Genomic DNA, 57671 nt, shown 5'->3' with positions numbered 1-57671 from the left:
TGCATCCTACCGCGCACATTGCAGGGGCGGATGCATATACCCGTTCCGCTTCCATCACCGCTGGCGCAAATAATGCATATTCTTTTGTATTCTTTAAAAATTCAAAGTTTGACATAAGATCCCCCCTATTTGGAAGTATTCTTCTTTTTCTTTGGCGCTGTCAGCTCATAGCTTAACGCAAGTAAATTTTTAATCGGCTCATCCAGCCCCGCATCCCCCAGCAAAACACTGATCCACTTCTCCTTGTTCATATGGTATGCCGGAAAATATCCTTTCTGCCCCCGCAAAGAACCTATCAGCATCGGATCACTCTTTAGATTTATAACATCTATGATATTATCATCCTCCAACCCCAGCTTACTCCCTGCAACACTCAAAATCACGCCATACCATTTATCATTATCCGCCCGACGCAGCACTGCGTTCGAATCCTTCCACGGATATTCCGCTTCCGTGCCATATTCTTGTTTTACCCATTGAAATAATTCTTCTCTTGTCATTTTGGTGAAACGCCTCGCTTTCGGTTTCAAGGTAGAATATATTTGTTATTTGCAATGTTTGTATTTGTGTAAATATGCTTTTATAGTGTAAAGTGGTGCTCTGTTTCGGAGACAATTTTGATTTGTCGACTTGGCGGACAAATGTTTCAAATTCAATTTGCTCGTTTACCTCTGGCAATAAAATCGACAAATCTGCTATATCCTGCAAGCTAAGATTCGCTCTCCCCGTATCAGATTTCATAGAGTTATACATTTGCTGAGCTCTTTCAGAATTTAAATATACTAGTAAATATTTATCTCTTATTCTATTATCATCCATTCTAACTAATGCTGCTGCTTGGTTCATATTTGCCTTACAATCTAATTCAAATTGGGCAGCTCTACCAATTGAAGCTCCAACAATATTAATCAAAAAATCACCTTTATGAATCATTGATCTATTTTGTTTCTCGTTAAATCCATCTTCAACATATTTCGGTGATGATAAATCAATATATCCTTCTCTTACATTCTCGCTGGTAATAAATAAGGTTTGAGAACTATCTTCTGTATACGAAAACCCTTGCCAACTTGGGGAGGCTCCTTTTGTAATGAGTCTGCTTAATTCTCTCAATATGACAACTGGCAAATTCTTAGGATTTGTAACTGGATCCCCAAACAGCTCGACAAATCGGGCTCTAATGAATTGATCTAACAATTGAATTTCTTTGTTTCTTAAATTAATCACTTTAACTAAACAATTCAATCGTTTTACAACTTCATTTTGTTCTTCTTTTGAATGAACATCCAATTCAATATTTCCTAAATTTTTTCTAGATATTCTCTTTCTAGTCGTTCCAGTGACGTTTCCTAATAATTTTGTAAAATACGCTCTTGACCTCATAAAATAACATAGATATTCCTTGCTTATAATATCTTCATTAGGTCTACATATTGAACAATCAACTGCTGTTATCATCCGCTCATTTTTTTCAGGAATAATACATGCTCTTCCTACTGGTTCTGGCAATCTTGACACTAAAACATCACCAGAAAACACTTCCGTACATTTTAGCCTTTCAAATGTATCCTCAGATATATACTTAGCTCTTTCTTCTTTTTCTAAATATATTCCATCACCAATATTTCCAGTTTGAATCAATCTAATTCCCGAAATGGATTGATCTTTGCTTTCTATCCAATCACCATCGGTAAAAACTGTACATAGTTTTTCTAATCTCATCTTCATCATCCCTTACGTGCTACTCGCAGAGCCCTGCAAACCCGAATTGACAACCAAGCTAGGACATATATTTCTGATGAGATGTCTTTACATTGTTCTGATTTACCATTGCATATTGCATGGTCGTGTCGATCTGCGAATGACCTAGTATTTTCTGCACCTGTTCGATGGGCATTCCTTTATCTATTGCCCTGGTTGCCATACTCCGTCTGAATTTATGAGGATGAATCCGCTCCAGGCCTAATCTTCGGCCTAACTGGCGCAACCTTATCTCCACTCCGCTGATTTTTAATCTGTCAAAGGGAGCATCTAAGGTAACAAACAAGGCCTTGTTTTCATCTTTCCGGCTCTTGATATAGTCTTTTAGATGGACCTTGGCTTTCGCATCGAAGTACACCCTGCGCTCTTTGTTTCCTTTGCCGTAAACAACGCATTCTCTGCCTTCCAGATCCACATCCTCTATATTTAGATTTACCAATTCTCCCACTCGCATTCCAGTGGAATAAAGCAAATCAATAATCGCCAGATCCCGTTTCACTCCACAGTGATCCCTAAGATGCTCGATCCCTTCATCTGAAATCACACTTTTTACAATTGTCTTAGTCTTTATTTTATGAATGCGCCGCATCGGACTTTTCAGGATATAATCTTCCTCTTCCAACCAAGAAAAGAAACTGGAAATATTCCGGCGAACGTTGTCGATGGTTACATTCGAACAATGATTCCACTGCTGATAGTCAGATAGATATTCTCTTATTTCTTCCGTTGTAATTCTTCGGACACTGGTTTTTATTTTTGATAATAAATGCTGTACCGTTGCCTCATAATACCTTATAGTCCGTTCTGAACATCCTTCGATTTTCTTCGCTGAAAGAAACATCGCTAAAAAATCCTCATTCGAAATATCTGCTTTTTCAGCTTCATTTTCAGAAAAGGTTTTCAGAATCACTTCCTGCAGCTTCTTCATCTGAGCAATAGATAAATACTCCGACATTTCATTTAAAACCAATACAATCTTCTCTTCCATGTTGGTACCTCATCCTTTCAGTACCAACATCCTTCTCCTGCTTATGCAATCATTTGCTCTCATATATTATTTTCGGATATGGATCCTTTTAATTGTTCTTATGGCGTTCTATCTTACACTGATGCTTTTTATTTACCTTATCGTAATTAATTCCAACCAGCAAGATATCACCCGTATAGTTCAGAATCGAATCTGAATACTTTTTTTCTTTTATCTGCTGAATTGCCGTTTCCGCCTTTTTATTCCACTTCAATTCAACCAGCAAAGCCGGATAACTCCCTTTAAACTCTGGTTTTGGGATAAATACAAAATCGGCAAATCCAAGTCCGGTTGGCAGTTCCCGGATCGGCTTATAATAATATTGCATCGCTGCCAAGTAAGCAATCGCAATCGTGCTGCTTAGAGAATTTTCATCATTATACTGTATAGCCGAAGCATACTCTGAATGAATCTTTCCTATTCTTTCAGCAACTGCATTCTCATCCATTGATATGGTTGCACTTAACAATTCTTTGGATTCCTGCTGAAATGAAATCATTTCATTCCACTTACTGCTTCTTACCGCTGTAATCATTTCCTGCCGTATTTCTTCATTGGGTATAAAAGCAGCGCCTGTTGCCTCATTGTATCCTAAATAACCAAGATGAATCAGATACGTAAGCACATCGTCTTTATTTTGAATGTTAGCCGGATCATTTTTAAAAGTTCCTGTATTGACCTCAACCTCTAATCCCGAAAGCATTTCGATAATTGCTGTCTTCAATCCATCAAAATTCATGCCAATTAGCGGAACCACCACTTCATAAGACCCCGTTTCCGACCAGTAGCTTCTGAATTTTCCCTTTGTCATAACACTTACAACTGCTTTCGGATTATAAACCTGATAATCATTCAGCAGATAGCCATCATACCATTTTTTTACCTTTTCAAAATCACGGTTATATCTCTGGCAGAGTTCTTTTACTTCCTCCTCCGTAAAGCCAATAAATGGTGCTAATTCATCCGGGTAAAGCATCGTAAACTCTTCCAGATTATTTAAGGCAGACTGTGTTTTTTCTTTCTTAATAGGTAAAATCCCTGTCAGGTATGCAAGCTGAATACATCTTGTTGGTTCTGTTCCTTTAAATATACTCCTCAGAAAATTAATATACTCATTCTGAATTTTTTCATTTGCAGCTTCATCGCGAATTAAAACATCCCATTCATCAATAATAAGTACAAACTTCTGCCCCGTTTGTTCGGTCACTCTGGAAAGCGCATCCGACAGAGATATAATTTCTGTATTCAAAATATCCGGATAAATTTCCCGAAGTTCATCCAACACGCTTTTTTTTATCAATGCCACCACGTTATCCGCATTTTCACAATTTGATAAAAACCATTGTATATCAATATGAACTACATCATATTGATTGAGATGCGTCCTGAAATCTGCGCTTTTTCCAATATTCAGGTTCGAAAACATATTCTCAGAACTGGCGCCTTTACTATAATAAGCCGCAAGCATATTTGCCGCATACGATTTACCAAATCTTCTAGGGCGGCTATTGCAGATATATGCACTGGTAGTATTTAAAACACTATTGGTATATTCAAGCAAGCCTGTTTTATCTACATAAATTTTAGAGTTCAAGGCAACTTGAAATGCGCTATTATCAGGATTAACAAATCTTCCCACTATCATTGCCTCCTTTCCAGAGTTGTCCTATATCTATCAGCCAAAATACTTCTGCATAAGTGAATCAAATAGTAATTGTGTCTCTTCCAGTGATTTTTGAACTACAGCTTTTGATTTGTCGACTTGGCGGACAAAGTCAGCGAACTGGTTTTGAAGTTCTATTGGTGGAACAATTAATTCACACTCCAAAATATCGTTCTTTCTAAGGTTAGTCTGACCATTCCCATCATTAAAAGCTAAGAAATATGGATGTCTATTTAAAAGGTACAAAAGAAATATTGCATTGTATTCATAGTTATCAAAGCTACAAATACGCTGATTCAGCGTATACTTATCATCTGAATCAATGAGTTGACACTTAGCTAAAGCTTTTCCATTAGGCACATCACTCATCACCATAACAATATCATTCTTATGTAATGGAAAGAGTAAAGTATTTGTTCTTCTCACATCCTCAAAATCAGAAGCAATGGCTCTTGAAGTAACCAAAATATAATCGCCATTCTCATCAACCACTTGTTCATGAGCTTTACCATTATTAAAAGAAATACCTTCACCTAACTTCGTAGTATTCCATTTCTTATCATTGACATATCTATCCCCAAACATCTCGACAAATCGGGCTTTGACTAATAAATCTAATTGCTCTAACTGTTTACGTCTCACTGTAATTATATTTCTAGTTTTATCAAGTAACTTTATTATTTCATCCTGTTCGTCCAAGCCACATATATTAACATCTACATCTGATAATTGCTTTAAATAAATGCCTTTTTGCGCAACGCCTCTTGCTTTATTTTCAAAATAAGAACGCTTCGACTGAAGCAAATACATAAGATATCTGCTTCGACACTTTTCGTAATTAGGATGTAAAACAGCCACACTACGCTGAAGTGTGATATTATCTGCACCCTCAGGAACAACCAACGCTCTTCCCACTGTACCAACAATTGTAAGTAATACATCTCCTGCGTTGACACACGTTCTTTTATTTTCTTTCTCATACTCAGTTTCAGACAAATACCTCGGTTCATCAAATGTAAGTACATCATCAAAGATGTTTTTCGAACTCAGCATCGGATATTCACTTTTTTTTATACCTGCTGGTGGATTATGACTTCCATCTGTTATTCCTATGCAAACTTCATTTAGTTTCATCTGTCATCCCTGCAAACCCGAATTGATCGAGTCTTCATCCCTTCTCTTTTTCCTACTTTTCTGCCTGCAACAGCTTCTCCAGTTCATCCATCTCCCGGCTGATCTCCTTTTCCAGCTCTCGGATATTTGCCATGATCTCGGAGGTCGGCGGGTATTCTATTGCCACATATTCTGTTTTTTTGTATTTATTGATGGAAAGATCGTAATCATTCTCTACGATCTCCTGTTTTGGCACGAAAAAGCTCTGCTCCGTTCTTTCCCGTCCTTCCTCCTGCTCCAGATGATGGAATCTCTCGATGATATCCGAAATATCATTTTCACTGATCTCTGAACGTTTATCATCCAGGCTGAATCCATCAGCTTTCATATCATAAAACCAGACTTTGTCGGTACCACCTGCTCCTGTTTTGGTAAATACCAGAACAGCCGTTGAAACTCCCGCATAAGGTTTAAACACACCAGATGGCATGGAAATCACTGCCCGAAGCTGATGATTCTCCACTAGTTCCTGTCGAATAGATTTATGCGCCTTTGAAGAACCAAACAACACTCCGTCTGGAACGATACAAGCACACTGACCGCCTTTTTTTAGCATACGTAGGAAAAGCGCCAGGAACAAAAGTTCCGTTTTCTTAGTGTTTGTAACTGCTTTCAGATTATCATTGATACTTTCCGCGTCTACCGTTCCTTTAAACGGCGGATTGGCAAGACAGATCGTATATCTGTCACTGATTTCATTTTGCTTGGAAACACTGTCTTTATAATCAATATCTGGATTGCTGATGGAATGCAGCATTAAGTTCATGGCAGAAATACGCAGCATGGTTCGGTCTGTATCAAATCCTGAAAATGCTTCTCCTGAAAAGTGCTCCCACTGCTCTGCCGTCATGTCCTCTTCATAATGCTTGCGAATATATTCTGCCGCACTGACAAGAAATCCTGCCGTGCCGCAAGCTGGATCGCAGATCGTGTCATCTGGGGTTGGCTGTAAAAGTTCCACCATCATTTCACGAATATGTTTTGGTGTTCGGAACTGTCCGTTCTGCCCGGCCGTTGCCAATTTTCCCAACATATACTCGTACAGATCTCCCTGCATATCTAAGTCTGCAATATCGTGTTCATACAGATCATCCAATCCCGTGATAATCTTTTGCAAAATCTGAGGAGTTGGAATTAAAAACATAGCATCTTCCATATAGCGGGCAAATGCGGTACTTTCCTGTGCCTCTGCATTGGCTTCTCCGGAAACCTCTACCATCTCTCCCTGTTCATTAAAATCCGGAAGTCTTCCATTTTTCATCGCCTTAATCGCCGGAAAAATACGCTGTGACATGATTGCATAGATGTCACGCGGATCATCATTTTTAAACTTGCTCCAGCGCATCGACTGCCCTGCCTCCGATGCTGGAAATATTTTATCCATCTGAATGCCGCCTTCTACTTCAAAGGCTTCATTTTCCATTTCTTTCTCATCAAGAGACCGAATAAACATAAGGTAAGTAAGCTGTTCTATTACCGTGATCGGATTCGTGATTCCGCCAGCCCAGATATCCGTCCATATCTTATCTATCTTATTTTTAACCGCTCCTGTAACCATGCTGTTTTACCACCCTTATCTTTTATTTTTTAACTGTTCTGTAAAAATCAATTTATACATCTTTATTGTATCACAAATTATCCTTTTACAAAAGCCACCCCAAAAGCTCTCTCTCGAACACCGCCAACGCCCGCTTCACATACTCCCTCCGCGCCGTTTCATCCACAAGTGAAACCGCACACGGATTCATCTGCTTAAAATCCGGCACTTCTGCCTCTTCGCAGTGGCGTTTTCCGTTCGGATAACACCAGGCAAACCACCAGTCCTCCGGCAGAATTATTTCCTTTTTGAGATATCTGGATGCCTCCTGCTTAAGCCCGTCGGTTATATCATCTACCTGATAGCCTTTCGAAAAGCCATCCTTGGAGCTGGCTTCTTTATCAAACAGGCAGAATCCCGCAAACAAATTGTGCTCTACTTCAATTCGAAACCAGAGTTCCAGACCCGCTTTTTGAAATTTTGCCTTTTTTACCACATAATTCAATCCAGGATAGGTGCTGTAACAATCATAAAATTTATCATGCTGTAAATCCTGATAGGAATAATATCCACTATCCTTTTCTAATTTCAAACCATATTTTTCTAAAATTGGCTGCATCTGCTGCTGAAATTCTTCAAACACCTGGCGAATCAGCCGCACCTTTGCCTTTTTCATCGATTTTTCAATCTCGATTCCGGCAAGAAATTTTTCCGGCGATTCGTACAATGCCTCAATCACTTTATCTGCCACTTTCTTCTCTCTTTCATCCGCTATGCTATGTACCGCATCCAAATATTGCTCCATCACTGCCCGAAATGGCTCTTTTAAATTTTGCAATTCACCTTCCAGCCACCGATAGATATCTTCTGCCCATAAAATACACTGGATTTGCCCTAATGGTAATAAATTTCCTCCGCCTTTCTTCTTCCGGCTGTACTCAGATGGCGGCGTTCCAAAACGGGTTAGATATATCAATCGGGAATTTTGTGCCATCTCAAAGTAATCCGAACACTGTCCTTCCTGTTCCCCCGCATAGATTTTTACCTCGATCGGAATCTGATACTCCGCATTCCGTATGAAAATATCAATTCTTCTCTCTTTATCAATCGGGTACTCTTTGACTACCTCCGTATGCAATAGCAATGTATCGCTTACCGGATCCATTTTCAACACATCTCGGATAAACGATTTCAGAAACCGGATTCCGCAGCCATGCATTCCCTCCGGGTTCAGCAGATCGGTCAAAAAACGGCACATGATCACTTCACGGCTCTGTATCTCTAATACATCAAAAATGTTGTAGGCTGATAATTTCTTATGAAATGGTATGTTTTTACAGTTTGTATGAATTTGCGATAGTAAATCTCTATATGTTTCCATTTCTCATTCTCTGGCGATTCCCGTTTGTCTCACTTTTCATTTATAAAACGATTTCTTTTTATCTATCATACCATAAAAAACACGGTTCTCACAGACTCTATCCAAGGCATCCCTCCAACTTTCTTCACACCAAATCATACCTTATCCTGAATTATTCCCTCTTCAAAAAATCAATGACAATTACGAAAAAATCGTCCTTTCCTTGAATCCCGGAATGGACTCTTCCTATGATGGCATAAAATCTAAAAATTTAATTGACTGGCTGATTTCAGAATAAACTTGAAAAAGAATGTGCCTTTTTGTGTAATGGAGAATTCCAAGGAATTTCCTATTACACAAAAATAGCGGCGGCCTGCACTCATCATGCAGGACCGCCGCTGAAATTGATTCTATAAAGTTACTTTCTCATAATGATCTCATCACGTCCCGGACCATTGGATACCATGGTTACCGGTACGCCAAGCTCTGCCTCGATCGTCTCGATGTAGTTGCGGCACTCTGCCGGGAGATCTTCGTATTTCTTGATTCCGCGGATATCACATTTCCAGCCCGGAAGTGTCTTCAGAACCGGTTTTGCTTTCTCCAGCTTGTAGGTTACCGGGAAGTCTTTGACAACTTCGCCGTCGATCTCGTAGCCAACGCAGATCGGGATCTCGTCCAGATATCCCAGAACATCCAGAACGGTCAGAGCCACTTCGGTCGCACCCTGGATGCGGCAGCCGTAACGGCTTGCTACTGCGTCGAACCAGCCTACACGTCTCGGACGTCCGGTGGTTGCGCCGAACTCGCCCTTATCACCACCGCGGCGGCGGAGTTCGTCTGCCTCATCACCAAAGATCTCGCTGACAAATGCGCCTGCGCCGACTGCACTGGAGTATGCCTTTACAACGGTTGTGATCTCTTTGATCTCATACGGCGGGATACCTGCGCCGATAGCGCCGTAAGCTGCCAGAGTCGAAGAAGAAGTAACCATCGGGTAAATACCGTGATCCGGGTCTTTCAGGGAACCTAACTGACCCTCAAGAAGGATGTTTTTGCCCTCTTTGATCGCGTCATGCAGATATGCAGATACATCACATACATACGGCTCTACCATCTTCTTGTATTCCATCAGCTCTGCCAGAACCTCATCCGGGTTCAGCAGCGGTTTGTGGTACAGATGCTCTAACAGGACATTCTTTGTCTCGCAGACACGCTGTACTTTATCTTTCAGAGCTGCCTCGTCCTCGAACAGTTCGCTGACCTGAAAACCGATCTTCGCGTATTTGTCAGAGTAGAACGGCGCGATGCCGGACTTGGTAGAACCGAAGGACTTGCCGCCCAGACGCTCTTCCTCATACGTATCAAACAGAACATGGTACGGCATCAGGATCTGTGCGCGATCCGATACCAGAATATGCGGCATCGGAACCCCCTGAGATACCAGGCTTTCCAGCTCTTTTACCAGAAACGGGATGTTTAATGCCACACCATTGCCGATGATGCTGGTTGTGTGTCCGTAAAATACACCGGACGGCAGAAGGTGAAGTGCGAAACGGCCATAATTGTTGATAATCGTATGACCTGCGTTGCTTCCTCCCTGAAAACGGATAATGATGTCGGATTCCTTAGCAAGCATATCGGTAATCTTACCCTTGCCTTCGTCTCCCCAGTTAGCTCCTACTATTGCTCGTACCATGAATTTTCCTCCCTCAGAAGAATATAAATACTTTTCGGCATGATCGAAAAACGATCATGCCCTCTTACTGTATAATCATACACAACTTTTCTATATAAGTAAAATCAATATTATTTATAAGCTACATAATTAACACTTATACTATTGATGCTCACACATATGCCAGACAATGTGATTTGAAAAACCTCTACTTTGCAGCTCCTATTTTTCTCATGTGGTTACCTTCGCCAGCTGATTAAAAAGCTTCGCAGCCGCTGGGGACATCCAGGCTTTTTCAGCTGCCACCAGACAAAACTCACGGGGTGGCATCTCTTCATCAAATTCCAACGCAAAAACATCCCCATTTCCAAGAGCCTCCGATGCAAAATCCGACATCAGACAGCCGATTCCCAGATTCCGCTTAACAAACTGGACAATCATCTCACTGGTGGCCAGTTCAAACTCCGGCTCCAGCCGAACCCCGCGCTTTGCCAGAAACTCATCCATAAAGCGGCGCGTACTGGTATTGCGCTCCAGGAAGATGCAGGGGCAGTTCAACAGCTCTTTATATGAAAGTTTTCTGCCCTTTAACTGGGCTGCGTATTTGGGTCCGGCTATAAACACATTGCGGATCTCCTGAACCGGAAGACTCTTTACCGCCTGCTTGGTTTCAAAAGGTGTGCTGACAATACCGAAATCAATGTGTCCCTGATAGAGTGCTTCAAGGGTCTCGGGCGTCGGGCCGTTTGAAACCGTCACCTTGATATTCGGATACTGCTCATGAAATTGTTCCAGATATGGAAGCAGATAAAACTGAAGTGTCATATCGCTCGCGCCAATGCGGATCTCGCCCGTTTCCAGGTCCTTCATGCGCCGCAGCATCGTCTCCCCGTCCTGTATCGCATCAATTCCCCGTCTGACATACGACAGAAGCAATTCTCCCTCGCTCGTCAGCTTCACGCCGCGCGATGTCCGCAAAAAAAGGCGGCAGCCAAGCGCGGTCTCCAGTTGTCGGACCGCCTGGCTGACCGCCGGCTGGGAAATGCAGAGTGCCTCTGCGGCCGCCGTGATGCCGCCGCATTCGCACACGCTGCAAAATACCCGGTAATACTCCAGATTCACACTTCCATGTAAATCCTGTTTAGACATTAATCTCTGCTTTCACGCCCAGATCTTCTTTATTTGCATCCAGAATCGGCTGGATTACCTCCGCCAGGAACTCATCTACCTGCTCTTTTGCACGACCGGTGTAGCGCTCCGGTTTCATCGCTGCTTTCAGGTCATCTAAGGACAGATTGAACGCCGGATCCGCTGCAATCAGCTCGAGAAGGTTGTTATCCAGACCTTTCTCTTTCACATTCTTTCCAGCTTCCATCGACAGAGTACGGATCTTCTCATGCAGTTCCTGACGGTCACCGCCTGCCTTTACTGCATCCATCATGATATTCTCGGTTGCCATGAACGGAAGCTCTGCCATCATGTGTTTCTCGATAACCTTCGGATATACAACCAGACCGTCAACGACATTCAGGTACAGATCCAGAATACCATCAATTGCAAGGAAGCCTTCCGGAACACTCAGACGCTTGTTCGCAGAATCATCCAATGTACGCTCAAACCACTGGGTAGATGCAACCAGCATCGGGTTCATCACGTCTGCCATCACGTAGTTAGCCAGGGAAGCCATACGCTCGCTTCTCATAGGATTTCTCTTATATGCCATAGCGGAGGAACCGATCTGATTCTTCTCGAAAGGCTCTTCTACTTCTTTCAGATGCTGAAGAAGACGGATATCGTTGGAGAATTTATGGGCACTCTGTGCAATACCGGCAAGAACATTTAATACACGTGTATCCTGCTTACGGGAATAGGTCTGTCCGGATACCGGATAGCAGCCATCAAAGCCCATCTTCTCCGCGATCATCTGATCTACCTTGCGGCACTTTGCATGATCCCCATCAAAGAGCTCCAGGAAGCTTGCCTGTGTACCAGTTGTTCCCTTGGAGCCAAGGAGACGTAAGGATCCAAGCACATAATCCAGATCATCCAGATCCTGCTTGAGCTCCATCATCCACAGAGTTGCACGCTTGCCGACGGTGGTCGGCTGTGCCGGCTGGAAATGGGTAAATGCCAGGGTCGGCTGTGCTTTATATTTATCAGCAAATTTAGCCAGCTCATCCAGAACACTGATCAGTTTCTTACGTACCAGCTTCAGGGCTTCTGTCATAATGATGATATCGGTGTTGTCTCCTACGTAGCAGGAAGTTGCACCCAGATGGATGATTCCTTTTGCTGTCGGGCACTGTACGCCGTACGCATACACATGGGACATAACATCGTGGCGCACCAGTTTCTCACGCTCTTTAGCAACATCAAAATTGATTTCATCCTTATGTGCTTTCAATTCATCGATCTGCTCCTGCGTGATCGGAAGGCCAAGCTCCTTCTCCGTCTCTGCCAGCGCAATCCAGAGTCTTCTCCAGGTGCGGAATTTCTTGTCCGGGGAGAAAATATACTGCATCTCCTTACTTGCATAGCGCTCGGAAAGAGGGCTTACATATCTGTCGTACATGGCTAATTTACCTCGCTTTCTTTTTTCAGGGTATGGAAAATAGTCTCTTTCGCAGCCATTTGAAGGCGTCACCGACACATTTTCTCAATATCCTACCTGCAAATTATAATACAGGCACTTTTCAAAATCAATCACTTTTCGCTGTTCCGGCTGCAGCTCTTTCGTTCTTGGTTACTGTTCACGCATACATTCCCAATAACGGAATTTGCCACAGTAACCGTTCCTGCTCTTCCATTCATCATTCATGCCCGGCCAAACGTTTTTCCTGCCGCAAACAATCACTCTCCTTCTGATTCCACCCGTTCGTGCACGATTTCCAGCTCTCCGGTCTTCAGATGCAGACGGATTTTCGTGGAAGTTCCCGTTTTTTCTGTCGCTCCGTATGTTTCCCCGGCATTTTCCCGTTCAACTGTTCTCTTCTCCTGCCAGTCTGCAGGCGCTTCCTCCGCCCCATTCTCTGCTCTTTCCCACTCCGGCAGCTCATACTCGATCACATTCATCTCCCGGATCGACCAGATCCGTTCCCGTATCTTCCATATGCTCGCCAGGTACATGGATACAGCCAGTGCAAGTCCATAGAGAAAATACCTCTGCCTCCGCTTCCTCCGCCAGCGGATGCCTTTCAGATAGCGTCGAATCTTCCGTTTTTGATATTTAAACAGCTTTCTGCTTTGCGGCATTGATTTTTGTGCATTTCTATGTTTCTCTGACATCTGCATTCCTCCCGCAGGTGCCTCTCCATTTTTACTATAACAAATAGAAAAAAGTCTGTAAAGATGATGCGGCTCACAGGCAGGGCTTTTTTGAACTGAAGGCTGTGGTTTTCAGGCAGTTTATTTTGTCTCATGATACGCTTTTTCTGTATTCACACTCCAGATATGCTCCTTATCCGTACTTCCCGCCAGAAGGAGATCCACTGCACAAAATGCTGTCATCATCGAATGATCCATGTTATTGTAGCGATGCTGTCCATTCCGTCCGATACAGAACAGATTTTCGATTTTATTCAACCATGCAGTCAATTCACCCATCCGGTCATAGGTGCCAAAATAAGCTGGGTATGCTTTCTTTACTTTCTCGATATGAAAATCAAGAATTTCCAGAAAACCAAATCTATAATTTATCACATAAGCCGTCAAAAGCACCCCCAGAAAGCCAGCGCTGATCGCCCAGTCTCTCTTTTTTTCTTTCATGACAACACCCAACCTTCCAGCCATTCCAGCCACTGCTCGGCAAATTCCTGTTTTACCGGATATCCAGACAGCACCGGATAGAAAAGAAGGAACGCGCCGATCACTGCTGCAAGATACAGCAGCGCTGCTTTCCTGGTTCGTTTCGGATCTCTTTCCCAGAAAAAATGCAGACAATTTCCCAGCATTAAAATCTGTATCATACTGCACGCAAAATACTGATAGATAAACACGGTTCTGTGGATAAATAACCACGGAAACAGCATAGAAGCATAGGAAATGCACAGATATCCCGCTATTTTATCCTGTCGAATCTGCCACAGGTATATAGTATAAAATAGCGCCGGAATTGCCGACCACCAGATTACCGGGTTTCCAAAAGTTGAAACCACACTGATTTTACCAGACTTAAGCGACGTGTATGCATCCAGAAGCGGTCGTCTAATCCAGGCCCACTCATACCATTCAGAGGCATATGGATGTTCAAACACCGTTTTCTCATGGTAATGAAGCATAAGCTGCTGATTTTCCCACATAGTCTGGAAAACATTTCCATTTCCCATACCATTTCCATAAGAAAGATAGGATGCAACGTAAATCACTGCCGGAATCAAAATGTATGCAGCGATACAGATGACAGACAGCCCCGCCAGGTAACTTATCGCCGCCTGTCCAGACATTCCCTTTCTGGTCCGTGCCGCAGCTGTCCCATATTCCTGGAACAAAAATGTAAAAAAGAGGACTGCAATCCCCGCGCAGGCATATACCCCTGTCCACTTCGATGCCATCGCCGCTCCAGCTGCCATGCCATTTAAAATCATCAGACACACCGTTTTCCAGCTGCATCCCATTTTCAGGTCATCCAGCACCAGATACATCAGATAAAAGGTAAGCAGGATAAAAAATCCCACTATCACATCAATGGTTCCGATTCTTGACAATGTAAAGTGCATGAAATCAAAGACTATCAACAGTGCTGCAAATGAGGCAATCCATGTACTCCGGCTGATTTTCCGCATAAACGCATAGCTGACCGGCACCATCAGGATGCCAAACAGAGCGCATACACACCGCCATCCAAACGGCGTCATTCCAAATACGCGGATTCCCAGACTCATCCACCATTTTCCAAGCGGTGGGTGCGTTGTCTCATAAATTGTACGCCCTTCTACTATCTCATTTGCCGTTCTGGCATGGTAAACCTCATCAAACATACTTTGGTATTCATAGGTTGTATCCGCCGGAAACAATTCCTGCTCATCAAATGCCTCTGGATAATCATCTGCATTGGATGGAAGGATCGGATTTCCATCCGGATCCAGAAGAACGATTTCCAGAACCTCTGCACTCTCATCCATCGACACGATCCCTAGTTCGTAAGTGCGGTAATGAATTTCCACTGGATTCCAGCAGTATACGGATAACAATTCTGTCTCTTCCCCGATGGCATCCCAGCCATCTCCCTCGGCATTCGGAACCGAGCATACAAAATGTCTCTTCTCCTTTCCACCCAGATAAACCTGCGCTTCTGAGATAGTCACACTTCCATCAAACCGAAGCACCATCTCATTTCCGTGGCTATCATTTTTTTCAAATTCATACGCAGTCTGCGGCGCCTTCATGCTTCCAAGATTCACAAATGCCATCACAACAAAAAGAACTGTCAATCCTGCTGCCATACACCAGTCACGGCCGGACCAGGGCGCGCCGGTCTTTTCCGACTCTGTGTTCTTTTCACAGGATTTTATTCCCAAGCTCTTCCCGGCATCTGTTTTTTCACTCCCCGTCATTCGTTTTGATGCGCAACGTGCCGCTTTTGCTTCATCCAGCTCGACTCTCGATTCAGGAATCTGACATTTTTCATGTATTATTCCAACATAAGAAGCAATTCCATATACACAGGTTCCCACACCCAGTACCGCAAAAAACATCAGCATCAGCGGATAAAATTCATCTCCCGGACTGCACTGTCCGAAACGCTCTCCGGTGATATCCCGCGCCCAGAGTATGCCAGTTCCCGCAACCGTGAGAAGAATTCCAATTTTTTTGAATCTTTCTATTCCAAGGCGCGCTCTGAAGTGCTCTATCCACGAACTGCCCATGAAAAGAATCAATACCGCCAGCCAGATAAAAAGCATCCGCTTTTTTCCCTGTGAAAGAACAGATAATACCGGGATCGGATTCCAGATATAAAGATACAGGCATTCCCACACTGATTCCCGGCTTCCGTTTTTCCCGGACAAAATATATAAAAGTCCGGCTGTCACCAGATCCATTGCCATTTCTAATCAGGAAGCCATGAACCTCCTGATTAGAAATGGCAAAGAATACAAAGCGCGTAATCAGATACCCGGCCGCTGCTTTCCAGCAAAGCCTTCCCGCCATCCCCCGCTTTTTCTTTTCCTCATACAGCCAGATGACAGTCAGGCACGCCGTAATGGCGATACAGTAAGCTGATTTCATTCTGGCACCTCCTTTAACGACTTTTTAAGCGCTCCATTTCGGTGGCACTCCCCTCAGGCACGCCGTTTCTTTCTCATCGCTCTAACTTATATACTCCCGGGTTCCTCCCTGCACATACGCAGGAAAGAGCTCGAGAGTATATGAATCTGTTTCCATCATCCTATATGCAGGAGAGCAAAAACAAGGTTAAATTATAGATGATTGTAATCGCCCCAAATCTGAACTTGGCCGATTATTTTCACTTCGTACTCTTAGTTTCAGATTGATCACGGATCTGTTGGCTGCGTTGTTGGCTGCGACGGCTCCGTTGTTGTATCCCCTTCCGTCTCTTCCGGCTGGGTCGGTTTCACGGTCGGCGTCGGGTTTTCGGTCGGTTCTTTCGTCGCCGGCGCATCACTCGGTACCACACTCGGCGTTTCGCTTCCACCACCGCCTCCAGAATGTCTGCGTTCTTTGGATGTTCTGGAATTCAGCTTCGGTGTATCGGCATTGGTCGTCTCTAAGATGGTCATCGTTCCGTCTTCTGCCACTTTTACCTCAAAGCTTCTCGCCGGTCTCGGCTTGCGGCCGCCGAACGATGTGCCATCGTTTTCAAACGTATAAGGAATTCCGTTGATACTGACAACACCCGTTGCCATCTCTCCACTGTCTGGTGTGCCAAAATAATAGGTTTTTCCATTGATCCAGACGACACCGCTGACCATTTCCCCCGACGCCGTACAGAAATACTGTTTGTCCCCGTCTTTTACCCAGCCGATCTGCGGTGCTCCCTGTTCATTCAGGTAATACCATTTTCCATCGATCTGCTGCCAGCCTGTCTGCACCTGTCCATTTAGGATGTAGGCTCTTGCACCTCCTGTACCTACCCATTCGGCAAAAGCTGGTCCGGCATACAAGCCCATGATCAAAACGGCACTGAGTGCGCAGGCACCCGCCTTCATCCATTTGCGTTTTCTCATCCTCATACCTCCTTTTATTGATCGAAAAGCTGTCTTTCATGTATTTTTATTCTGGAGTTTTTCTTCTTTTTCACGATTTCAAGCTTTTCTTGTTGTATTCATCTTATCATTTGTTTTATTTTTCTACAATTTACACTGCACAAGATGTCATTTTTTTACACAAGATGTAAAAAAATGATACACTAACCTTGACAAATTGATTTTCGGAAGCTTTCATCCACAAACACAAGGGCAGAAAAAATTCCAGAAATGAAAACCCCGGCTGTGAGTGGATAAACTTACTCACAGCCGGGGTTTCATTTTCACATCTGTATAAAATCTCTTAACCGATCACATCCGCCATATCATACCGTCCCTCCGGCTTTCCTGCCAAGAATTTGGCTGCCTGTACCGCACCCTTTGCGAAAATCGCCTTGGAATAAGCTGTATGATTAAAGGTAATCACCTCATCCTGACCGGCGAAAATGACATCGTGTTCGCCTACGATCGTGCCGCCGCGGATCGCCTGAATACCAATCTCCTTCGCATCACGTTTCTCACGTATAGCAGAACGATCGTATTTGTAATGGTATGTATTGCCCATCGCCTCGTTGATCGAATCTGCCAGCGCAATCGCCGTACCGCTCGGAGCATCCACCTTCTGATTGTGGTGTTTCTCCAGAATTTCGATGTCGAATCCGGCCGGAGCCAGAATCTGCGCTGCTTCTTTCAGAAGCTTTAAGAGCATATTGATACCAAGAGACATATTTGCAGAGCGAAGAACAGCTGTCTTCTCTGCCGTCTCTTCTACCTTTGCCAGCTGTACCTCGGAAAGTCCTGTCGTACACAGAACAACCGGCATTTTCTTCTCTGCACACCAGTCGAGAAGTTCATCGACAGCTGCTGCATTGGAAAAATCAATCACAACATCCGCTTCTACCTTGCATTCGTTCAGAGACGCAAAAACCGGATAATCATTTTTCTGCTCGGTTCTCATATCAATACCCGCAACGATAGAAATCTCCTCGTCCTTCGCTGCGATTCCGGAAATAACCTGTCCCATGGCGCCGTTGCAGCCATGCATAATTGCTCGTACCATCTGTTAAAACCTCATTTCCCTATCTCATCCTAATTTTAACGGTTCTTATCACTCTTTCAGGCTGATTCCGTAATTTACCAGTTCTCTTCTCAGACGATCGCGGTTTGCCGGTTCCATATCCACTAACGGTTTACGGAACGGACCCACTTCCTCGCCCATCATGTTCATCGCTTCCTTAACCGGAATCGGGTTTACCTCGCAGAACAGCGCCTCAATCAGTGGAATTGCATCTATCTGCATCTGTCTTGCCTTCGCTACATCGCCAGCCTTGAATGCCGCGCACATATCATGTACCTGACGCGGTGCCACGTTGGATAATACGGAGATAACGCCCTTTGCGCCCAGTGCCATCATCGGAACCGTCTGGTCGTCGTTGCCGGAGTAAATATCAACTGATCCGCCTGACAGGCTTGCAATCTGTGCGATCGCGGAGAAATTGCCGCTTGCTTCTTTGACACCGACGATGTTCTCATATTCCTTGCACAGTGCCACGATCGTCTCCGGGGTGATATTGACGCCGGTACGGCTCGGTACATTGTACAGAAGGATCGGAAGATCAACTGCCTTTGCGACCTCTGAGAAATGAACCTTTAAACCCTTCTGGGTTGATTTATTGTAATACGGGGATACGAGCAGAAGTCCGTCTGCGCCTGCCTTTTTCGCTTCGGTAGACAGATATACCGCTGTCTCTGTGCAGTTGGAACCAGTTCCTGCTACAACCGGGATTCTCTTATTTACGACCTGGCATACGAAACGGATCACCTCGATGTGCTCCTCATGGCTTAATGTAGCCGCCTCGCCGGTCGTACCGCAGGCGATAATACAGTCTGTACCGCCAGCGATCTGTTCTTCTACGATCTGCTCCAGTTTCTCATAATTTACGCTTCCATCCTCATGAAATGGCGTTACCAGCGCTACGCCTGCTCCTTCAAAAATAGACATTTTGTTTCCTCCTTATTCTTTTGCACGATGGCTGAGTTTCTATTCCAGAGTCCGTTTCTGTCCCCGCTTCAAACGAATGTTTGTTTGCAGCCTGTCGGTCCTGAGCGTACAAAAAGCTGGCACAATGGCCAGCTCTATGAATTCAAATCCAAACTCCCAGTAGCTCCCCATCTGTCGATGACAGTTACAGAATTCTTCATCCTGCACCCAGGAACTGCAGATACAGGCGCCGCAGCCCTTCGGCGTATCATCCTTTCAGCTGTCTTCTCCTGCACCTGCCGCATCCGACCGCTTACTGATAATCAACGCAACCTCTACTTGTTTTTTCTATCTTAGCATTACTTTGAATACTTGTCAACCGTTCATGCACGCATGATGTTACTGTTCACGCATACGTGCCCAGTAACGGAATTTGCCGTGGCTTCGCATTCAAATACGGCAAATTCCTGCTGCCACCATGTTTTCTTACGGCACTTTCGGTTCCAAAAGTGCCTACCCGTGAACAGTAACGGCATGATCGTTTGACGGCTTCAGGCATTCCAGGCGCGTCACCTCGTCTGCATGCTCCTTGGCCCCAGCCGGGCATACTTTTCCGGTCAGAATCAGATCGACATTCTCCTCGCGCGCTGCCAGCAGTGTTTCCAGAGCATCGTCTCCGACCAGTTTCTGATCTAACACCCCAAGAAATTCATCCAGAATCAGCATATCGCATTCGCCGGTACAGAGTACTTTTTTTGCAAAATTATACCCGTTCTGAATATTGCAGAGCTCTTCCTTTTTGCCTTCTTCAGAGAGATTTTCATAATACTCATTCTGTTTTTCAAATCGGAATACTTTAAATGCCGGCTCCAGCTGTTTTAACCCATCTGCTGTCTCATGACTCAGCACTCCCTTTAAGAATTGTATCATAATTACCTTCCGGCCGTGCATGGCTGCACTGACACCACGTCCCAGTGCCATCGCTGTTTTTCCCATCCCGGTGCCGAAGATGATATGAACTTTCCCCTTTTTCATTTCCCTCTCCTCTTTCTGTGCCTCCCGCTGCGCTGGCGCACAGACTGTCTTTCCTGATGTCTTTTTACACACAGGCCTGTGTGTTTTATTTCTATCCATCCAATAATCGTTTTACGAATTCTGTAAACTGCCTTATTCTAGCATATTTTATCTGTTTTGGCAAGCTATGGCAAAACCAGCCATTTATCATGTCCTATCGATTGCATAACCGGCTTCAAAATTTGCTGTAACATCCTAAGCCTATCCTATTCTTCCACGCACTCCAGCTTGCTGACCGACACCTCGTATGCCACACGTTTCTCGCACTCTGTCTCGCTCAGTTTCTTCGTATATTCACGGCTCTGCACGCGCCCCCACACGCACACGTGGCTTCCCACGCCAAATCCGGACGCATAGCGGGCATTTCTACCCCACGCAATACACGGTATGTAATCGGATTTTCCATACGGACGGTTGACCGCCAGCAGCATATCGGCAATCTCGCGTCCCAGCGGTGTTTTCCGGTAGATCGGCTCCTTGCAGATATAGCCTTCCAGAAAAATCTGGTTGGTTTTGGTGTAATCCGTAAATTCTTCCAGGAAATGAATCTCACGGACAAACACAGACAACACCAGACGGTTTTTCGCGCCCTCATGACGGTTGTAGGAACGGAACTGGCCGATCGCCTCCATCGTCATTCCGCGGTAGTCTTTCGATACATCCAGAAGCCGTTCTGAAATCATGAGTGGAATCACGTCCACCTGATCGCTCAGACGGCTGACTGCCAGGTCTGCGATATAAAATCCTTCCCCGAATACTTCGTGGCTGAATGTAAATTCCGATACGACCTCACCAATCACGCTAACCTTGTTGTTTTCAATCATTTTTTCCGACATAGTATCTCTCTCCTCTTCTTTTTTGCAGTTTTTCACGGCAGGTTCTTGGAGTCCTGCTTCTTACTGTATATATGTATGAGGGGAATGACCGTTTTAGAAGAAGAAGTGAGGGGGAAATTTCGACAGGGTGGGGGACATGAATCGACAGAGGGAATGGGATCGGCAGAGGGACGGAAACGGCGGGGCGCGTCGTTTCCTAGATATCTCTCGCTTGAATATACGAAAAGGAGCAGCTGGCTTGCGCGGCTGCTCCCACTTTACGATTATTTAGCTATTTTTACGGCTGATCATCGCTCTCTTTCTCAGAGTCGGATCAAGAATCTTTTTACGGATTCGTAAGCTGGTCGGGGTGATCTCGAGAAGTTCATCGGTATCGATGTAGTCGAGGCACTGCTCCAGGCTCATGATTTTCGGCGGAACAAGGCGGAGGGCTTCATCGGCGCTGGAAGAACGGGTGTTTGTCAGCTTTTTGGTTTTGCAGACGTTTAACTCGATGTCTTCCGGTTTTGCGCTCTGTCCGACAATCATGCCGGAGTAAACTTTAACGCCCGGTCCGATGAACAGGGTTCCGCGCTCCTGGGCATTGAACAGACCGTAGGTGATGGACTCGCCTGCCTCAAATGCAATCAGGGATCCCTGTTTGCGGTAACTTAATTCGCCCTTGAACGGTGCATAGCCGTCAAAGCTGGTGTTTAAGATACCATTTCCCTTTGTATCGGTCATGAACTCGCCGCGGTAGCCGATGAGACCTCTGGACGGAATCGAGAACTCCAGTCTTGTGTATCCGCCGCCGATCGGGCTCATGCCCTGCAGCTCGCCTTTACGGCTGGTCAGCTTCTGGATAACAGCACCGGTAAAGTCATCCGGTACATCGACGTAAGCGATCTCCATCGGCTCTAATTTGCGGTTTCTTTCGTCATATTTGTAGAGTACCTCCGCCTTGCTGACTGCGAACTCAAAGCCCTCGCGGCGCATGTTCTCAATCAGAACGGACAGATGCAGCTCGCCACGGCCGGACACCTTGAAGCAGTCAGCGGAGTCTGTCTCCTCTACACGCAGGCTGACGTCGGTATTCAGCTCCCGCATCAGGCGCTCGCGGATATGGCGGGAAGTGATGAATTTACCTTCCTGACCTGCCAGCGGGCTGTCGTTTACCATGAAATCCATGGAAATGGTCGGCTCAGAAATCTTCTGGAACGGAATTGCCTCCGGTTTCTCCGGGGAGCACAGGGTATCACCGATGTGGATATCTGCGATACCGGAAATCGCTACGATCGAACCGATCTTTGCTTCCTGTACTTCTACTTTATTCAGACCTTCAAACTCATAGAGCTTACCGATCTTAACTTTGCGGAACTTGTCCGGCTCATGATGGTTGACGATGACGCAGTCCTGATTTACTTTCAGGTAGCCGTTGTCGATCTTACCAACGCCGATACGTCCTACATACTCGTTGTAATCAATCGTGCTGATCAGAACCTGTGTTTCTGCATCCGGATCTCCCTCCGGCGCCGGGATGTAATCCAGAATGGTCTGGAACAGTGGCTTCATATCCACATTCGGATCGTCCAGGTTCTTCTTTGCATATCCAGAACGTGCAGATGCATATAAGAATGGACAGTCAAGCTGCTCGTCTGATGCATCCAGATCCATCAGAAGTTCGAGAACCTCGTCCACAACCTCCTCCGGACGTGCTTCCGGACGGTCAATCTTATTGATACATACGATAACCGGCAGATCCAGTTCCAGTGCTTTACGCAGAACGAATTTGGTCTGCGGCATCGCGCCCTCGTATGCGTCTACCAGAAGGATAACGCCGTTTACCATCTTAAGAACACGCTCTACCTCGCCGCCGAAGTCCGCATGTCCTGGTGTATCGATAATGTTGATCTTGGTGCCGTTGTAATTAACAGCCGTATTCTTGGACAGAATCGTGATACCTCTCTCACGCTCAATATCGTTAGAGTCCATGACACGATCGACTACTTCCTGATTGGCACGGAATACACCGCTCTGGCGGAGCAGCTGGTCTACCAGCGTCGTTTTACCGTGGTCAACGTGAGCGATAATTGCAACGTTTCTGACATCTTCCCGTTTCATTTTCATATCTGCTTACTCTCTTTTCTTATGATGATTCATTACATGTACTAATTAATAATTATTTTCTGTCACAGACAAGCATCCTGCCGTTTCGTCTTTGGCAAAGGATCCGCCCACAAAATAATACAGCTTGTTATTTTAGCATTTTTTTATCCATTATTCAATCTTTTTTTACAATAAAATGATTTTTCCGTCATCCATGCCAAAATAAACTTCATCCAGTTTTTCGATCCGGCATCTTCCATTTGTGCCCTCTATGAGCTTCTTCTCCGCTGCTCCCGCCTGGTCAAACGGCACCAGGATCGTCAGATCCACGCCCTCGCCGTACTCGCTGTCCAGAATCGGCAGCTCTGCTTCTGCCAAAATGTACTGCACCTTTCCAAGCCCGCTGTAGTCTGTCCCGATCTTCCATTTGCGAGCCAGGCATTTTTCCAGAACCACACAGCTTTTAAGCCCTTCCTGAACCGCGCCGCCATATGCCCGCACCAGTCCGCCGGTTCCTAAAAGTGTCCCGCCAAAGTACCGGGTCACGACCGCACAGACGTTGTGAAGCTCACGTCCCAGCAGCACATCCAGCATCGGGCGTCCCGCCGTCTGCGCCGGTTCTCCATCGTCGCTGCAACGCGCCACCTCGTTATTTTCTCCGATCGTAAATGCCGAACAATGATGTCTCGCATCCCAATATTTTTTCTTGACTTCCGCAATAAATGCCGTCGCCTCTTCTTCCGATTCCACCGGGCGGATCTCCGCGATAAAGCGGGACTTCTTCTCCACAATCTCGCCCTCTCCGCCCTGATAGACGATTTTATAGCGCTCTTTCATGATTATTCCTCCATCGTAACTGTTCAGTAAATGCGCAGACCTGCTGAACAGTTACCCTCCATCTATACACTACGCATCCTTAAAACGGACGTTTTTTCACTTCTTTAACTGCTTGTAAACCTTAGTTACTGTTCACGCATACGTGCCCAGTAACAAACCTTATCTTTTATGATACCGTAAAAAAAACTTCATGACAATAGTATTTATTTATCCCATGAATTTTGATATAATTGGAAATACTGTATTTATTAATAGAATGAACCACTACGAACCCAAAGGAGGTTCTCATGAATTACGGTGTAAAAGCAACCAAGAAACGGATCCGGGCAGCCAATTCCCGGAAGAAGAAATACGCCAACCGGCTGTTTCTGACCTTCTTCAAGACTGCCTTTGTTCTTGTTCTGTTTCTCTGCGTGACGGGTGCCAGCACCTTTATCGGCATGTTTAAAGGCATTCTGGACAGTTCGCCAGACTTCAACCCGGACAGCTTCACCCCAAGCGGATATTTTTCTACTATATATAATAGCGCCGGGGAAGTGACTGACACGCTGGTCGGTTCCAACTCGAACCGAATCGAAGCATCCTACGAGGATTTTCCTCAGGATCTAATTGACGCGTTCGTCTCCATCGAGGACTCGCGTTTCTGGCAGCACAGCGGTATCGATCTGCGCTCCATTTCACGCGCCGTGGTCGGCGTCCTGACAAATAATTATAAGGGCGGCGCCAGCACCCTGACCCAGCAGCTCATCAAAAATACCGTTTTCAACGGCGGTATGGAGACAAGCAAGGGTTCCAAAATCGAGCGAAAAATCCAGGAACAATATCTGGCGCTGCAGCTGACAAAAAACGTTGATCGGAAGGTCATTTTAACGAACTATTTAAATACAATCAACCTTGGCAGCAATACACTTGGTGTCAAAGCAGCGGCGCTACGCTATTTTAATAAGAACGTCTCCGATCTGACTCTTTCTGAGTGCGCGGTCATCGCCGGTATCACACAGAATCCGTCAAAGCTGAATCCGATCAGCGGTGCGGAGGCAAATGCCGCCCGGCGCAAGGTCATTTTGCAGGCAATGTATGAGCAAGGCTATATCACAAAAGAAGAACAGGAGGAAGCGCTGGCAGACGACGTCTACGCCCGTATCCAGAATGTCGACACGGCGCTCAAGGAAAATGAGACACCGTACTCCTATTACACGGACGAGCTGATCAGCCAGGTCACCGAAGCACTCAAAGAGCAGCTCGGCTATACTGACACGCAGGCGTCCAATCTTCTGTTCAGCGGCGGACTGCAGATTTACACCCCGCAGGATCCGCAGATTCAGGCGATCGTCGATGAGGAAGTCAACAATCCTGCCAACTATGACGCGGCTCGCTATTCGGTTGAATACCGCCTTTCCCTGACCCATCCAGACGGGGAAACGCAGCATTATTCACAGGAAACTCTGAAAACATGGATCCAGCAGGTCAAGGGACAAAGCGGTTTTGACGGGCTGTTTAATTCCGAGGAAGAGGCGCAGACGGCGATCGATGAATACCGCACCGCCCTCACGCAGGACGGAAGCACCGTTCTCGGTGAATCAGTTACCATGATTTTAGAGCCGCAGACCTCGTTCGTCCTGATCGAACAGTCCACCGGCTATGTCAAGGCAATCAACGGCGGACGCGGACAGAAGACGGCAAACCGCACCTTAAACCGTGCGACCGACTCCCTGCGGCAGCCAGGATCGACCTTCAAGGTCATTTCCTCCTTTGCCCCGGCATTGGATGCCTGCGGCGCGACCCTATCAACTGTTTACTATGACGGGCCATACTCTTCCGGTGAAAAAGAGTTCCGAAACTGGTGGGGCAGCGATTACAAGGGCTATCACACGATCCGCGACGGCATTACCTATTCCATGAACATCGTCGCCCTGCGCTGCATGGCGGACACGGTAACGCCGCAGCTCGGTGTCGAATATGCCGAACGGCTGGGAATCACTTCCCTCGTAAGCCAGGATCAGACTCTCTCGACAGCACTCGGCGGTCTGACAAAGGGCGTCAGCAACCTGGAACTGACAAATGCATTTGCGGCGATCGCCAACGGCGGCACCTACACGAAGCCTGTCTTCTTTACTAAGATCCTGGATCGCAACGGAAAGATACTGATCGACAATGAACCGGAGACGCGGCAGGCGCTCAAAGACTCTACCGCCTATCTTTTAACCAGCGCGATGCAGGATGTTATGCAGAGCAATACCATGTATACTCGTTCCGGTTCCGGGGTTAAATCGACCGGTACGACAGCGGCGATTCCTAATATGAGCTGCGCCGGAAAGAGCGGTACGACCACCAGCAACGTCGACGTCTGGTTTGTAGGCTTTACGCCGTACTACACTGCCGGTATCTGGGGCGGGTGCGACAATAACCAGCCATTAAAAGGCGGCACCGTTTCAAACGGCGGTACCAGTTACCACAAGCGCATCTGGCGAAATATCATGACACGTGTCCATGAGAGCTTAAGCGACCCCGGATTTACGGTTCCGGACAGCATTGAAACTGCTGAAGTATGCCGCAAATCCGGCAAGCTTCCGGTTTCCGGCGTCTGCAGCAGTGACCCGCGCGGAACGGCCGTCTACACTGAATATTTCGCGAAGGGCACGGTTCCGACCGAGACCTGCGATCACCACACCCGCGTGACGATCTGCTCCGCCTCCGGCGGCATCTCGACTGCCTTCTGCCCGACGAACCAGCAGATTTCCAAGACAGTTATGGTCGTTCCGGAAGACGGCGGAGAAACGGACGATTCCCGCTTCTCCATGCCGGGCGAGTGCAAGATTCACAATGGTTCGTCCACGATCATCCATCCTTCTGAGAGCGCCGATTTCTCAGCTCCGGGCTACAGCCCCGATTCAGATAATTTATCGGCTCCGATCCACTCTGCGGTTCCACGCCCGATGGCGGGAAGTGGACGGAATGGAAATAATATTCCGATTGTCCCGGCGAATCCGGAGCATTAACAGCAAAATAATATATCTGCAAAAAGCTGCTGTAAAAAGTGACATTCATATGCCTCTTTTACAGCAGCTTTTTATTTCCTCAACTGATTTTCTTTTGCTTTGCTTTCTTTTACTTTTCTTTCGTCTTCTCTCTAATCCTTCATCTTGGGTTTGCAAATCAGCGACGACAGATAGCCGAAGATCAACGCCCCGGAAATCCCCGCCGCACCCGCCGTGAATCCGCCGGTGAACAGCCCCAGAACCCCATCCTTGTCAATTCCATCCCGCACGCCCTTCCAAAGCGTATTCCCAAACCCCAGCAGCGGCACTGTTGCCCCGGAACCCGCCCATTTGGCATACGGTTCGTACAAGCCGATCGCACCGAGAATCGAGCCACATACCACCAAAAGTACCATGATCCGCCCCGGCATGAGTTTCGTTTTATCCATCAGAATCTGCACGGCGGCACAGAGAAGTCCGCCGGTCACAAATGCTTTGATATAGTCCATTTTTCTGCTCCCTCTCTAAAGTTTCTTGCAAATACCTATCATTCACCGAACGATTCTTTTCCCTCAAGCACCACTCCATGGGCAATCCCCGGCACATTCTGCCCCTCATTAAAGCTGATCTGGGACAGCAGCGCCCCGGTCGGCACAAACAGGACGCGTTTCCACTCACCCACCTGTATTTTCGGAAGAATATAGCCGCACAGCACCGCCGCCGAGCAACCGCAGCCGCTCCCGCCCGAATGGGTATCCTGCGTCTTCGGGTCAAACATTTTGATCCCGCAGTCCATATGGATGCTGGAAATATCCTGTCCTGCCTCGCGCATAAAATCAAGCAGGATTTCCTTCCCCACCATTCCCAGATCGCCAGTGATGATCCGGTCATAGTCAGATGGTTTCCGGTTAAAATCACGGAAATTCTGCAAGATTGTGTCTACCGCCGCCACCGCCATTGCCGCCCCCATGTTCATGGAATCGCGCATCTGCATATCGACGATCTTTCCGGGGGTGGCAGCCGGGATACAAGGTTGAAATTTGGGATGCAATTTTTCCTGTCCGGCATTTTTCAGTGATTCTGACGCATTTTCTTTCGCTCTGCGCCCATCTTTCCCTTCATTTTTCTCATTTCCTTCGATCATCACACACCCGCACCCGGTCACCGTCCAGGTTGTGGACTGCGGTCTCTGATTCCCATACGCCAGCGGAAACCGGAACTGCCGTTCTGCCGAGGCAAAATGGCTCGATGCCAGCGCCAGAACCCGGTCCGCATAGCCAGCCCCTGCTGCCATCGCCCCCAGAATCATCGCCTCTCCCATCGTCGAGCAGGCGCCGTAAAGCCCGAAAAACGGGATATCAAACGACTCCACACCAAACGAGGTCGCCACAATCTGTCCCAACAGGTCTCCCGCAAACAGGCAATTCACATCCGCCGCCTGTCTGCCCGCCTTATCCAGACATTTCTGCACCGTCTGGCGCTGCAATTCACTCTCCGCCTCCTCCCACGACTTTTTCCCAAACGTCGGATCCGGCTCCACCCGGTCAAAAAAACTTGCCAGCGGTCCCTCGCCTTCCGTCTGCCCCACGATCGATGCCGCCGATGTGATGATGGGCGGATGCTCAAACTGGATGCTTGATTTACCTGCCTGCATAAAATTCCTCCTGAAACATAAAAACATTGTCAAAAATATACTGTTCAAACTTTCGCTACAATCTCAGTATTTACACAAACATACATTTTTATGTTTTCTAGTAATCTGCATTCCTCGCAGGCTTCATTCACCCGTTTTTACCATATTATTAATACTGCACCGCCGCCAGTTTCTCTCTCAGCTCCTGCGGGTCCTGGGACGCATCGACTGCCGTCTGCGGTGTGATCACGCCCTCTTTCGCCATACGGATCAGAAAATTATCCATCGTAATAGAGCCCTCTTTTGCACTAGAAAGCAGATAACTCTGCATCTGCGGTGTTTTTCCGTCACGGATCAGATTCCGGATCGCCGGCGTGAGCATCATAAGCTCACAAGCTGCCGCCCTGCCCTGGCCGCCCGCCCTCGGCACCAGCTGCTGCGACAGCACCGCCCGCAGCGTCATCGAGAGCTGCATCCGGATCTGCGGCTGTTTATCCTCTGGAAAAACACCCACAATCCGGTCAATGCTGTCGATTGCCGAATTGGTATGAATGGTGGAAAAAACAAGATGTCCCGTCTCCGCCGCCATCAGCGCCGTCTCGATCGTCGCCGGATCACGCATTTCTCCAATCAGAATGACATCCGGGTCCTCACGGAGCGCCGCATAAAGCCCCTTATCATAGCTCTCTACGTCCACGCCCACCTCGCGCTGGTTGATGATCGCCTGCGCTGGTTCATAGACATACTCGATCGGGTCTTCCAGCGTAATCATATGGAGCGGACGATTCTGGTTGATCTCATTTAAAATTGCCGCCAGCGTCGTTGACTTGCCGCTTCCCGTCTCGCCGGTTACCAGAATAATGCCTTTATTCCAGCTTGAAAACTGATTCACTGCTTCCGGAAGCCCCAGCTCCGACAGGTTCGGAATCGTACTGCCCAGAAGACGGATCGCCGCAGAGAGCGCGCCCTGCTGCCGGAACAGATTCACCCGGAGACGCCGTCCCGCAAACGAAGCACTAAAATCCAGCTGTCCGATCGCCTCGATCTGATCTGCCGCATTGCCTGCCAGCTGGCGTCCATATTCCTCACAATCCTCACGCGTCAGCCCGCCATCCGTCAGCGTCTCGATTCTGCCGTCAATTCTGCATTTTGGCGGCAGCCCTGCAATCAGATGCACATCCGATGCCCTTTTTTCAGCTGCCAGCGCGATTAATTCCTCGATTCCATACATACCATCTGTCTCCTCTTCTCTTTCTGCACCATTTACAGTGCCAGTAGCGTCCGGATTATCTCGTCCACCGTCGAAACACCCTCTTCTACCAGCTTCTGCGCGTGTTCCAGCATCGGAATATACTGGCTCGTTCTTCTGGCTACCTCTAAGAAACGCGTCCGGTCAGCCCCTTCCAGAATACACCGGCGAAGCTCCTCCTGAATCAGCATTACCTCAAACACACCGATTCTGCCCCGGTATCCCGAATGGAAGCACTGATCGCATCCAGTTCCCTGCCAGTATAATTTTCCAGGAATCTCCGGGATTCCTGCCATCTCAAGCGCTTTTTTCGGCGGCTGAATCTGGGTTTTGCAGTTCGGACAGATTTTCCTCAGCAGCCGCTGGGAAATAACGCCTCGCAGTCCCGCCGCAATCAGGTATGGCGCCACGCCCATATCTCGCAGACGGTCAATCGCCGAGATCGCATCTTCCGTATGAATCGTGGTGATAACGAGATGTCCCGTCATTGCCGCACGCATCGCGATCTCTGCCGTCTCACCGTCACGGATCTCGCCGACGCAGATGATATCCGGATCCTGACGCAGAACGGAGCGCAGACCCGATGCAAAAGTCAGCCCCACTTTTTCATTGATCTGCACCTGTGTCGCGCCTTTGATATGGTATTCCACCGGATCCTCCAATGTAATCAGGTTGGTCCGATCCGAAAGAAGTTCGCGGATCAGCGTATACATCGTCGAAGATTTACCTGAACCAGTCGGTCCCACAATCATGATAACTCCGGAAGTAAGCCCTAAAAGTGTATCAATCTTTGCATCCTCCACTGCCGGAATACCGATACCGCGGCGGTTCAGCGTCTCCTCATTTCGTTTCAGAATACGGATAACCACTTTTTCTCCATACAGGGTCGGAAGGGTGGATATACGCATATCAATATCTTTTCCTCTTAAATGCATCACCGCACGACCATCCTGCGGAATTCTTTTTTCGACGATATCGAGCTGGGACATGATTTTAAGCCTCGAAATGACCGAATCCTTGAGTTCCGACGGGATCGTCATGATCCGATGAAGCTGCCCGTCGATACGCATCCTGACGACCATCTCCTCCTCCGTCGGCTCAAAATGGATATCCGAAGCATTTTCCGAAATGGCACGCTCAATAATCGAATTGACCAGGCGGATCATCGGCGTCACATTTTCCTGTCTTTCTCTTTCCGCCATCTGCCCCTGCCCCTGACGCACCTCTTGTGCCGCTGCCGTCTCTGCCTGCATCTGCGCCATCGCTTCTGCCGCTCCCTCGTTGCCATACAAAATATTGATCGCACGCTTCACCGCCGGTTCAGAGGCGATCATCGGCACAATTCTCTTTTTGGAAGTATGCTGTGCTTCCTCAATCGCCATGAAGTTCAGCGGATCCGCCATTGCCAGATAAAGCTGGTCTTTGGAAATACGCACCGGTACGATCGTCATCTTCTTTGCCAGATTTTTCGGCACAAAACGCGACATTTCCGGGCTGATATCGACCCGTGTCAAATCAATATAGTCAATGCCCAGCTGCATGCGAAGCGCATCGATCAGCTGACCTTCCGTGATATAATGATGCTTGATCAGCGTTGTTCCCAGACGTTCTTTCTCCTTCGCCTGATAATCAAGCGCCTCTTTAAGCTGTCCTTCTGTGATCAGTCCCAGTTCCAAAAGCATATCTCCCAATCGTTTCGTACGCATTCTCTCTACCTCCCTGTATAAATATTGATCTGGTTATTCAGCCATTTTGCTGCGGAAATCCCGAATCCGGTCAAAGCAGTCCCGATCCATCTCGATCGCCGTCTGATTTCCAGTCGTCACAATCCACGCTTCTTCCAGAAGCCGCCGGATGATCCGCGCCGCCTCTTTCTGATCCTCTGCGGTCGTCTCACGGATCTCCTCTGTCCAACGACGAATCTGTACAATATCCAGACCATTGTACGCATACTGCATCGCTGCCATTCGCCGCCCCAGGCATCCGCACGGCGCCGTCGCATTGCCGTAACTGCTTAAAATATAGCCATTCCGATCTGCCTCCGAAAGCTGCAGTTTTTCCAATACACCCGCTGCCGCCCTGATCGCCTCGATCGTCTCACTGACCTTCGGATCCCGGTATGTACTCGCCACGATCCGATCCATCGTCGGCGTAAATGCAAACGACGCGCTGTAGGCACCGCCCTGAAAACGGAGCTGCGGCACAAAATACCGGTCATCCAGCGCATTTACATACGGAAGAATCCGCCCAGAAAATCCATCTACAGCGCTCAGCTCTGCCGAAAAGACGGTATACTGGCTGGAGCTCTCCACAATTACCGCCTCCCTGCGAGCCGGAACCGGGAAGGTATACCCAGCATTTTCCCCTCTGTTTTCCGTTTTATTCTCATGGTCTGGCATCTGTTCTCCCCGCAGATTTCCCAGAATCCGCCCCGCACAGTTCCGCATCCATTCCAGATTTTCCCTCGGTGCAACATGAAGGATCGTCACCGCTGTTCCATGCAGGATGCGGTCGCGCACCTCCTCCATCTTCTCTGCCAGCTGGAAGATCGCTGCATCCTCCTGTTCCAGGTGCCCGCGCAGCTCTTTCAAAAACTCATAAAACGCCTGTCCGCCGACATATTCCTGATACCGCGTATTGATGCTATAGCCAGATGCCGCCAGACGCACCGCCAGCGAATACGCATCACTGCGCGACTCATCACAGGACGGAATCGTCTCATCCAGTGCCTGAAGAACCGCATTCTTATCTCTCCAGAGTGGATGTGATAAGAGTTCCAACAGGACATACAGGCTCTCTTCATAATCCTCCGCCATCCCATACCAGCTGACCGCCAGCGTCGGATGGCTGTTTCGTCCCGCCCGAACCTCCGGATGTCCCTCATTCATGGAAAAATCATGCAGATAGCGCTCAATCTGATTTTCCTTTTCCATTCTGCCATACCGGGCATTTTCAAGCTCTGAAACAAACATTGTATATAAAGGAATGTAAAAACGGTCCTCTTCCGGCACGCCGCTCAAATCCAGGTATAAACGGTTATAGCTGATCGCTTCCAGATCCGACGGCGATTCATAGACCGAAATCCCATTTATCTCATATATCTGATATTCCGGCGTCTCTTCCGGCGGCGGAAGCTCATCGACCCGGATCATAAAATCCGCATTCGAACACTCCGACGCATTCCACGCATCAAAATCCAGGGTCTTCGCAATCAGCGCATCCAGCTCTGCCTCGCTCATCTCCGCCTTCATCTGCGCCAGATACGCGTCGCGCTCCTGCTCCATCGCCTCTGCCATCCCCGGCGTCGGAATCGTCGTGACAAGAACCCGCCGCTTCGCCGCGCCAAGCTCTGCCGCAAACCGGCGAATCTCCGCCTGTGCCGTCCCTGCATCCAGAGAATCATAGGCTGCCGCCTCATCCGCATACACATCCGCATCGCCCGTCAATGCCCATTTCAGGCTGACTTCCGGCACGATCGAATCCGCAAATACATCCGTATCTTCGCCTGCCGTATAATCATGTATCGCCCGCGCCTTGAGCGCCGTCTCCACCACTGACGGGTCGATCCCGCGCTCCTGCATCTCGCATAATGTCTCATCCGACACCTGCCGGAACCGTTCTGCATCCTTCGGACTGCTGTCTGTCATTTCGAAAACAAAAAATGGCTTTTCTGCCTCCATCATCACCGATGCACTCGCATCACAATGGATGCCCGCCGTCCGCAGCTTTTCCCTGAAAACCGATCCATCCACATTCATCATTCCCGCAATGATGCTGTACTGGATCAGATTTTCCCATGAAATGCCGCTCAGATCCATCGCATACGATACCACCGCCGCATTCTCCGATGCGTCTCCCCGGTAAGCAGGACTGGGAACGGTTGCCTGACGGAAGAATGATTCTCCCCCATTTTCCAAACCATCTGGCTCGGGGCTGTAAAACGCACTCATCCCTATATTCTGCATTTCCTGTTTTTCCTGTCGCCCGCTGCCTGACTGGAAACTCCATCCGTCTTCTTTTCCATAGCTTTTCTTTGCATCACACAGATACTCTTTATCCAGGAATGCCAGAAACCGTTTCCAGTCCAGATCCCCATACAACAAAATCAGAGCATTATCGAACCGATAAAATCGATCATACATCTCCATCGTATGTTCATACGTCAGATCCTTATAAAAACGGTGCGCCTGTCCATTCGCATTTGCCGCCGTCTCCCCCGGATACAGCGCCCGCAAAACATTCCGCAGTGCCTCATTATCTGTATCATTCAGCATGCCGAAATCCTCGCTGTACACCGTTCCTGCCAGCGTAATCGGGCTTTCGCGGTCGCGCAGCTCATAGCGGACCGCTTCACGGTCAAAAAAGCGGCGTTCCCGCCGGATTCCCGGCGCTTTCATGCAGCTTAAATACACATCTGCCATCTTAAGCAGCTGTTCCTCGCTCTGGCTGCACACCGGATATGCCGTAAATGGTATATAGGTAAATGCATTTACAAATGTGTGGTATGTCTTGCTGCAAAGATCAAAAAAAATATCCTTACTCGGATATTTATCAGAGGAAGCAAGTACCGAATGCTCAAACACATGATTCGTGTCCGTCTCATCCAGATGCGGTGTCCGATAGGAAATCGAGAATCCCCGGTTTGTATCTTTATTTCTGATATAAAACAGGGACGCCCCGCTTTTCTCATGTTCAAAATACAGTGTCTGCGCTCCCAGCGCCTGCAGTTTTCCCACCTGTTTCAATGTAAAACCTGCTGTCTGAAATCCCGGCTGCAGTCTCCCATCTGCCGCCCTCCACTGCTTTGTACCTGCCATTCTTTTATCATGCCTCCTGCCATCATTCGTCTGCTGTCTTTTCTCTATATCTATTATACAAGAGCACGTCCTATATTTCCATAAAAAAAGCACATCCGGTTCTCTCTGTGTTCCGGATGTGCTTCTCTGATTCATAAATCTATTATTTATTCTTTCCGCAGCACTTCTTATATTTCTTACCGCTTCCGCATGGACACGGATCGTTCGGGTAAATCTTATGTGTATTGCGGACTGTGCCAGATGCCTTCTGCTCGCGGTACAGCTCTGTTCTTCTCTCCTCAGTCAGGATTGCATCCCACTGCGGAAGCTCATACAGCCAGGTAGCCTTTGCCTCTACCATGTTGTAATATAACTTCTCCGGGTCGATCTCAATCTTAACCTTGGTATCCTCATCCATGGTCTCGATCGGGTTCTCATAGCCCTTTAAGCTCTCATTGATTCCATCCAGGAAACCGGTCATGATCATAACTTCGGTATCATACTTCTCAGCCAGTTCCTTAACGGTACCTTCTACAACCTCAGTCGGGTTTGCAAGAATCTGCTCGTAAATGCCTTTCTCAATCGTAAAATATCCAGACCAGAGTTCCTCTTTCTTTTTATCATCCAGCCCGTCACCATATGCCAGATTGCGCCAATTTTCTAACAGTGTCATCGGTAATTCCTTCCTTTTTTCGTTCTTTCATTACTATAATAACATAGTATATTTAAGTATATAACAAGTTGGGGGGATTTGCAAGGAGGAAAACTGGCATCTGCCTATTTTATCGCATAAGCAAACGTATCACTCATTCCGTATCGCCGCCAACGGACTCAGCTTCATCGCGCGCATTGCCGGGAAGAATCCGGCTGCCATGCCGATGATGATGGCAAATCCTACCGATGGAACTGCCAGCCAGATCGGGATCACGGACAGTTTTCCATCCATTCCATATAAAAAAGTCGCTGCCAGAAACTGGTTAATCAGCACGGAAACCATAAAACTCAGCGTCAGTCCGATGAGTCCTCCCATGAAACCGATAAAACCTGCCTCAATCAGAAACATATTTCGGATGGTTGCAAGGGAACATCCCAGCACTTTCAGCACGCCAATCTCTTTCGTCCGCTCATAGATGGACATCATCATCGTGTTGGCGATGCCAATCGCAGCAACCAGGAGGGAGACGGCGCCGATGCCGCCGAGGGCTGCCTGAATCATATTAGACTGCTGCTTGGACTGTTCCAGCCACTCCATCTGGCTGTTTGCCTCGTAGCCCATGTTGCTGATGGCTTTCTGCACCTCAATTACATGATCCATGTCGTCCACATTTACCGTCGCTTCTTCATAGACAAAATAATTGTAAGGTTTTCCTTTTTTGTTGGTCGGCTGTCCCGGAATCGGCTTTTTCTTAAATATCTGTTTCAGCTGTGTCTTGAGCTTATTCAGATCCACGTAGACGCCGTAGCTGTAATCACTCCAGTCTTCCGGTCCACCCGCTACCATTCCAGCCGTTTTCATCATATATTTCTTTGGCGCCGCTACTTTCTGGCTGCCATCCTCGCCGCTGGAATTTCCCTTGGACTGATAGTACGCATCCGTGTCAAAGATCGTAAACATCGGTTTGTTGATAAAATCGATGTCCGGCATCTCCCCGGTGTCCCAGTAACCTTTTCCTGTCTTGGCATTGCTAAAATTCTGTGCGACCATATTTCCGACTACCATCTCCATGTCCTTCGTTTCAGTTGTCGGCAGGCTTCCTTCTCCCAGCTTGATATTCTTCATCGCTCCCAAGGGGATCCCATGCAGCTGCACGTTTCCCTCGTAGGCACCCTGACGCATAATCACATTCAGGTTCAGATCCGGATAAGCACTTGTCACATGCGGAATCTTTTCAAATGTCTTCATCGTCTCATCCGTCATGAAGCTGTCTTCCGGATTTTTCTTGTCACTGGAATTTCCATTGTTATAATTATATACCTGAATCGCGGTCAGGCTTCCATAGGAAGAATACTGTTTGATGGTAAATTCTTTCAGTCCTATTCCGATGGAAACCATGACAACGATCGATGCCGTACCAATCACGACTCCCAGAACCGTCAGAAAGGTACGGAGCTTTCTGCGAAACAGGTTGTTGACGCTCATCGTCAGCAGATCACTGAATCTCATTTTCACCGGTCCTTTCTATTTTTTCTTTCTTTTCAGATGATCGTTTTGTTCTTTTTCAACGTCCTTTGTTTCGTCTTCCGATACATCTGCTGTCGTCATTTCCGGCTCGCCCAGCTCATTGTCCAGTTCCTCTTCTAATTCGTCTTCAAGCGCCTTTTCTCCTGCTATTTTCTTCTTTTTCCTCTTCCAGACAACTACACCGACACCTGCGCCCACCAGCGCAGCGATCACAAGCATCGGAGCGATCCGCCCAGCGCCGCCCGCTTGCGCCGCATCGGCATCTGCATCCATGCCGTTGTCCATTCCATCCATGCCGTCCATCCCGTCATCGGAAAACGCCTCACTCACGTTCAGAAGCATTTCTTTTTCAGTCTCTGAAACGACTCCATTTTCATCCTCATAGGAAATGATAATCTTCACTTTTCCATCATCGGTTGTCGGCGCAATCGCGGTCAGCATCGTATCGACATTGCCGGTTTCGCCCGGCTTGATATTTCCCACATAAGCGTCAGCTGGTTGGATAGAATCTGCCTCAAAACGCGCCATAACATTGTAAAGAATTACTTTTCCGGTGTTGTTGATGCCAAACATGACATTCGTCTCAGAACCAACCTCAACCGCATCCGGCATCACATCGATCGTACTGGTGTTCAGACGCGGCTCCTGCTTGACCGGAAGTGCAATCTTGACCTCTTCCTTGGCATTTTTAAACTCCGGGCTGTCGTACTGCTCCTGGATTGTCATGCGGTATGATTTCTGCTCTGCCGTCGGCGCTGCCTTAAATACCATCGACAAATCCGCCGTCGCCCCCGGCGCCATATTGTTGACTACCACCGAAGTCGAACCGCTCTCCGAGGTAAAGATCGGTGTATTTTCAACCTCTTCTGACGCAAATGTAAACATGATATTGGAAGCCGACACATCGGAGGAGGCATTCTTCATCCGCACGCGCAGCTCAAACGGCTGCCCGGCATAGATTTCTGCCGGAATCGTCTCGAAACTATCTACGATGATTCGGGATTTGGTACGATCCTGCTCGCCCGCATCGGCTGAAAGCTCATCGTCATCCTTTCCCTTGACACGCACGTAAAATACCTTGTCCACCGGATCGGAGAACTCGCCGCCCTCTTCTTCGCGGTATGTAACCAGATAGTGAATCGGGAAAAAGCCCGATTTTACGTTCTCGCGCACCATCATGCTGTACGGAACCGTCACCATCTGCCCTGGTTCCATGTCGCCCATCTTGCGGTTATAGTTGCCCTCGTTGATATCAAACGGAAACTTTGTTATATCCGCGTCAAGCTGCATATCCACGCGGACATCGTAAACCTTTTTAAGCCCCGTATTCGTCAGATTCACGCCAAAATTCATGACCTGATTGTAGCCCGCATACGGTGTCTGCTGGTTGTCACCGATGGAAAAATCGTAATCCAGCTTCGTGTTGTCGTCTTCCTCGGTGGAGGAACCATCGTAGGCGGATACCCAGATGTTGATGCCGACTTTTAGGCTGTCATCAATATAGAAAAACGCCTGATAATATCCTGCTGCCAAATCCCGGCGCAGTTTATACGTCAATGTTACACTTTTAGACGAACCTGGCTTTACATCAATTCTTTTTTCTTTAAACGTATTTGAATCAGCTTCAAATGGAAAATGTTTTCCAGACCATGAAATATTGGAATCCGAATCACTGTCATCATCATCGTCATCATCATATGTATAAAATTGATCGTATTGATCCGCATTGGCTAAACGAATTGTTCTTAAATAATTATCTCCTTTGCTGCCATTATTATGAACCGTCATCTTAATCGAAATTTTATTTCCGGCCTTTCCGTGCGGCACTTTACTGACGGTAATTAAATCATCGTTATATTTTGTCATATCCAGCATTTCCGCCTGCGCCGTCCGGCTTCCTCCCACCGCCAGCACCGCAAAAAGCAGCAAAAACACCGCCCATCTCTTCCACTTTCTCATACCTCTCATTTTTCATACCTCCATATCCTCTCACATTAAATGCTGCTTTTATCAATTTCTCATTCTATCGTCAGCATTCCTGTGTTTTAGCCTTCTATTTTCCCATCTTCCTTACCCATTTGCCGATTCTCCTCTATCTTCACAATCTTACCATCGATAATATGGAAGATCCGGTCCGCATACGCCGCCAGATGGTTATCATGCGTGACCATAACCAGCGTCTGGTTCTGTTCCCGGACGATCCGCTGCATCAGTTTCAGCACATCCATCGTCGTATGGGAATCCAGATTTCCAGTCGGCTCGTCTGCAAAAATGATCTCTGGATGTACCACCAGCGCCCGTGCGATGCCGACACGCTGCTGCTGCCCGCCGGACATCTGGTTCGGCATATGATCGCCGACTTTTTCCAGTCCGACCATTTTCAGATATTTTTCCGCCATCTCCCGGCGCCCGACGCGCGGCACACCGCGGAAGGACAGCGGAAGCGCTACATTTTCAACCGCATTCATCGTACCGAGCAGGTTATATGACTGGAAGATAAATCCGACCCGCTCCCGGCGGAATGCCACCAGCTGGTTCTCGTTTAATTTTTCTATGTGCTGTCCGGCTATGACAATCTCGCCCTTCGTCGGCTTCTCCAGCCCCGCCAGCATATTCAATAAGGTAGATTTACCCGAACCGGAGGTACCTACAATCGCACAGAATTCGCCACGGTACATCGTAAAATCAACGCCGTTCAGCGCGTATACCTTCGTCTCGCCGACGCGGTAGACTTTATATAGATTTTTTACCTGTATGACAGGTTCCCGTTTCCGGAATTCATTCTTCCCCGGCACTTTCCGCTCTTCCATCAGCCTTCTCCATTTTCTAACTTATTTCATGCTCCTGAATATTCCATCGAAATCCATTCCTGACAACCTGGATTTATACAAGTTTCAACCATTGCAATTCCAGTTCTTCTTTCTACATTATACCGGATTTGTTTCAATTCTCCTACCTTATTTTTCTTAATGTTCCTTACGCTTTTCTTACCGTTACTGTTCACACACGTGTGCCCAGCAACGGGATTTTGCCGATGCTGCGCATTCCAAATCGGCAAAATCTGCTGCCAGAACTGTATCGTACGGAATTTTCAGTTCAGAAAATTCCTACCTGTGAACAGTTACTTCTTACCAGTTTTTCTCCCTGTCTGACCGTTCCTTACGCTAATCCATTTTGCCCTGGAAAATCATTTTTATTTCCTATTTCATCGCAGGTAATCTTCCAGCCGTCATCACATTGTCCATATTTTCTATCCCCCCTATTCATATTTTTTATATCACAGATCATTAAAAGCTATAGCAATCCATCTGGAAATGTTTTATAATAGTTGGGAAAAATATGCTAATACGAATAGAGAAGGAGAATCAAATGAGACATTTGCTGAATCCACTGGATTTTTCCGTTGAGGAGATCGACCAGCTTCTGGATCTCGCTTCCGATATCGAAGCCAATCCAGCCAAATATGCACACGTCTGCGACGGAAAGAAAATCGCGACTCTGTTTTATGAGCCAAGCACCCGTACACGCTTAAGTTTTGAGGCTGCTATGCTGAACTTAGGGGGACGGGTTCTTGGCTTTGCTTCTGCCGATTCAAGCTCTGCTTCCAAGGGCGAGAGTGTGGCAGATACCATCCGCGTTATCTCCTGCTTCGCAGATATCTGCGCGATGCGCCATCCGAAGGAAGGTGCGCCGATGGTTGCTTCCCTGCACTCTTCCATCCCGGTTATCAATGCCGGCGACGGCGGCCATCAGCATCCGACCCAAACCTTGACCGATCTGATGACAATCCGTTCTTTAAAAGGACGCCTGAACAATTTAACAGTCGGTCTGTGCGGCGATTTGAAATTCGGACGCACGGTTCACTCCTTAATCAATGCGCTGTCCCGCTACACAGGCATCCGTTTCGTCCTCATTTCCCCGCCGGAACTGCGCGTCCCGGATTATATCATTGAGGATACACTGAATGCAAAGGGAATCGAGTACAAAGAGGTTGAAAACCTGGATGAGGCGATGCCGGAGCTTGATATTCTCTACATGACACGTGTCCAGAGAGAGCGTTTCTTCAACGAGGAAGATTACATCCGTATGAAAGACTGCTACATTCTCGACAAAAAGAAGATGGAGCTTGCCCGTGATGATATGTTTGTGCTCCATCCGCTTCCGCGTGTCAATGAGATTTCCGTTGAGGTGGACAACGACCCGCGTGCCGCTTATTTCAAACAGGTTCAGTACGGCGTATACGTCCGTATGGCTCTGATCATGACTTTACTGGAGGTGGAAAAACCATGTTAAATATCAGCGGATTAAAAGAAGGTTTTGTTCTGGACCACATCCAGGCAGGACGCAGTATGGATATTTACTTTAAACTGGGGCTGGACAAGCTGGACTGCCAGGTGGCTATCATCAAAAATGCGCGCAGCAGCAAGATGGGACGCAAGGACATCATCAAGATCGACGGCAGCCTTGATCTGGTAAATGTTGATGTGCTCGGCTACATCGATCACCGTATCACGATCAACATCATCAAGGATGGAAAAATCGTAGAGAAAAAGGATGTCAAGATGCCGAAAAAAATCACAAATGTCATCCACTGCAAGAACCCGCGCTGCATTACCTCGATCGAGCAGGAGCTTCCGCATATCTTCTATCTCGCGGATGAGGAAAAAGAGGTATACCGCTGCCAGTACTGTGATGAGAAGTATTCGCTGTAAATTCTCCTGAATATATCAAATGAATATCAAAAAAGCCATGAACGACTTTTCTGTAGATTTACAGATCATAAGCGATTTCATGGCTTTTTATTATTTTCCAGATTATAGATTCCAAAAGTGCCTACCCTTGAACATCTTAATTCCAGAACTCTGTCTTACCTTCCAGCCCGATACTCTCAGCCTTGAAGCACGGATTCTTGCCTTCCTTTTTCTGCGTCAGGTAATCATCCAGACATTTGAGCGCTGTATTTCCCAGAATCACAATAACCGGCAGGTTGATGATCGCCATGATACCCATGAGGACATCCGCGAGATCCCATACCAGACCGAACTGGAGCTGTGCGCCGATGAAAACAACTACCACCGCAAACAGGCGGAACACATTCATTTCTTTATTTTTCAGCGTACGGCCTGCGATGTAGTTGAGACATCCCTCACAGTAGAACAGGTTGCCGAGCAGCGTCGTGAATGCAAAGAGAAGAAGTGCAAATGTGATGAAGTACGGTCCAATCACACCAAATATTGTTCCCAGCGATTCCTGTACAAACGGAGCGCCTTTCAGCTCTTCCGACGGAACGATGCCGGTGCAGAGACACATCATCGCAGTTGCCGTACAGATAAGGATCGTATCGATGAAAACAGAAAGCATCTGTACCAGTCCCTGCTTAACCGGATGGCTGACATCGGCTGCTGCCGCCGCGTTCGGTGCAGAACCGACACCCGCCTCGTTGGAATACAGACCTCTCTTAATTCCCTGCATCATGGCAGAACCTGCAAATCCGCCGAAGATCGCCTTGAAATCAAAGGCATTGGAGAAGATATTGACAAATACCTCCGGGAGTCTTCCGATGTTTAAGATCATGACCGCAATCGCCATCAGGATGTAGAAAACGCCCATAAACGGAACCAGCACGCCGGTAATGCGGACAATCTGTTTTCCGCCGCCTATGATACAGATGCCGACCAGAATCGCCAGAATGGCGCCGCCGATCATCGGAACCAGGCTCCTGTCTCCCATCATAAACTGATGGTAAAAACCATAATTCGACATACTGTCAATCAGGTTAAAGGACGCCAGCATATTAAAACCGCCAGCATAAGTAGCAATCAGGGCAATCGCGAAGACAACGCCCAGCGCACGGCTCTTCAGCGCCGCCTCGATATAATAAGACGGACCTCCGTAGCTTCCGCCGGATGCGTCGCGCTTCTTATAAATCTGTGCCAGCGTGCTCTCAACAAAAGCCGATGCGCCGCCCACAATCGCGATCAGCCACATCCAGAACACCGCGCCGTAACCGCCGATCGCGATCGCATTGGCTACACCTACGATATTGCCTGTGCCGACGCGGCTCGCCGTCGATACCATCAGCGCCTGAAATGCGGATACGGAGTTGCTGTCTGTCTTTTCTCCGACTACCCGGATTGATTCCGGAAGCAGACGGAGCTGTACGAAACGGCTTCGGAGTGTGAAATACAGTCCGACCGCCAGCAGCATGATAATCAACAGATAGCTGTACATAACATTGCTGATCATACCAACGAGTGATGCAAATCCTTCTAACATAAAATTTCCCCCTTTTCTTTTGTATACAATATAGAAAAAAAGAGCCGCTGCCAAATAAAGATGCTCTTTTGTCTCTGCATTCGGCAACAACCCTCTTAAATGATTTGAGCAAAACGGTAAGCCGGGTTATGTCGTTGAATGGTCATCTATCTAGTCCTGCTGTCGCCAGCAGGCTCAAGCGACCTACCCGAGAGCAGACGGGCCGCCTTGCGCTCTCTGTTCGGTCTTGCTTCGGATGGGGTTTACATGTGCCCCGGCTGTTACCAGCCGGGCGGTAGTCTCTTACACTGCCCTTCCACCCTTACCCGGTAAACCGGGCGGTACATTTCTGTTGCACTGTCCTTGGAGTCGCCTCCACCAGACGTTATCTGGCATCCTGCCCTGTGAAGCCCGGACTTTCCTCACCTGCAGCCTTTCGGTTCTGCAGCCGCGACCATCTGTCTTACTCAAAACATTCTAACTTTACCATATTTTCAGGCATTTGTCCAGTCAATCATACTTTAAAACAGCTCCCGCCGATAAATTCACGCACGATCGAATTGTGCGGCACCTGTTCACTGCTGACACCCAGAAAATAATCGAGAAATTTGAGCAGCCGCTTCGCCTCACTGTACTCCGCCGAATCACGCGGAACACTATATAGGATCGGCTCCGCATACTGTTTGAGCACCGAAAACTCATATAAAAATGCCGAATTGAACATCGCATCCGCCTGTTCCTGATATGGGAAAATGTTCCGTTCCTCGCCCCGGCGGACGGAATCCCACATCCGGATCGTGTCCTGTGCCGACGCGCCGCGCGTTCTCGCATCGCGGACCATCCGCCGGATCAGACGTCCGTCCGTCGTCGGAACGCGGTTGTGATCGTCGATATTTAACTGGGTCAGCGCACTGATATAAATCTTAAATTTCTTATCACGCGGCAGTGAATACGACAAATCATCATTCAAACAGTGAATTCCCTCGATGACCAAAATATCCTCCGCCCCAAGCTGCAGAAAATCGCCCTTATATTCGCGCTCGCCCTTGACAAAGTTGTAAACCGGCAGCTCCACGCGTTTTCCCGCCAAGAGTGCTTCCATATCTTCATTAAACTGTTTCACATCGATGCAGTTTAACGCCTCATAATCGTAATTTCCGTTCTCATCCCGCGGACTGTCCACACGGTTGACAAAATAGTTGTCCACCGCGATCGGATGCGGTTTCAGTCCCAGCGCACCGAGCTGAATCGACAGACGGTGCGAAAAAGTTGTTTTTCCCGAAGAGGACGGTCCCGCAATCATGACCAGCTTGCGTCCGCTCTCATGAATCTGCTCCGCGATATCTCCGATCTTCTTTTCCTGCAGCGCCTCCTGCATCAGGATCAGGTCATTCATGCGCCCCTGCGCGATCGTATCGTTGAGTGTTCCCACGTCAAATACACCGAGCTTGTGACCAAGCTTTTCTGCCTCCTGCTGGACATCAAACAATTTTTTCTGCGGATGGAACGGCTGAATCGCCTTCGGCTGCTTCTTGTTCGGCAGACGCAGGATAAATCCTTCCTCGTACATCTGTAAATCAAAATATTTGAGATACCGGGTGCTCATGACCATATATCCGTAGAAATAGTCGTCATAATCGCCGAGCCGGTAAACATTGACCCGCGACGCCCGCCGGTAATTGAACAAACGCGCCTTGTCATACATGCCCTGCTCCTGGAAATGATCCATCGCCTCATCCGTATTTTCACTGCGCTTTAAGAGCGGAAGATCCAGCTTTACCAGGCGCTCCATTTCCTCCTTTGCCTGATTTAAAAGCTTCTGGCTGAGTGTCACCTCGCCTTCCACTTCGACATACAGACCATTTTCCACGGAAAAGCAGACCGTCAGATTCTTTAGATGATCTTTCCCCACCACATCCTGAAAGGCTTTCATCATCAGAAAGACGGCACTTCTCTGATATGCCAGATAGCCAGCCGTATCTGCCGCTGTGATAAATTCCATCTGGCAGTCCTTCTGCAGTGTTTTATGCAGCTCCCGCAGCCGTCCATTTACCGAGACCAGAAGAATATCATTCTCGTAATTCTTCTGATATTCCTCCGCAATCTCCGCATAGGCGGTTCCCTGCGGATATGTTTTTATCTCACTCCCAATCCGTACTTCCGGCATGTAATCCCCTCCCTAAACAATCTGGATTGGAAACGCCGGTTTCTCCCGCACAACCTTCACGGCGTCTCCCAGCTTCCCCATCAGATATTTCTCCATAAATTCAGTAAAAATGTGTTCAATTCCATAATGTCCAGCGTCGATGACCGCCATGCCCTGTGCAACCGCGTCGATTCCTTCATGGTGGCTGATATCTCCTGTGATATAAACCTGCGCCCCGGCTGCCAGCGCCTCTCCCATCGTGCTTCCGCCCGCACCCGGGCAGACCGCCGCTTTCTGAATCACTGCCTCACCGTCCAGCTTACCGAATACCGCCGCATACGGCAGGCCAAATGCCTCCTTGACCCGCTCGGCAGCTGCCTGCAGCGTCATCGGCTGTTCGAATCGTCCAGTGCATCCGATTCCGTAGGAAGTGCCGTCCCCGGTCTCTCCCATTTTCTCTAAAACCTCACAATCCGTCAGTCCCAGCTTCTTTGCCGCCAGATCTGCCATGCAGCCCGGCGCCGCGTCAAAATTGGTGTGCATCGCATAGTAGGAAATATCATCCTGAATCATCCGCAGGACTCTTCTGCCGATGAAATTCTGATCGGACACCTGCTTGATTCCTTTGAAAATAAGCGGATGGTGCGTCAAAATCATATCCGCCCCCGCCTGCTCTGCCTGCTCAATCACAGAATCGGTGGCGTCCACCGCCAGAAAGATCGTCTTCACTTCCTTCCCGCTGCGCCCCGCTAAAAGCCCCGGATTGTCCCAGTCACATGCCATGCTGCGCGGCGAAAGTGTTTCCAGGATCTTGATAATCTCACTGCATTTCATGTCTCGTCTCCTCTATCAGTGCCAGATAGGCGGTCAGTTCGTTGATGCGCGCTGCTCGGCGGCTGATCGCCGTCTCTCCCGCTTCACTGGCTTCTAAAGTTCTCTTCTTGTTCTGGGCATCATTTTCTGTCAGCCCTGCCAGCACCTGCCGCGTCATCTTCTCTTCTTTCTCCAGATACGCAAGCAGCACCGGATCTTTCTTCCGGATCAAATCGGCTCCAAAACGGTAATCCTGCTCTCTCCCCGGCCGCATCGTGCCTCGCGCCGCTTCTATCACTATGTAATATTTTCCCTCGTCCGTCAGCATCGCTTCCCGGAGAATCGAAAATCCCTGTTTTTCCAGAAAATGACGCACTTCGTCCTGCTCCGACTGCGGCGACAGAATCAGGCGTTCTTTTCCCTCGCTCCAATTCTCCCACACATGGCGTCCCTGTTCCAGAATCCGGCAGGTCAGTTTTCCGCCCATTCCTGCGATCACAACTGTGTCTGCCTCGCCTGCCTTCAATTTTGCCAGTCCGTCTGACAGGCGCAGTTCAATTTTCCCGGAAAGCCCCACCTCTTCCACGTGTTCTTCCGCCCGCTCCAGCGGGCCTTTCCGCACATCCATCGCCAATGCCGACGGGCACACGCCCTTCTGCACCAGCCAGATCGGCACATAACCGTGATCGGTGCCGATATCTGCTACCCGGCTGCCCGGCTGTACAAAAGAAGCGATCCGTTCCAGACGCTTCGAGAGTTTTACTTCTGTCCGCATGATTTATTCTCCTGTGTTCTACTTTTTATTTCTTCTTTCCAGATCATTCATCCAGATAATCCTTCAATTTTTTGCTCCGGCTCGGATGGCGCAGCTTCCGCAGCGCTTTCGCCTCGATCTGGCGGATCCGCTCGCGGGTGACATTGAACTGCCGTCCTACCTCTTCGAGCGTGCGCGGTCTGCCGTCGTCCAGGCCAAAGCGCAGACGCAGCACCTTCTGCTCCCGCTCGGTCAGCGTATCGAGCACTTCCATGAGCTGTTCATGCAGCAATGTATAGGTTGCCGCATCGACCGGAACCTGCACATGATCGTCCTGAATGAAATCGCCCAGATGACTGTCTTCCTCCTCGCCGATCGGTGTCTCCAAGGAAACCGGATCCTGTGAAATCTTCATGATCTCCCGCACACGCTCAACCGGCATCTCCATCTTTTCCGCGATCTCCTCCGGGGTAGGTTCCCGTCCAAGTTCCTGTAAAAGCTGTCTGGAAGTCCGGATCAGACGGTTGATCGTCTCCACCATGTGAACCGGAATCCGGATCGTCCGCGCCTGATCCGCGATCGCGCGCGTGATCGCCTGACGGATCCACCAGGTTGCATAGGTGCTGAACTTAAATCCTTTTGAATAATCATATTTTTCAACCGCCTTGATAAGACCCAGATTTCCTTCCTGAATCAGGTCAAGGAACTGCATACCTCTGCCGACATAGCGCTTCGCAATGCTGACAACCAGGCGCAGATTCGCCTCCGCCAGACGTTTTCTGGCATTTTCATCTCCCAGCTCCATCCGCTTCGCCAGCTCAATTTCCTCTTCCGGGGAAAGCAGCGGCACTTTTCCGATCTCTTTCAGATACATCCGGACTGGATCATCGAGGCTGACGCCATCCGGGATGCTGAGATCCAGGTTGTCCACGTCGATCGGCTCCTCCTCCTCGCCGTCTTCAAAAAGTTCTGGCTCCATGTCCTCATCGTCATCCATCCGGAGAACGTCTACATGATGATTTTCCAGAAAATCATAGATCTGATCGAGCTGTTCCGGGCTCAGTATCTCACCATGGAAATAATTCAATATTTCTTTATTGTCCAGTACATTTTTCTTTGTTTTTGCCAATTCCAGAAGCTGTGTGAGTTTTTCTTCAAATGTAACTTTTTTCTCTTCCATAGTTCGTCCTTCCTTCCATCCTCAGAACCTGCCCGACCATTTCCAATTTTGTTACTGAACACGCATACGTGTCCAGTAACGGAATTTGCCGTGGCTTCGCATTTCAATACGGCAAATTCCTGCTGCCACCACGTTTTCTTACGGCACTTTCGGTTCCAAAAGTGCCTACCCGTGTACAGTAACCCAATTTTTCCCAATCCGCAATCACTCCAACGTGATTACGAGCGAAGGCAATCCCGCCTGTTCCCGTATGAGCCGCTGCAGCTCATTCAAATCCGACGCCCGCCGGATCTGATCGTCGAGGCTGTTCTTCTTGATCCGGCGCACCGTCTCCGCAAATGCCTTTTTCTGCTCCTCATTGTTTAAGGATTCTTCCAGACTTGCATTGAAAAGCGCCGCGACTTCTTTGTAATTGCCCTCGTCGTCGATAAAGCGGTTCAAAATCGCCGCCGGATTGACATTTCCAGCTTCCAGACCCTCAAATACAGCTTTTGCTGCTTCTTTATAAAGTGGTTTTACAAAATCCTCCGGTCCGATGATGTCCTTGATCCGGGCATACAGCGATGGTTCTTCAATCAGCCATGTAAGAAGCAGGCGTTCTGAACGGCGGATGCCCTCGTCCTTCTCCTTCTTCCTGCCCACCGGTCTCACCGCCGGTCCCGTATTTCCCGGAAACTCTGCATTTCCAGCACCGCGGTTTTCCGCCATTGCCCCGGCACTGCCGACGCTTCCGCCTACCTCCCTGTTTTGTACCGCACCAGTCGTATTTCCGGTTCTATATGAATCACCATAGCGACCCGCATATCCGCCTGCTGCCGTTTCCCCGACGCCATACCGGCTTCCGAGCTGGTTGACCAGCCGCCGCAGATCTTCATAATTGATAAAGTATTCCCGCGAAACCGCCTGTATATAATTATCCCGCTCCAGCGCCTCGCCAAATTCAAGCAGCTTGCGCGCCGTCTGATTGTAAAATGCCGTCTTCTGCTCCGGATCTTCCATATCAAAGCCGGCTTTCAGCACATCGATCTCATAGAGAAAGCTGTTTCTCGCCGTCTCGATCCGCTTTTCAAACTCCTCTGCTCCCAGATTTTTCATAAATTCATCCGGATCCTTATACGGACGCATATTCAGTACCTTGGTTGAAATTCCTGCCCGCTTGAGGATCGGAATCGCCCGCAGCGCCGCCTTGACGCCCGCGCCATCGCTGTCGTAGGTCAGAATGACCTGATCCGTATACCGCTTCAGAAGCGCCGCGTGCTGCTCGGTCAGCGCCGTTCCCAGCGATGCGACCGCGTTCGTATAACCCGCCTGGTGCATGGAAATCACATCCATGTAGCCCTCGCAGAGCATCATATATTTCTTTCTCGAAGTACGCGCGTAATTAAGCCCGTATAGATTCCGGCTTTTGTCAAACAGCATCGTCTCCGGTGAATTTAAGTATTTCGGTTCTCCATCCCCGAGGACACGACCGCCAAACCCGATCACCCGGCTGTTGACATCCATGATCGGAAACATGACACGGTTCCAGAACTTGTCCCTGGCGCCGCGCTCCTCAATCGTTACCAGCCCCGTATCCTTTAAAAGCTCGTCCTCATAGCCCTTGCTTTTCAAATACCGATACAGATCGTCGCTGATTTTATTGGAAAATCCCAGTCCGAACCGCCGGATCGTCTCATCCGTCAGCTTCCGCTTTACCAGATAATCATATCCTATCTTTCCCTGCGGCTGCTTGAGCTGGTAATAAAAATAATTGGCTGCCAGCTTATTGATCTCCAGGAGCGCCGCCTTGCGGTCCGCCTTCGCCTTTGCCTCCTTAGAATATTCCATCTTCGGCAGTTTCACGCCCGAACGGTCCGCCAGCATCTCAACCGCCTCGCGGAATGAATAATTTTCATATTCCATCACAAACGTAATCACATTGCCGCTGACACCGCAGCCAAAGCAGTGGTACATCTGCTTGGACGGCGACACAGAAAAGGATGGCGATTTCTCATGATGAAACGGGCAGAGTCCAAACAGGTTGCTTCCCTTCTTCTGCAGCTTCACGTATCCGGAAATCACATCCACAATGTCGCTACGCATTCTGACTTCCTCGATTACCTCTTCCGGATAATACATTTCTTCCTCCTTATACGCTCCAGGCTTTCGGAATAAACAATTCCTTAAACCGGTCAATCGCGTAAATATCTGTCATACCCGCGATATAATCGCATACCGCGCGCTCTTTCGTCTCATTTCTTATCTCCATAATCCGGTGGGATTCTTCCGGAAGTTCCTCCGGATGCGCCATATAATATCCATACAGCATCTCGATCATCTGCTGTGCGCGCCCTTCCTCCGCTTTCGCAATCCCGTCATGGTAGACATGGTCAAACATCCAGCGGCGCAGCCCGTGCATCGCCTCCTCGCGTTCCGGTGACATCGCCACCTCCGGCTTGTCCTGGCTGTGCTCGATGATGTCGTGGATCATGATATTCAGCCGCTCATGCACACTGTTTCCCAGAATGTCCGTGTACTCCCGCGGCAAATCCTCTTCCTTCATGATCTTTCCCCGGATCGCATCATCTATATCATGGTTTATGTAGGCAATTTTATCTGAAAGCCGCACAACATTCCCTTCCAGCGTCGCCGGATGACCGCTCGTCCGGTGGTTCAGGATCCCGTTGCGAACCTCCCAGGTCAGGTTCAGCCCCTGCCCCTTCTGCTCCAGCACCTCCACAATGCGGACACTCTGCTGATAATGCGCGAACCCCTCGCTGCAGAGCCGGTTGAGCACCGCCTCCCCCGAATGACCAAACGGCGTATGTCCCAGATCGTGCCCCAGCGCGATCGCCTCCGCCAGAGACTCATTCAGCCGCAGCGCTTTCGCGATCGTGCGCGCTATCTGCGATACTTCCAGCGTGTGCGTCAGGCGCGTCCGGTAATGGTCGCCCTCCGGCGCCAGAAAAACCTGCGTTTTCTGTTTCAGACGCCGGAACGATTTGCTGTGCAGAATACGGTCGCGATCGCGCTGATACTCTGGCCGGATGTCGCAGAGCGGTTCTTTCCGCTCCCGTCCCCGTGTATTCGCACTCAGCGACGCATACGGACTCAGGGTTTCCTGTTCCCATTTTTCGATCGTTTCTCTGATATTCATCCAGATCCCACCTTTATTCAGAATAATTTACGGAATAAATTCGAAAGTTCGCCCATTATCTTATAATAATATCATATTTTTGTAATTTGGGACAGAGGTTTTCCATGGATTTTTGATCTTTTTCTATTTTCTTTTTTTATTTTATGTGGAAAGAAGGGGAATTATGACTACTTATTTCCATCTATTGAACAAAGGGGCTTAGAATGAAAAAGAGAAGACATCTGTTCTTTTGAATACAGACATCCTCTCTTTACTACCACACATACAAAACGTAACGGCTGTCCCCGATGGACCTCATCTACATTTTATTTTCACTTATTATTTTTACTTATCCGCTTTTTCAAGCAGTTTCTTGATACCCTGAATTGCTACTAATACACCCAGGATTAACAGCAGCACTGCAAATACAAGCTGCAGTGTATTTCCCAGATCCAGACCGGTCGTCATAAATGCGTTTGTGAGCTTTATGATGGTCATGCTCAGTGCAGTAAAGGTAACTGCCATCATGAACAGCATCGGCACCCAGAGCATCCAGCCCTGACGCTTGGTTTTCTTTAAGAATACTGCACAAGCTACAAGAGCAAGTACCGATAACAGCTGGTTTGCAGAACCGAATAACGGCCAGATCTCTGCATAGCCGACCTTGGTAAGCAGGTATGCGAGTACCAGTGTGATGATGGTTGCAAAATATTTATTGGTTACTACTTTTACAAACGGGCTCATATTTTCCTCGTCTGTGTCCGAATCCATGAAAAATTCCTGGAACGACAGACGTCCTACCCGGGCAACCGAATCCAGGGAAGTCAGTGCAAATGCAGATACTGCCAGGTTGATTAATGTAAATACAAGCGAATGCGGCAGACCAACTACGGAAAGAAAGTTTGCGATCGCGCCTGCAAAAATCTGCGGCTGGGTGGTAAGTCCCTGTGCTGCTGCCTCGCCATCTGCAAAGGAAGCAACTGCAATCAGTGCGATGATAGCAAGCATACTCTCCATCAGCATTGCGCCAAACGAAACCGGAAGCATGTTCTTTTCATTTTTGATCTGTTTAGATGCAGTACCGGAAGATACCAGAGAATGGAAACCGGAAACTGCGCCACAGGCAATCGTTACAAATAAAATCGGGAACATATACTGTCCATTTACATTAAAGCTTGTAAACGGTTTCAAATTACATGCCGGATTGGCCACAAATACACCGATAACTGCACCGACGATCATAAAGATCAGCAGATAGCTGTTCAGATAATCACGCGGCTGAAGCAGCGCCCATACCGGAGCGACACTGGCAATCAGAATGTACACAAAGATAATAATATGCCAGGTTCCAAGATCGACATAGACTGGGAAATTCAGTCCCAGCGCGATCGCTGCCACCAGTAATAAGATAGCGACGGCTGTGTTGATCCATTTGTTGAATTTGGTATATTTGAGGAAATATCCAAGTGCAACTGCCTCGATGATAAATAACATAGAAGTAGTTGCAACGGCTCCATTTGCCGCTATCTTTGTGACAGCACCTGCCTCATCGACCGTAAATCCCTTAAATGTTCCCGCTACAACGTCTGCAAACGCTGCGACAACCAGAATACAGAACAGCCAGCAGAATAAAAGAAATAATTTCTTTCCTAATTTTCCAATGTACTCTTCGATGATGTATCCGATTGTACGACCCTTATTTTTGACAGACGCATACATGGATGCAAAATCCTGAACGGCGCCGAAAAATACGCCGCCGATTAAAATCCAAAGCAGGACCGGAAGCCAGCCAAAAATTGCTGCCTGGATCGGACCGTTGATCGGACCCGCACCGGCGATCGATGCGAACTGATGTCCAAACACGACGTTTGTATCAGCCGGTACATAATCAACACCGTCCTCCATCTCATATGCCGGAGTTTTGGCATTCGGATCGATGCCCCACTTATTCTGGAGATAACGCCCGTACAGAAGGTATGCTCCTCCCAGAACAACGATGGCGATTATCATCATCATTACTCCACTCATAGTTAAACCTCTTTCCTTTGTTTATTTATAAAAAAACGCCTCTGCTATCCAGTCGGATAACAAAGGCGGATTTTCTATCCAAACAGTCTTCCTGCTCCATCCAGTGACTCTCTGTATTCCCGTTCTTTTATGTCTTGCCATGCTCACTGCATTTTATACCATATAAATTATACTCTTTTGAACGGAAAATTCAATTAACACTTTAAATATAATTTACAATTTCATTTATTGTTTTTTGTGCACCTTGCACTTCCTATTGTTTTTACAACGGGAAACTTCGCTCCAGACACAATGCCCCATACCCCAACCGCTCATTCGGATATACCGTCTCCCCCGGCAGACTCCGCGCCCCGCGGATGAGATATGCTTTCATCTTCTCCCCATACAGATAGGGATCGTTCCCATTTACAATCCCCCATTGCATCATCAGAGCCGCCGATCCGGTCACAAATGGAGCGGCAAAGGAAGTTCCTGTCACTGCCTCATATCCGCCGCCTGCGCGGGCGGTTATGATATTTACACCAGGTGCCGCCAGCTCTGGTTTGATCGGATGCCCCAATCTTGCAAATCCACGACCGGAAAAATCTGCATACGCCTGCGTGGCGTCATCGTACGCCCCCACCGAGATCGCCCGGCTGGCGGTCGATGGGATTGTCAGCGTCGTGTCCGGCGATGCCGCCAAAAAACGTGTTTCCCTGTTCAGTGCCATGCCCGCTGGCAGCCACAGATCATACTGACCATCCCGTATTTCTTCTGGAATCAGACGGATTTTCCAGAGCCCGTCCTGAATGTAGGTTCCTTTTGGAATCAAATCCAGATAAATCTCCTGCGCCTGACTGTATGGACTCGGCATCCCATAATATAGAAGAATCTCTTCCGTCTCATAGGAAAGCCGCTGTGCTCCCAATGATTCCCGGATCACCCCGGTGCTGCTGCCGCCCGGACTGAAAATTTCTACTGAAAACCGGTCCTGATACAATTTCCATAGCTGCACACCGAAGCCCGTCTGATATTCCCCCACTGCAAGCTCTATCTCCACTGGACGTCCCATCTGTAGAAATCCCGCCCGGTGTCCCATGCTGTATCCTTCATTTCCGGTTCCCACGATGATGGAAGTCCGCCCCCGCTCTGCCATCGAATTTAGATACGTCTCCAGCAGGCTGGTTCCGTCATGCGAACCGTATGTATTTCCAAAGCTCAGATTCACCGCCACCGGCATCCGCCATTCCTGTGCGATTCCCACCACATAGTCCAACGCCCGCATCAGCTCTGTTGTCCTGGGAAATGAATCCGCAAGCGGCGTTCCAAGCTTCACGACCAGAAGTTCACTCTCCCAGGCTACTCCCCGGTAGTGTCCGCCGCCCTCCCAGCCATTTCCGGCTGCAATCGCCGCAACTGCCGTCCCGTGCCCGCTCACATCCCGCGACTGGACGATCTCGTAAGCGCGTTCCCGGCTGCCCGCCTCCAATGCCCGGTTGAGCTCCTCCCGCGTATAAATCCGGTTCTGCTCCTGATCCCAGAGTGCGGCGATGCGCGTCGTTCCATCTGCGTTTCGAAAGTCCGGATGGAAATAATCGATTCCGGAGTCGATGATGGCAGTCAATGTGCCGCGACCACTTAAATCAGCATCTCTGCCATACACGTTTTGAGAGACTTGATTTCCGCTCTGCACCGGCGCAATACAGGTATCACGAATCGCCCGGTTCACCTCAAAATAAAGACGCTTCGGCTTTTCTATATACTCAACCTGTGATAATCCTGCCAGATCATCCACCTGCGATTCAGGGAGCCGCACAATCGCGTAGCCGCCGGAAAGTGGATAAATTTCCGCCTGCGGCAGCTGTTCCTGCAACTTTTCCACAGTTCCATTATATTGAATGATTAATTCCCAGCGTTTCGTATTCTGGTCGTATCCCATCTGAAGTGCCGGGGACTTTTCCCGTTCCGCTTCTGTCGCATCCAAAGATAAGTTTAAAAGGTTTTCTTTTTTCTGGCTCTTGCCATTCACTAATTCACTCATTTTACAGTTTATGCTTATATGGCAAATCCCAGCATCATATTCTATCTATTTTTTTAACAAAACAAAACCCGGTACATCTCTGTACCGGGCTATCGATCATGCAGAAGAAGGGACTTGAACCCTCATGATGTTGCCATCACACGGACCTGAACCGTGCGCGTCTGCCAATTCCGCCACTTCTGCTTACTGCGGGAGATGGGACTTGAACCCACACGAGCATACACCCACAAGATCCTTAGTCTTGCCTGTCTGCCAATTCCAGCACTCCCGCTTACTGTTTTTCAATTTTCTCTATTCGATGATTTTCTCACCGACAAAGAGTAGTATAGCACAATTTCATTTAAATTGCAAGCCTGTTTTCCGCAAATTTATATCTGAATTTATTGAATCAGAGTATAGCAAAAACCCGGCACATCTCTGTACCGGGCTATCAGTCATGCAGAAGAAGGGACTTGAACCCTCATGATGTTGCCATCACACGGACCTGAACCGTGCGCGTCTGCCAATTCCGCCACTTCTGCTTACTGCGGGAGATGGGACTTGAACCCACACGAGCATACACCCACAAGATCCTTAGTCTTGCCTGTCTGCCAATTCCAGCACTCCCGCTTACTGCTTTTTATTTTTGCCTGTCGAGTGAGTCACTCACTGACGAAGCTTAGTATAGCACAGGCGCTCCGCGAATGCAAGCATTTTTTTGTTTTTTTTATTTTTTTTTATTTGTTCTAATTATTCCTATATTTTTATAGTTTCTTTCTACTGCAAAATCATGTATTTCAGCCCTATCCTACCACTCCGCAGCTCCCTTAAAAAATCCTTTCTTACTTCTTAAACAGGAAAATAGACAACCATTACACATTTCTGGTTACTGTTCACGCATACGTGCCCAGTAACCATTTCTGCATTCCTATAGCCACAAAATGTCTCCTTTGAGATTGAAAAAGCGCTGTCTTTCTGCTATAATATATAGTTGCATTGATTTCTTTCATTAAAATTAAGAAACATTACAAAAAGGGCGTAAAAAGGCGCAATAAGAAACCGAAAGAAAGGCGGAAATCCTGATAAGCAAAGGGTTTTCGGATAGGTAAATCATAAAATGAAATTAGGTATCGTAGGTCTGCCAAACGTAGGCAAAAGTACACTGTTTAATTCTCTGACCAAGGCTGGCGCTGAGTCTGCCAATTACCCGTTCTGTACCATCGATCCGAACGTCGGTGTCGTACCGGTTCCGGATCCGCGTCTGGGTCAGTTAGCAGCTCTTTATAATTCTGCCAAAATCACTCCGGCTGTGATCGAGTTCGTTGATATCGCTGGTCTGGTAAAGGGCGCTTCCAAGGGCGAAGGTCTTGGAAACCAGTTCCTTGCCAATATCCGTGAGGTAGACGCGATCGTACACGTTGTCCGTTGCTTTGAGGATCCAAATGTTATCCATGTAGACGGCAGCGTCAATCCTCTCCGCGATATCGAAACCATCAACCTGGAGCTCATCTTCTCCGATATGGAAGTTCTGGAACGCCGTATTGCCAAGACAACCAAGAGCGCCATGGGAAATAAATCCCTTGCAAAAGAGCTGGAAACTCTGAAAAAACTGTATGCGCACCTTGAAAACGGCAATCTGGCTAAGAGCTTTGAGCCGGAGGACGAGGATGAACTCGCGTTCATCAATACGCTGGACCTCTTAACCTGGAAACCGGTTATCTTCGCTGCCAACGTATCTGAGGATGATCTGGCAGATGACGGTGCTTCCAATGAATATGTAAAACAGGTTCGCGAATTTGCAGCTGAGAACGACAGCGAGGTATTTGTTATCTGTGCACAGATTGAACAGGAAATCGCAGAACTGGACGAGGACGAGAAAAAGATGTTCCTCGAAGATCTCGGTCTGACCGAATCCGGTCTTGAAAAACTGATCGCAGCCAGCTACCGTCTGCTTGGTCTCATCAGTTATCTGACTGCCGGAGAAACCGAGACACGCGCATGGACCATCAAGGTCGGCACCAAAGCTCCGCAGGCAGCTGGAAAGATCCACTCTGATTTTGAGCGCGGTTTCATCAAAGCCGAGGTAGTCAACTATCAGGATCTCTTAGACTGCGGTTCCTATAATGCAGCCAGAGAAAAAGGGTTGGTACGCATGGAGGGCAAGGACTACGTGGTGAAGGACGGCGATGTCGTACTCTTCCGCTTCAATGTTTAATATCGTGTCATAAAATCTCAGAAGCTGCCATCCGCTGATCAGATTCCCTTTTCGTAGATTTGGGGGAGGGGTATCCTCTCAAAGCATATCAACGGATGGCATCTCTTTTTATTT

The 57671-nt window shown here is 48.1% G+C and carries 43 protein-coding genes, 4 tRNA genes, 1 other RNA gene and 1 riboswitch (1 of these 49 cut by a window edge); of the genes, 4 read left to right on the top strand and 44 right to left on the bottom strand.

Annotated elements, in window-relative coordinates; all coding sequences use genetic code 11:
• The 21 genes from DXB70_RS07585 to DXB70_RS07480 form a co-directional block, all read right to left on the bottom strand.
• Positions 1-115, bottom strand: the beginning of a protein-coding gene (locus DXB70_RS07585) for a DEAD/DEAH box helicase family protein (protein WP_118673026.1). Its footprint begins 3269 nt before the window's first position; only the first 115 of its 3384 coding nucleotides appear in the window; its start codon is at positions 113-115; the stop codon falls past the left edge of the window.
• A 10-nt stretch (positions 116-125) separates the two neighbouring features.
• Positions 126-419, bottom strand: coding sequence for an MmcQ/YjbR family DNA-binding protein (locus DXB70_RS07580; RefSeq protein ID WP_243099924.1), 294 nt, complete (start codon positions 417-419; stop codon positions 126-128).
• Positions 400-1722 carry a restriction endonuclease subunit S gene (locus tag DXB70_RS07575; protein WP_182448435.1) on the bottom strand — a complete coding sequence of 441 codons (1323 nt, stop codon included), beginning with the start codon at positions 1720-1722 and terminating at the stop codon, positions 400-402. Before DXB70_RS07575 ends, DXB70_RS07580 begins: the two co-directional genes overlap by 20 nt.
• A gap of 58 nt (positions 1723-1780) precedes the next feature.
• Positions 1781-2749, bottom strand: coding sequence for a site-specific tyrosine recombinase/integron integrase (gene xerA, locus DXB70_RS07570; RefSeq protein WP_118673022.1), 969 nt, complete (start codon positions 2747-2749; stop codon positions 1781-1783).
• An 88-nt stretch (positions 2750-2837) separates the two neighbouring features.
• A complete protein-coding gene (locus DXB70_RS07565) occupies positions 2838-4433 on the bottom strand; it encodes an AAA family ATPase (protein WP_347559607.1) in 1596 nt (531 codons plus the stop codon).
• A gap of 30 nt (positions 4434-4463) precedes the next feature.
• The gene (locus tag DXB70_RS07560; RefSeq protein WP_118673018.1) at positions 4464-5585 is read right to left on the bottom strand and encodes a restriction endonuclease subunit S; all 1122 of its coding nucleotides are present in this window, start codon (positions 5583-5585) and stop codon (positions 4464-4466) included.
• 52 nt (positions 5586-5637) lie between these two features.
• On the bottom strand, positions 5638-7182 hold the full coding sequence (locus DXB70_RS07555; RefSeq protein WP_118673016.1) for a class I SAM-dependent DNA methyltransferase: 1545 nt from the start codon (positions 7180-7182) through the stop codon (positions 5638-5640).
• Positions 7183-7267: 85 nt separating this feature from the next.
• Positions 7268-8542, bottom strand: coding sequence for a PD-(D/E)XK nuclease family protein (locus DXB70_RS07550; RefSeq protein WP_118673014.1), 1275 nt, complete (start codon positions 8540-8542; stop codon positions 7268-7270).
• Between the two features lie 397 nt (positions 8543-8939).
• Positions 8940-10220, bottom strand: coding sequence for an adenylosuccinate synthase (locus DXB70_RS07540; protein ID WP_107001526.1), 1281 nt, complete (start codon positions 10218-10220; stop codon positions 8940-8942).
• Positions 10221-10430: 210 nt separating this feature from the next.
• Positions 10431-11348, bottom strand: a complete 918-nt coding sequence (locus tag DXB70_RS07535; protein WP_118522436.1) for a LysR family transcriptional regulator — start codon at positions 11346-11348, stop codon at positions 10431-10433.
• A complete protein-coding gene (gene purB / locus DXB70_RS07530) occupies positions 11341-12771 on the bottom strand; it encodes an adenylosuccinate lyase (protein WP_107001528.1) in 1431 nt (476 codons plus the stop codon). Before purB ends, DXB70_RS07535 begins: the two co-directional genes overlap by 8 nt.
• A gap of 278 nt (positions 12772-13049) precedes the next feature.
• A complete protein-coding gene (locus DXB70_RS07525) occupies positions 13050-13484 on the bottom strand; it encodes a hypothetical protein (protein WP_118673012.1) in 435 nt (144 codons plus the stop codon).
• 120 nt (positions 13485-13604) lie between these two features.
• Positions 13605-13988: a hypothetical protein gene (locus DXB70_RS07520; protein ID WP_147354049.1), complete on the bottom strand. Its 384-nt coding sequence runs from the start codon at positions 13986-13988 to the stop codon at positions 13605-13607.
• Positions 13961-16237, bottom strand: coding sequence for a phospholipid carrier-dependent glycosyltransferase (locus DXB70_RS07515; RefSeq protein WP_182448434.1), 2277 nt, complete (start codon positions 16235-16237; stop codon positions 13961-13963). The genes DXB70_RS07520 and DXB70_RS07515 overlap by 28 nt, the downstream gene beginning before the upstream one ends.
• Positions 16238-16690: 453 nt before the next feature.
• Complete coding sequence (locus tag DXB70_RS07510) at positions 16691-17383, bottom strand: hypothetical protein (RefSeq protein WP_182448433.1); 693 nt, start codon at positions 17381-17383, stop codon at positions 16691-16693.
• A gap of 322 nt (positions 17384-17705) precedes the next feature.
• Complete coding sequence (gene dapB / locus DXB70_RS07505; RefSeq protein WP_118673004.1) at positions 17706-18461, bottom strand: 4-hydroxy-tetrahydrodipicolinate reductase; 756 nt, start codon at positions 18459-18461, stop codon at positions 17706-17708.
• 48 nt (positions 18462-18509) lie between these two features.
• The gene (gene dapA / locus DXB70_RS07500) at positions 18510-19403 is read right to left on the bottom strand and encodes a 4-hydroxy-tetrahydrodipicolinate synthase (RefSeq protein WP_118467484.1); all 894 of its coding nucleotides are present in this window, start codon (positions 19401-19403) and stop codon (positions 18510-18512) included.
• A 152-nt stretch (positions 19404-19555) separates the two neighbouring features.
• Positions 19556-19728, bottom strand: a riboswitch (Lysine riboswitch).
• 167 nt (positions 19729-19895) lie between these two features.
• The gene (locus tag DXB70_RS07495) at positions 19896-20417 is read right to left on the bottom strand and encodes a cob(I)yrinic acid a,c-diamide adenosyltransferase (protein WP_118673002.1); all 522 of its coding nucleotides are present in this window, start codon (positions 20415-20417) and stop codon (positions 19896-19898) included.
• 245 nt (positions 20418-20662) lie between these two features.
• Entirely contained in the window at positions 20663-21292 is a 630-nt protein-coding gene (locus DXB70_RS07490; RefSeq protein WP_022359532.1) for a single-stranded DNA-binding protein, read from the bottom strand.
• Between the two features lie 267 nt (positions 21293-21559).
• Positions 21560-23398 (bottom strand): translational GTPase TypA, encoded by a 1839-nt coding sequence (gene typA, locus DXB70_RS07485; RefSeq protein WP_117795171.1) that lies wholly within the window; start codon positions 23396-23398, stop codon positions 21560-21562.
• A gap of 165 nt (positions 23399-23563) precedes the next feature.
• Positions 23564-24214 carry a YigZ family protein gene (locus DXB70_RS07480; RefSeq protein WP_118467482.1) on the bottom strand — a complete coding sequence of 217 codons (651 nt, stop codon included), beginning with the start codon at positions 24212-24214 and terminating at the stop codon, positions 23564-23566.
• A gap of 287 nt (positions 24215-24501) precedes the next feature.
• Here DXB70_RS07480 and DXB70_RS07475 point away from each other — a divergent pair, with 287 nt between their 5' ends.
• Entirely contained in the window at positions 24502-27213 is a 2712-nt protein-coding gene (locus DXB70_RS07475) for a transglycosylase domain-containing protein (RefSeq protein ID WP_118467480.1), read from the top strand.
• A 131-nt stretch (positions 27214-27344) separates the two neighbouring features.
• Here the strand turns inward: DXB70_RS07475 and DXB70_RS07470 are convergent, their stop codons facing one another.
• The 9 genes from DXB70_RS07470 to DXB70_RS07430 form a co-directional block, all read right to left on the bottom strand.
• Positions 27345-27701 carry a SpoVA/SpoVAEb family sporulation membrane protein gene (locus DXB70_RS07470; protein ID WP_022359528.1) on the bottom strand — a complete coding sequence of 119 codons (357 nt, stop codon included), beginning with the start codon at positions 27699-27701 and terminating at the stop codon, positions 27345-27347.
• A 38-nt stretch (positions 27702-27739) separates the two neighbouring features.
• A complete protein-coding gene (locus tag DXB70_RS07465) occupies positions 27740-28846 on the bottom strand; it encodes a stage V sporulation protein AD (protein ID WP_118673000.1) in 1107 nt (368 codons plus the stop codon).
• A gap of 148 nt (positions 28847-28994) precedes the next feature.
• Positions 28995-30056, bottom strand: coding sequence for a type IV pilus twitching motility protein PilT (locus DXB70_RS07460; protein ID WP_118467476.1), 1062 nt, complete (start codon positions 30054-30056; stop codon positions 28995-28997).
• Positions 30057-30088: 32 nt separating this feature from the next.
• On the bottom strand, positions 30089-31780 hold the full coding sequence (locus tag DXB70_RS07455; protein ID WP_118672998.1) for a GspE/PulE family protein: 1692 nt from the start codon (positions 31778-31780) through the stop codon (positions 30089-30091).
• Positions 31781-31813: 33 nt separating this feature from the next.
• Positions 31814-34891: an insulinase family protein gene (locus DXB70_RS07450; RefSeq protein WP_182448432.1), complete on the bottom strand. Its 3078-nt coding sequence runs from the start codon at positions 34889-34891 to the stop codon at positions 31814-31816.
• Between the two features lie 142 nt (positions 34892-35033).
• Positions 35034-35543 (bottom strand): SEC-C metal-binding domain-containing protein, encoded by a 510-nt coding sequence (locus DXB70_RS07445; RefSeq protein ID WP_022359524.1) that lies wholly within the window; start codon positions 35541-35543, stop codon positions 35034-35036.
• A 129-nt stretch (positions 35544-35672) separates the two neighbouring features.
• Positions 35673-37034, bottom strand: a complete 1362-nt coding sequence (locus DXB70_RS07440) for an ABC transporter permease (protein ID WP_117795159.1) — start codon at positions 37032-37034, stop codon at positions 35673-35675.
• A 15-nt stretch (positions 37035-37049) separates the two neighbouring features.
• Positions 37050-39020, bottom strand: coding sequence for a CARDB domain-containing protein (locus tag DXB70_RS07435; RefSeq protein ID WP_243023705.1), 1971 nt, complete (start codon positions 39018-39020; stop codon positions 37050-37052).
• A 77-nt stretch (positions 39021-39097) separates the two neighbouring features.
• Entirely contained in the window at positions 39098-39862 is a 765-nt protein-coding gene (locus DXB70_RS07430; protein WP_118672994.1) for an ABC transporter ATP-binding protein, read from the bottom strand.
• A 559-nt stretch (positions 39863-40421) separates the two neighbouring features.
• Here DXB70_RS07430 and pyrB point away from each other — a divergent pair.
• Positions 40422-41345: an aspartate carbamoyltransferase gene (pyrB, locus tag DXB70_RS07425; protein ID WP_107001544.1), complete on the top strand. Its 924-nt coding sequence runs from the start codon at positions 40422-40424 to the stop codon at positions 41343-41345.
• Complete coding sequence (locus DXB70_RS07420; protein WP_022359701.1) at positions 41339-41764, top strand: aspartate carbamoyltransferase regulatory subunit; 426 nt, start codon at positions 41339-41341, stop codon at positions 41762-41764. The genes pyrB and DXB70_RS07420 overlap by 7 nt, the downstream gene beginning before the upstream one ends.
• 136 nt (positions 41765-41900) lie before the next feature.
• On the opposite strand, the gene DXB70_RS07415 is transcribed toward DXB70_RS07420, so the two are convergent.
• From DXB70_RS07415 to DXB70_RS07350, 14 genes are all read right to left on the bottom strand, one after another.
• The gene (locus tag DXB70_RS07415) at positions 41901-43328 is read right to left on the bottom strand and encodes an alanine/glycine:cation symporter family protein (RefSeq protein WP_118673060.1); all 1428 of its coding nucleotides are present in this window, start codon (positions 43326-43328) and stop codon (positions 41901-41903) included.
• Positions 43329-43429: 101 nt separating this feature from the next.
• Positions 43430-43777, bottom strand: an RNA gene (rnpB, locus tag DXB70_RS07410) — RNase P RNA component class A.
• Positions 43778-43821: 44 nt separating this feature from the next.
• Complete coding sequence (locus tag DXB70_RS07405) at positions 43822-45474, bottom strand: nucleoside kinase (protein WP_118467466.1); 1653 nt, start codon at positions 45472-45474, stop codon at positions 43822-43824.
• 12 nt (positions 45475-45486) lie between these two features.
• A complete protein-coding gene (locus tag DXB70_RS07400) occupies positions 45487-46287 on the bottom strand; it encodes a Nif3-like dinuclear metal center hexameric protein (RefSeq protein ID WP_107001548.1) in 801 nt (266 codons plus the stop codon).
• A complete protein-coding gene (locus DXB70_RS07395; protein ID WP_118638553.1) occupies positions 46274-47041 on the bottom strand; it encodes a class I SAM-dependent methyltransferase in 768 nt (255 codons plus the stop codon). The genes DXB70_RS07400 and DXB70_RS07395 overlap by 14 nt, the downstream gene beginning before the upstream one ends.
• Before the next feature lie 43 nt (positions 47042-47084).
• Positions 47085-48200 carry an RNA polymerase sigma factor RpoD gene (rpoD, locus tag DXB70_RS07390; RefSeq protein ID WP_022359694.1) on the bottom strand — a complete coding sequence of 372 codons (1116 nt, stop codon included), beginning with the start codon at positions 48198-48200 and terminating at the stop codon, positions 47085-47087.
• Between the two features lie 204 nt (positions 48201-48404).
• Complete coding sequence (gene dnaG, locus DXB70_RS07385) at positions 48405-50318, bottom strand: DNA primase (RefSeq protein WP_107001551.1); 1914 nt, start codon at positions 50316-50318, stop codon at positions 48405-48407.
• A gap of 10 nt (positions 50319-50328) precedes the next feature.
• Complete coding sequence (locus DXB70_RS07380) at positions 50329-51336, bottom strand: deoxyguanosinetriphosphate triphosphohydrolase (protein ID WP_117795145.1); 1008 nt, start codon at positions 51334-51336, stop codon at positions 50329-50331.
• 324 nt (positions 51337-51660) lie between these two features.
• Positions 51661-53343 carry a carbon starvation protein A gene (locus tag DXB70_RS07375; protein ID WP_022359691.1) on the bottom strand — a complete coding sequence of 561 codons (1683 nt, stop codon included), beginning with the start codon at positions 53341-53343 and terminating at the stop codon, positions 51661-51663.
• Between the two features lie 262 nt (positions 53344-53605).
• Positions 53606-55363: a S8 family peptidase gene (locus DXB70_RS07370; RefSeq protein WP_118672992.1), complete on the bottom strand. Its 1758-nt coding sequence runs from the start codon at positions 55361-55363 to the stop codon at positions 53606-53608.
• A 99-nt stretch (positions 55364-55462) separates the two neighbouring features.
• Positions 55463-55546, bottom strand: a tRNA-Leu gene (locus DXB70_RS07365).
• A 4-nt stretch (positions 55547-55550) separates the two neighbouring features.
• Positions 55551-55634: transfer RNA gene (locus DXB70_RS07360), tRNA-Leu, on the bottom strand.
• A gap of 166 nt (positions 55635-55800) precedes the next feature.
• Positions 55801-55884: transfer RNA gene (locus DXB70_RS07355), tRNA-Leu, on the bottom strand.
• Positions 55885-55888: 4 nt separating this feature from the next.
• Positions 55889-55972: transfer RNA gene (locus DXB70_RS07350), tRNA-Leu, on the bottom strand.
• Between the two features lie 487 nt (positions 55973-56459).
• Between DXB70_RS07350 and ychF the strand changes: the two genes are divergently transcribed.
• Positions 56460-57557 carry a redox-regulated ATPase YchF gene (gene ychF, locus DXB70_RS07345; RefSeq protein WP_118672990.1) on the top strand — a complete coding sequence of 366 codons (1098 nt, stop codon included), beginning with the start codon at positions 56460-56462 and terminating at the stop codon, positions 57555-57557.
• Positions 57558-57671: the final 114 nt, after the last annotated feature.

Origin of the sequence: Clostridium sp. OM05-5BH (genome assembly GCF_003481505.1) — a bacterium.
Taxonomy (GTDB): domain Bacteria; phylum Bacillota; class Clostridia; order Lachnospirales; family Lachnospiraceae; genus Otoolea; species Otoolea fessa.
This window is presented reverse-complemented; position numbering and strand designations above follow the sequence as displayed.

Coding starts and splice junctions, on each gene's coding strand:
- DXB70_RS07420 (WP_022359701.1), top strand. CDS start 41,339: ATGTTAAATATCAGCGGATTAAAAGAAGGTTTTGTTCTGGACCACATC.
- DXB70_RS07370 (WP_118672992.1), bottom strand. CDS start 55,363: ATGAGTGAATTAGTGAATGGCAAGAGCCAGAAAAAAGAAAACCTTTTA.
- dapA (WP_118467484.1), bottom strand. CDS start 19,403: ATGTCTATTTTTGAAGGAGCAGGCGTAGCGCTGGTAACGCCATTTCAT.
- pyrB (WP_107001544.1), top strand. CDS start 40,422: ATGAGACATTTGCTGAATCCACTGGATTTTTCCGTTGAGGAGATCGAC.
- DXB70_RS07395 (WP_118638553.1), bottom strand. CDS start 47,041: ATGCGGACAGAAGTAAAACTCTCGAAGCGTCTGGAACGGATCGCTTCT.
- DXB70_RS07455 (WP_118672998.1), bottom strand. CDS start 31,780: ATGCGTACGAAACGATTGGGAGATATGCTTTTGGAACTGGGACTGATC.
- DXB70_RS07495 (WP_118673002.1), bottom strand. CDS start 20,417: ATGAAAAAGGGGAAAGTTCATATCATCTTCGGCACCGGGATGGGAAAA.
- DXB70_RS07450 (WP_182448432.1), bottom strand. CDS start 34,891: ATGGCAGGTACAAAGCAGTGGAGGGCGGCAGATGGGAGACTGCAGCCG.
- DXB70_RS07535 (WP_118522436.1), bottom strand. CDS start 11,348: ATGTCTAAACAGGATTTACATGGAAGTGTGAATCTGGAGTATTACCGG.
- dnaG (WP_107001551.1), bottom strand. CDS start 50,318: ATGTATTATCCGGAAGAGGTAATCGAGGAAGTCAGAATGCGTAGCGAC.
- DXB70_RS07440 (WP_117795159.1), bottom strand. CDS start 37,034: ATGAGATTCAGTGATCTGCTGACGATGAGCGTCAACAACCTGTTTCGC.
- DXB70_RS07470 (WP_022359528.1), bottom strand. CDS start 27,701: ATGGACTATATCAAAGCATTTGTGACCGGCGGACTTCTCTGTGCCGCC.
- DXB70_RS07445 (WP_022359524.1), bottom strand. CDS start 35,543: ATGACACTGTTAGAAAATTGGCGCAATCTGGCATATGGTGACGGGCTG.
- DXB70_RS07525 (WP_118673012.1), bottom strand. CDS start 13,484: ATGTCAGAGAAACATAGAAATGCACAAAAATCAATGCCGCAAAGCAGA.
- ychF (WP_118672990.1), top strand. CDS start 56,460: ATGAAATTAGGTATCGTAGGTCTGCCAAACGTAGGCAAAAGTACACTG.
- DXB70_RS07405 (WP_118467466.1), bottom strand. CDS start 45,474: ATGCCGGAAGTACGGATTGGGAGTGAGATAAAAACATATCCGCAGGGA.
- DXB70_RS07575 (WP_182448435.1), bottom strand. CDS start 1,722: ATGAGATTAGAAAAACTATGTACAGTTTTTACCGATGGTGATTGGATA.
- DXB70_RS07375 (WP_022359691.1), bottom strand. CDS start 53,343: ATGAGTGGAGTAATGATGATGATAATCGCCATCGTTGTTCTGGGAGGA.
- DXB70_RS07555 (WP_118673016.1), bottom strand. CDS start 7,182: ATGGTTACAGGAGCGGTTAAAAATAAGATAGATAAGATATGGACGGAT.
- DXB70_RS07435 (WP_243023705.1), bottom strand. CDS start 39,020: ATGAGAGGTATGAGAAAGTGGAAGAGATGGGCGGTGTTTTTGCTGCTT.
- DXB70_RS07430 (WP_118672994.1), bottom strand. CDS start 39,862: ATGGAAGAGCGGAAAGTGCCGGGGAAGAATGAATTCCGGAAACGGGAA.
- typA (WP_117795171.1), bottom strand. CDS start 23,398: ATGAAAATGAAACGGGAAGATGTCAGAAACGTTGCAATTATCGCTCAC.
- xerA (WP_118673022.1), bottom strand. CDS start 2,749: ATGGAAGAGAAGATTGTATTGGTTTTAAATGAAATGTCGGAGTATTTA.
- DXB70_RS07515 (WP_182448434.1), bottom strand. CDS start 16,237: ATGGATCTGGTGACAGCCGGACTTTTATATATTTTGTCCGGGAAAAAC.
- DXB70_RS07380 (WP_117795145.1), bottom strand. CDS start 51,336: ATGAATATCAGAGAAACGATCGAAAAATGGGAACAGGAAACCCTGAGT.
- rpoD (WP_022359694.1), bottom strand. CDS start 48,200: ATGGAAGAGAAAAAAGTTACATTTGAAGAAAAACTCACACAGCTTCTG.
- DXB70_RS07560 (WP_118673018.1), bottom strand. CDS start 5,585: ATGAAACTAAATGAAGTTTGCATAGGAATAACAGATGGAAGTCATAAT.
- DXB70_RS07475 (WP_118467480.1), top strand. CDS start 24,502: ATGAATTACGGTGTAAAAGCAACCAAGAAACGGATCCGGGCAGCCAAT.
- DXB70_RS07550 (WP_118673014.1), bottom strand. CDS start 8,542: ATGGAAACATATAGAGATTTACTATCGCAAATTCATACAAACTGTAAA.
- DXB70_RS07540 (WP_107001526.1), bottom strand. CDS start 10,220: ATGGTACGAGCAATAGTAGGAGCTAACTGGGGAGACGAAGGCAAGGGT.
- dapB (WP_118673004.1), bottom strand. CDS start 18,461: ATGGTACGAGCAATTATGCATGGCTGCAACGGCGCCATGGGACAGGTT.
- DXB70_RS07480 (WP_118467482.1), bottom strand. CDS start 24,214: ATGAAAGAGCGCTATAAAATCGTCTATCAGGGCGGAGAGGGCGAGATT.
- DXB70_RS07490 (WP_022359532.1), bottom strand. CDS start 21,292: ATGTCGGAAAAAATGATTGAAAACAACAAGGTTAGCGTGATTGGTGAG.
- DXB70_RS07400 (WP_107001548.1), bottom strand. CDS start 46,287: ATGAAATGCAGTGAGATTATCAAGATCCTGGAAACACTTTCGCCGCGC.
- DXB70_RS07415 (WP_118673060.1), bottom strand. CDS start 43,328: ATGTTAGAAGGATTTGCATCACTCGTTGGTATGATCAGCAATGTTATG.
- DXB70_RS07520 (WP_147354049.1), bottom strand. CDS start 13,988: ATGGCTGGAAGGTTGGGTGTTGTCATGAAAGAAAAAAAGAGAGACTGG.
- DXB70_RS07465 (WP_118673000.1), bottom strand. CDS start 28,846: ATGCAGGCAGGTAAATCAAGCATCCAGTTTGAGCATCCGCCCATCATC.
- DXB70_RS07460 (WP_118467476.1), bottom strand. CDS start 30,056: ATGTATGGAATCGAGGAATTAATCGCGCTGGCAGCTGAAAAAAGGGCA.
- purB (WP_107001528.1), bottom strand. CDS start 12,771: ATGTACGACAGATATGTAAGCCCTCTTTCCGAGCGCTATGCAAGTAAG.
- DXB70_RS07565 (WP_347559607.1), bottom strand. CDS start 4,433: ATGATAGTGGGAAGATTTGTTAATCCTGATAATAGCGCATTTCAAGTT.
- DXB70_RS07510 (WP_182448433.1), bottom strand. CDS start 17,383: ATGAGAAAACGCAAATGGATGAAGGCGGGTGCCTGCGCACTCAGTGCC.